The following is a 54,046-nucleotide window of genomic DNA, read 5'->3' on the forward strand; positions in this document are numbered from 1 at the left end:
GACATGGCAGTATCGCCTTCATCCATCGCCGAGGCTATTCGCTGGCGACGCGATTTTCATGCTTACCCTGAACTGGGCTACCAGGAACAGAAAACCTCCCGTCGCGTCGCCGAACTGCTGGCCTCCTTTGGCCTGCAGGTGCATACGGGGCTGGCGGGAACGGGGGTGGTGGCGACCCTGGAGAACGGTCCTGGCCCGGTAATCGGCCTGCGCGCCGATATGGACGCCCTGCCGATTACCGAACTCGGCGAGGTCAGCTACAAATCCCGCAATCCCGGCGTGATGCACGCCTGCGGCCACGACGGCCATACCGCGATGCTGCTGGCGGCGGCGGCGCATCTTGCGCGGACCCGCCGCTTTCGCGGCACGGTGCATTTTGTTTTTCAGCCGGCGGAAGAGAACCTCGGCGGCGCGCGCAAAATGGTCGAAGAGGGGCTGTTTACCCTGTTTCCAATGGACGCAATTTACGCGCTGCACAACTGGCCGGGGATCCCGCTGGGGCAGGTGGCGATCAACACCGGCGCGATGATGGCCTCCCTTGATGCCTTCGAAATCACCCTGACCGGTAAAAGCTGCCATGCGGCGATGCCGGAGAGCGGGGCCGACCCGATCGTCGCCGCCGCGCAGCTTATTATGGCGCTGCAGACGATTCCATCGCGGCGCCTGTCGCCGCAGGAGTCGGCGGTGGTCAGTATTACGCAGATTAGCGGCGGAGAGGCGATCAACGTCCTGCCGGACAAAGTGGTGCTGCGCGGCACCTTCCGCTGCCTGAGCAACCCTGTTCGCGAGCGGGTAAAAGGGCTGATTGAACGCTACGTGGCGACGCAGCCGCAGGTCTCTGACGTGCAGGGGGAGATTTTCTGGTATCCGGGCTACCCGGTCACCAGGAACCATCCGGCGCAGGCGCTGAGCGTCCGCGAGGCGGCGATTGCCGCGCTGGGCGAGTCGGCGGTGAACGCCGAGGTCAGCCCGTCAATGGCCTCAGAGGATTTTGCCTGCATGCTGGAAGCGTGCCCCGGCGCCTATTTCTGGATCGGTACCGATGGCGAAACGCCGTCCAAACCGCTGCATAATGCCGGCTATGATTTTAATGACGATCTGATTGAACCCGGGGTGCTGATGTGGACGGCGCTGGTGGAAAAACTGCTGCCGCTGGTCGGCGAAGCCTGACGCGTTGAGTGACAACGTCACGTCAGGGGAGGCGCGCCTCCCCTGACTCTTTTAGGCGTTAGCCGCGGCTTTAAGACGCGCTTTCATCTCGTTGTAGGCGCTGAGCGCAAACTGTTCCGCCCAGCGCTGATCGGCAATGGCCTCGACCTTCACCGCGCAGTACTTGGTTTCCGGCGTTTTCGAGATCGGATCGAGGTTATCCTGGGTTAGCTCATTGCAGGCCCCGACCCACCACTGGTAGGTCATATAGACGGCGCCGCTGTTGATGCGATCGCTGATATCGGCGCGGGTGATAACCTTTCCGCGCCGCGAGCTGACCCACACCAGCTGCCGGTCGGCAATCCCCATCTGCTGCGCATCGGCGCGGCTAATTTGCACCCGGCCCGGCTCGTCGGCCAGCGACTGCAGCGCCGCGCAGTTGCCGGTCATCGAGCGGCACGAATAGTGACCGACTTCGCGCACCGTGCACAGCACCAGCGGATAGTCGGCATCCGGCGTTTCGGCCGGGGCCCGCCACGGCGCGGCGAACAGCTGGCCCTTACCCGTTGGGGTATCAAACTGGTTATCCTTATAAAGCCACGGCGTGCCCGGATGATCCAGCGTCGGACAGGGCCACTGCACGTGGTTCATGTCGCCCATTTTTTCATAGGTTACGCCGTAGAACAGCGGGCATAGCTCGCGCATCTCGTCCCAGATTTGCTGGTTATCCGCGTAGTGCATCGGATAGCCCATTTCGCTGGCCAGCAGGCTGATAATCTCCCAGTCGCGCTTGACGTTTCCCGACGCCGGGATCGCCTTCTCAAAGCGCTGGAAGCCGCGATCGGCGCAGGTGAACACGCCGCCGTGTTCGCCCCAGGAGGTCGCCGGCAGCAGCACGTCGGCTATCTCGGCGGTTTTGGTCATAAAGATATCCTGCACCACCACGAAATCCAGCGCCTCGATCCCCTTGCGCACCAGCCCGAGGTCGGCCTCCGTCTGCAGCGGATCTTCCCCCATGATGTAGTAGGCCTTGATCTCCCCGGTCAGCGCCTTGTGGGGCACTTCGGTAATGCGGGTGCCGACCTTATCGTCCATCAGCGCCGGGTCGATGCCCCAGGCCTCGGCAAATTTAGCCCGCACCTGCGGGTCGGTGACCTCCTGATAGCCGGGGAAGAGGTTCGGCAGAACCCCCATATCGCAGGCGCCCTGGACGTTGTTTTGTCCGCGCACCGGGCCGACGCCGACGTGCTCGCGGCCAAGGTTGCCGGTGAGCAGCGCGAGGCTGGCCAGCCCTTTAACCACGTCCACCGCCTGGCCAAACTGGGTCACGCCCATTCCCCACATAATGGTGGCCGAAGGCGCGGCGGCAAACATTCGCATCGCCTGGCGTACCTCCTGCGCCGGCACCCCGGTCAGCGGTTCGACCGCCTCGGGTGAGTAGTCCCGCACCGCTTCCCGGTAGGCCTCAAGGCCTTCGGTAAAGCGATCGACGTAATCATGGTTGTAGAGGTCTTCCTCTAGCAGCACGTGCGCGAAGGCGTTGACCAGCGCCATATTGCTGCCGTTATTAAGCTGCAGGTGACGATCGGCAATGCGCGCGGTCTCAATGCGCCGCGGGTCGCAGACGATGATCTTCGCCCCGTTCTCGCGGGCTTTGATCACCCTGCGGGCCACGATCGGGTGGGAATCCGCGCAGTTGTAGCCGAAGACCAGCAGGCATTTCGAGTTTTCAATATCGCTTATCGAGTTGCTCATCGCGCCGTTGCCCAGCGCCTGCTGGAGACCGGCTACCGACGGCCCGTGACACACGCGGGCGCAGCAGTCGACGTTGTTGGTGTTGAGCACCGCCCGGGCAAACTTCTGCATCACATAGTTGGTTTCATTCCCCGTGCCGCGCGATGAGCCGGTGGTCATAATGGCGCGCGGGCCGTGCTGCTGTTTGATGGTCTGCAGCTTCTTCGCGGTATAGCGGATCGCTTCATCCCAGGTCACCGGGGTGAGCTGGCCGCCTTTTTGGTAGCGAATCATCGGCTGCTTCAGGCGCGGGGTGAGCAGCTGGGTATCGTTGAGGAAATCCCATCCGTAGTAGCCTTTGAGGCACAGCTGGCTTTGGTTGGTCACCCCATCGGCGGCTTCGGCGCGGATAATTTTATCGTTTTCGACAACCAGCTTAAGTTTGCAACCCGCCCCACAGTAAGGGCAAACGCTCGTGATTTTTTTCATCAGTAACAGACCTGTTAACAGTGAATGAAGATCGTCGGTCAGGCCGGGCCCGGCCTGCCATCGTCATTGAGTCCTTGCGTCACGATGTTGACGTCAGGTATGGCTGTTAAGCAGGAAGCGTGCCAAAAAAATAACACATTGATTTTTATTGGAAATTCAATTAGAGGATGCCGGCTCGTCGCGATGTCGTCACTAATGACGATGACGAGCGGCCGGTCCCGACGCCCCGGAGATGGCGGGCTCGCGCCGGCCGGCGGCGCGAAGGAAGGGGCGCAGGGCGGGGGATCAGGCCATTTTTTGCCGGAAGTGGGCGAGGGTTTGCTCGGCTAAACCGGCCTCCTGCGCCGCGCTGCAGATGGCCTGCCAGCTGCCCTCGTCAAGCGGAATACCCCGCGCCAGGCGCTCCTCGCGGTTGGCCTGCTCCCATTCGCCGGGCACCAGAATCGGAGCGTCCGCCTCGTGCGGGGACTGCTTACACCAGTCGATAAAGGCTTCGGTCTGGCTCTGCATCTGCGGAGCATCGAAGGTTTCCGGGTCCAGAATGATGGTGGTCATGCAGTTGAAAATGGCGTCGACGCAGGTTTGCAGGCTCTCCTGGTGGGTTGTCTGGCCGCCGGATACCGCGCCGCCGAGGATTTCGCACAGCGTCGCCAGGGCGTAGCCTTTATGCTGGGCAAAGGTCAGCAGCGCGCCCAGCGGCGAGGTCTGCATCACCGCCGGGTCGTTGGTCGGCTCGCCCTGGGCATCGATCAGCGAGCCGGCCGGCACCGCTTCCCCCTTGTGCCAGGCAACGCGGGTCTTGCCGAAAGCGATGGCGCTGGTGGCGTAGTCCAGCAGCAGCGGCGGCTGGCCCCTGCGCGGGAACACCACGCACAGCGGGTTGGTGCCGAAGCGGCTGTCCTTCCCGCGAAACGGCGCAACCATCGGGTCGCCGACGACGCTGACGAAGTGGATGGAGATCATGCCCGCCGCGGCGCACTGCTCGGCCCAGTAGCCGATGCGGCCGATATGGTGGGCGTTGCGCAGGGCGACGGCGGCCATGCCGTGCCGCTGTGCCTTTTCGATACCGATCTGCATCGCCTCGTGGGCGACCACCTGACCAAACCCGGCGTTGCCGTCGAGGGTCACTACCGCCCCGGCGTCCTTCATAATGCTGGCATGCCGGTTGAGCTGTAGATGCCCCGCGGCCTGGGAGCGCACGTAGCTCGGGATCATCCCGACGCCGTGGGAATCGTGGCCGGCGAGGTTGGCGGCAATCAGATGGTCGGCGACGAGGGTCGCTTCGCTGGCGGTGCTGCCGAGGTGGCTGAAAAGGGCGACGACAAACTGATGCAGATCCGTAGCCTGAAAGCGATGTCCGGTAGGCACTGAGTCTCTCCTGTGGTGGGCGGTTAGCGTAGTTATTTTGTGATGTTTGCCGATCCATGCTGCTCTCCATGCCGATGAAGATCAAGCGCTTGTGGAGAGTGCTGGCGTGAGTGGCAGAGAACAGAGTTGAGGCTGTCGGGACTGGTCGCCGGAGTGAGAATCATTATGATAAAAATCTTATTCTAAATGATATGGAGAAAACCATAATGAACATCAGCTCAATCATTTTAGCCCTCGTCGCCGTTGCCCTGCTGGGTATTTCCGTCTATAGCCTGCTTAGCTATATTAAAGAGCGCCGGGCAATGCGTTTTAAATCGTTTCGCCAGCGCTGAATCACAAAGCCCGCGTCTTATTAACCGGCTTTATGATAATTTTCGCGCCAGGTCTTCGGCGATGCGTGATATTTCTCGCGGAAGCTTTTGCTAAATAACGGATGGCTGATAAACCCGCAGAGCCACGAAATCTGCTCGACCCGCAGCTGAGGTGCGCTCTCCAGCAGCTCGCGCGCGGCCTCTAAACGCCGCTCTTTAAGCACCGTCATAACCGAGGTTCCCTGTTCGTTGAAGGCGCGATCGAGGCTGGATCGCGAGCAGTGGAGCGCTTTTGACAGCAGGTCAGGGGAGAGATCGTGCTGCTGATAGTGCAGGGCGATAAACGATTTCGCGCTATTCACCAGATGCCCCAGCTTGCCGGAAGAGATTAATCCCTGCTGTTTCGCGATATCGCTCAGGACCAGCAACGCCATATTATGCAGACCGTCGACAACGGTTGCCGTTTCCTTTAGCGACAGGCTCGCCGAATGGCTATCGAGCAGCATCATGTGCGATTTCAGAAACATCGCCAGATGATGATTCTCCAAAGACACTATCGGGCTATTGAGCCTGCCGTTAAAAACCTCTTTGATTTTCTCGCTGCGCGGAATGATATAGAGCTGCTTCACGTCGTCGCACTGATACTGATAATAGTCATTGCGCTGATGAACAATCAGCATTCCAGGATTGACCTGCGCGGAGACGGATTTCTTTCTGCCGTTAATAACCTGATGTCCCTGCACCAGCAGCGAAATATAGATCGACTGCTCCTCGACGCGATGCGGATCGAAGGTGGTCTGATTTTTCGAACCCATCGCACTACAATAGTCGCCGGAAATAGCGGATATAGTCTTATGCGTGGCAATAATCTCTGCCGGGCGGCGGTTGTTCGCTACTTCTATCCCATAGCAGCCGAGGTTTTGCGATATTTGCTGGTAACGCTCTTCCGGCGCGATATCCGCCGCGCTCAAAACGTGAGGAACGTACAGCGCAGTAGGTCTGGGCATGTTTTTCGCCTTTCTCAAGGTGCTGCTGGCAGGTGAATTTTTATCCTTCGATTATAAGATTAATCCTAAGAAAAACCAGCGCCCGGTGGTTTTTTTTACGCATTTTAACCGCCCGCGCGCACGGGCGTCCTGCCGGCCGAATGACGGACCTCCTTTTTTCACCAGAAAATAGTTTACCGGCGCGCTGAATATTATTTTGCTATTTATTAATGCATGCTTTTCGGTCATAAAAAATATATTTGTGCCGCCTGCCATAGATTAATTGCGCTGCGAGTAAACGCCTTGTTTGACCCGGAATGACCAGAAAACATCGGGCTGGACAGCGGGACGAAAATAATTGCAAGCTATATCGCAGGTAGTGGTCAATACACATCGGCTCACGGGGATAATAAGCTCATGGCGAAACGTAAAATTATTGTTTTATCTTTGATGTTTTTTTGTGTTTTATTTTTTGCCGCCGCCGGCGGTTATTTTTTACTGCAGAAAGACAACTTTGCCGAACCCGATGGCGATGAAACCGCCGCCGCCGTTCTCAAAGTGGCCGGGCTCGATGAGAGCGGCCAGCGCGATCCACAGGCGTTAAGGGCGCAGTTTCAGCGCCGGGTTAGCGTCCGTCAGCTTAATCTCGATAGCGGCGAGCTGCTGGCGGCGGGCAAGGGCCGCGCGGCGCAAAAACGCTGCGCCAGCCTGCCGGCGGCCGGCGATCCGGCGCAAATCAGGCAGCGCTGCGCCCTGGCTGATATCTACCTCGTTCACGATAGCAGCGGAACCATTCAACAAATTATTCTGCCGGTTTCCGGCAAGGGCGCGAAATCGATGATGTATGCGCTGGTGGCCATCGACACCGACGGCCGCACGGTGAAAGATCTCCTGTACTACCGGCAGAACGAGACGCCGCTGCTCGGCGCGAGGGTGGAAGACCCGCAGTGGCTGAGGCAGTGGGCGGGCAAAAAAGTACGCGACGATCGCGGCCAGCCGGCGCTGAAGGTGACGCAAAATAGCGATGGTCGGCACGACGATTACACGGTCGACGGCATCAGCGGGGCGACCTTAACCTCCAACGGCGTTGAGAAGAGTATTAATTACTGGATGGGGCCGCAGGGCTACGGCAGATTTCTCCAGCGTATTCAGCAGGATCCGGCGCAACTATCCGCCGATGCCGCGCGCGATTAGCCCTGCACTCTTTGCAATATCTGACACAAATTTTCACGGTTTGACATTTTAATGATCTGCGTCATGTACATCGACGGTAAAAATGCCAATGATAATTATTATCATTAAATTTGATGGAAGGCGCAATGATTGCCCCTCGTTCTCTCCTGCTGGCTCTGCTTCTTAGCCTCCTGTTTAGCGCCTCGGCGCTGGCGGAGGCCCACTATGCTCCCTACATCGCGGATATTGAGCAGCGGCTGGATAAAACGGCGCAGCTCTACCAGCAGCAGAAAAACGACGAGGCGCGTCGGGAGGTGCAGAGCGCCTACTTTGAAGTGTTTGAAAACCTCGAAGGGCCGATTCGCATTAATATTTCGGCGCGTAAAAGCTACGAGATGGAAAGCACCTTCGGCGAGATTCGGCGGATGATTGCCGAGGGCAAGCCGCTGGACGCGGTGCAGGCGCGCATCGACGGCCTGAAGCGGGCGCTGCGCGAAGTCGAGCCGGTGCTCGACGGCGGGCATCGGCTGGTGGCGGAGGAGCAGCATACCGCCTTATCGCGGGACGATATCGCGGCGCAGTGGCAGGAGAGCTTTCGCACCATCGACGACCGGCTGGCGCAGGCGGTGAGCGAGTATCAGGCCGGCCGCTACTCCCTCGCCAGCCAGCAGATCCAGCAGGCGCACTATCAGGGTTTCAAAAACTCGGAAATGGAAATCGCGGTGCGGCAGAATCGTTCGGCGAAGGACGCCGCGGCGATTAACCAGCAGTTTACCGCCCTGATCGCGCTGACGGCGCAGCCCGGACGGCTGAACGACGTCTCGTATCAGGTCACCGCGCTGCTGCAGGATCTGGAGGACCTTCTACCCGGCCTGCCGGGCACCCGCGACGACGGGCCGCAGGCTAACCCTGCGGCGGCGGAGGCCTCCGCGCCGAACGCCGACTGGGCCAGCGTGGCGGCAGGAATCAACCAAAGTATGGATGCCGCCCTGGCGCGCTATCAGCGCGGTGAAGCGGAGGGCGCCATTCAGGATATCCAGGATAGCTACTTCGACCGCTTCGAAGCCAGCGGCATGGAGAACAAAATCGGCTCCCGCGACGCGGCGTTCAAAACCACCCTTGAAGCCTACTTCACCCGCATGGTCAGCCTGATGAAGGCCGGCCAGCCTCAGGAGAAGCTGACGGAACAGGCCGCCGCCCTGGCGCAGGATCTGCAGAAAGCGGTCGCGTTGCTCGGGGAGGGGGAAGAGACCCACTGGAGCCTGCTGCTCTACAGCCTGATGATCATCGTGCGTGAAGGGCTGGAAGCCCTGCTGATCGTGGCGGCTATCGTCGCCTATCTGATTAAAAACGACCACCGCGACAAGCTGCCGCTGATTCGCCAGTCGGTGGTCGTGGCGCTCGTCGCCAGCGTGGTGACGGCGTTTATCTTCCAGCTGCTGTTTACCAACTCCGGCGCCAGCCGGGAGCTGCTGGAGGGGATTACCATGCTGATCGCGGTGGTGATGCTGTTCTTCATGAGCTACTGGCTGCTCTCCAAAGTTGAGGCCCGCCGCTGGAAAGCCTGGCTGGAGGGCAAACTCTCCCACTCGCTCTCGCGCGGCTCGCTGGTCGGGCTGTGGCTGACCAGCTTCCTCGCGGTCTATCGCGAAGGTGCGGAAACGGTGCTGTTTTACGCCGCGCTGCTCGGCGACGCTCAGGGCGTTAGCGGACACCTCGCCATCGGCGGCGGGTTTATCATCGGCTGCGCGGTGCTGCTGGTGGCCTGGCTGGTGATGCGCTACTCGGTGGTGCGGCTGCCGCTGAAACCCTTCTTCCTGTTCACCGGCGGCTTTATGTACCTGATGGCGTTCGTTTTTGCCGGCAAAGGGGTGCTGGAGCTGGTGGAGGGCAAGCTCTTCCAGCCGACGCTGGTTGGCGGCATGCCGGAAATCGGCTGGCTGGGGGTCTATCCCTACGTTGAAACCCTGATCCCGCAGGCGATATTGCTGATTGCGGCGCTGGCCGCGCTGTGGATCATGCGCCGCCGCGCTCCGGCGCCGGCGGAAGATATAAAAAATAACTTCTGACTTTTTTAATTTTAAGACGAGAGGATGTGCCAGATGAACTTTAAGCAGACCCTGATTATCAGCGCCACCGTTGCCAGCATCTTTGCCGCCCCGGCGGCGCTGGCCTTTAAGGAGTATCCGGCGGGCGAGCCGGTGACCATGAATGAGATGGAGATTGCGGCGGTTTATCTCCAGCCGATCGATATGGAGCCGCGCGGCATGGGGCTGCCGGCGGCGAAGTCGGATATTCATCTGGAAGCCGACATCCATGCGGTGGAAGGAGGCAAGAATGGCTTTGGCGCGGGCGAATGGATCCCCTATCTGACCATCGCCTATACCCTGGTCAACAGCGACACCGGCGAAAAGCAGGAGGGTACCTTTATGCCGATGGTGGCCAGCGACGGCCCGCACTACGGCGCCAATATCAAAATGATGGGCGTTGGCAACTATAAGGTGACCTACCACATCGACCCGCCGTCAAAAGCCGGGATGCACCGCCATACCGATAGCGAAACCGGCGTCGGCCGCTGGTGGAAGCCGTTTGACGTCAGCTACGAGTTTAAGTACGTCGGCCTGAACTAAGCCTGGCGTAGCCGATTTTTTGCGGCCACGGACGCCGCCGCTGTTACGCAGGACGACCCGCCGGCCATCCTGCGGTCTGTTATTTATCCGCCGTACCGAGTTGAAGTCATGAGCTATTTTTTTGTCTCGACGCTACAGGTCTTTTTCTGCATTGCGCTTCTGTCCGCCGTGCTCTGGGGACGCGGCGACGTTCCCGCGCTGCGCCCGCTCGCCTGGACGCTGCTTGCGGCGCTGGCCGTCGGCCTGCTGGCGGGATTCTACGTTCGCGGTAGCCAGTCGCTGCAGCTGATCCTCGTCGGCGCTGAAATTCTGCTTTCGCTGCTGTTTTTGCTCAGCTTCTGGTGGGCGTCGCAGCGGGTTCGCTACCTGTGGCAGGGGATCCTCGTTGCCGGCGCCGCCCGCCGCTGGGGGCTGGATCCGAACCTGAGCGGCCTGACCTCAACTCACGTCCTGAATACCGATCTGCTGCTGAACCTGACGGCGATCCTCCTCGCGCTGGCCACGCTCTGCCTCGCCGCCGCGCTCTGCGCGATGCTCCTGCGGCGGATGCGCTGGCTCTACTGGCCGCTGACCCTGCTGCTGATGGTGCTGCTGTGGCTGCCGCTGGGCGGAACCCTGCTGCTGCTGCTGATGAAGCTGCAGGTGGTACCGCTGCTGAAGCCGCTGCTGAGCTTTGTCGCCAAAGTAACCAACAATGCCGCGCTCTACAGCTGGGCCGCCGGCGCCATACTGCTGCTGATGAGCCTGCTCTGGCTTCCGACGCTGCGCGGCTACGCCCGGGCGGTTAAGGCCGCCGAACGGCCGATTGACCGCCGCCTGGCGCTGGCCAAACGCCGGGGCGCCGGCCGCCTGTGGCTCACCACCGTTGGCTGCGCGCTGGTGATTATCGGCGGCCAGCTGTGGTGGGAGCAGGTGGCCTCCCAGCCGCCGCGCCTATCCGAAGCGCAGCCGGTGACCCTCGCCGCCGACGGTCAGGTGCATATTCCGCTGGCGCAGGTGCGCGACGGCAAGCTGCATCGCTTCGTGTGGATAGCGGACGACGGTAAAGCGGTGCGCTTTTTTGTGATCAACCGCTATCCCGACAAGCTGCGCCTCGGCGTGGTGTTTGACGCCTGCCTGCTGTGCGGCGATCAGGGGTACGTGATGGAAGGTAACCAGGTGATTTGCGTCGCCTGCGGGGTGCACATTTTTATTCCGTCGATTGGCAAACCCGGCGGCTGTAATCCGGTGCCGATCGACGGCTGGCGCAACGATGAAACCGAGCTGACGATCCCCGGCAGCGCGCTGGCGACGGGAGTGAACTACTTCTCGACGGTGCTAACCATCAAGGTTACCGACCCGGTGGACGGCTCAAGCCTGACCAATACCGCGGCCGAATTTAAATACAGCTATGGCGGTAAGACCTGGTTCTTCGCCTCCGAAGCCAACTATGACCGTTTTCGCCAGGCGCCGGAGCAGTTCGTTGCCGACGCGGTGAAGGAGGAGTAGCGATGCTGTGGCGAATGATCTACCGCTCATGGGGGCGCAACCTGCGGCGCAAGGCGCTGGCGGTGCTGACCGTTTTTCTCGCCGCCAGCCTGATTTCGGCCCTGCTGGCGGTCTCTATCGACATCGGCGACAAGATGTCGCGCGAGCTGAAATCCTACGGCGCCAATATTCTGATTGAGCCGGCGGGGCAGGCCGCGCTGCCGGCGCTGTTCAGCGAGCAAAGCAACCCGCTGGCCAGCGATGACTTCCTCGATGAGTCCGAGCTGCCCAATATTAAAGATATCTTCTGGCGCAACAATATCGTCGGCTTCGCCCCGATGCTCGGCGGTGAGGCGCAGGTCAAGGGTCTGGATATCCGGATTCTGGGGACCTTCTTTAGCCAGCCGGTGGCGATCCCGGATGAAGAGGGCTACCAGACCGGGCAGCGTACGGTCAGCCCCTACTGGCAGGTTACCGGGGAGTGGCCGCAGGAGCCGCCGGGCCCGCTGGCGCAGACCCTGGTCGGCCACGCGCTGGCGCGCAGCACCGGCTGGAAGCCGGGCGACCGCCTGACGCTGCGGACCGCGGAGTGTGGGGAGGTGATCGTTTATGCATGGATGGATCGTCGCCGCGAAAACAGCGCGAAGCCTTACGGGACAAGGCTTGAGGCCGGACAAGCCGTATCTGCACGGCTGGTCGGAAAATGAGATTTTTTTATGATTTCTGCGATGAGTTTTGCACTATTCTTGATTGTTAGTGTTAGTTATTAATAGTGTTTTAATCGCTTTTAAATAACCCGCCCATACCAAACAACCTTTCCGACAACATCAAAATCACTGGGTATGTTATCCAGATCAATAACGAAGGGCTCAAACGCAGGGTTAGTGCTGCTTATGCGCAACTGAGAGCTAGGCAAGCGCTGTACCCTTTTCACCAGCAGCTGGCTATCCAGGCGGATAACATAAATGCCTTCTCTTGGGTCTCTATCATCATGGTTTACGAGGATGATATCTTTGTCGTTCAGGACTCCCATCATGGAATCACCGATTACGCTAATGACAGAAAGCTTACGTGGGTCTGCTTTCAGGTGGTTTATGACCCAATAGCGGCGAAAGCTGACTGTAAACATTGGACTTTCATCATCGTTCCACGCCCCATATCCAGCAGAGGCTGATACGTTATAGCGAGGAACAAAAACAAACTCTTCCAGATCAACATGATTCCCTTGCACATCAACGGCTGTAGAACCGCTTATTGGTGCAGGGAGCTGCAAGGCGTCGTTCCTTTCATCACCAGTAATCAACCATTCCACAGATACCTTTAAGCATTCAGAAAGCTTTAAGATATGTGTTGCGCTTGGCTCTCTATCCTCGTTTTCCCATGCTTGCAAGGTTGATAACGCCACACCGAGCTGTTCGGCCACAAGCTGCCTGGATAGTTTTAAACCCTCTCTCTGAGCTCTTATACGCTTACCGATTTCACTCTTCAGGTTGTTTTCAGGTTTATCCGTCATATCACGCAAATTCCTCTGGTTTGTTTTCGAGTGTTTCATGTTGTTTTCAAGTATCTGTTTTTAATGCATATAAGCTTTTATTTTGGCTTTAATGGTCACAGGCAAACCTGAAAACAGAAAATTTAGATTGTTTTCGGGTTGATATAACTCGATTTTGATCATATTGTACTTATGAGTTGAATCACGGAGATTAACCAATGAGTACATTAGAGAGCGCAAAAAAAAGCCAGAAAGAATCTGACTGGCACAGGGCCGATATCGTTGCAGCTCTTCACAAGCAAGGATGGTCGTTGCGTCGTCTGTCCCTGCATCATGGTTACAAAAGCGCTGGGGCTTTGAAGAACGCTCTAGATCGCCCATGGCCAAAAGGCCAAAAAATCATCGCTGATGCTATCGGGATCTCTCCCGATGAGATATGGCCCACTCGTTATCATAAAGCATTTTCAGGTGAATGGAATTAAGCATATGAACCAGATTAACCTGAAAACGCATTATACCGCTCAGGAATTAGCTGATTTGCGGCTTCCTGGATTACCTGAAACCAGACCTGGAATTGCTGCAAGGGCCAAAAGCCATGGTTGGGATTCAAGAGCAAGGGCTGGTCGTGGAGGTGGAAGCGAGTATTCGATTGACAGTTTACCTAACGAAGCCCAGCACGCTCTAAGGGAAAAAATATATCAATCGGTCTTAGCGACTAAAACGACGATGGTGGTCGATCGTTCAACTGATATTAAGAACCTAAAACCACGTAGGGAGCTTACCCTTATTCGTCAATGTCCTGCGTTGCTTGAGCGTGAAGTGAACTCACTGACAGTGAAACAAAAGCAGATCGCAGATGCACGAGCGGTGTTGGCCATGGAAGTCGCAAAGCTCCGGGATGCGGGCATGTCTCGTACTGCGGCTGTGAATTTTGTCTCAATGGGTTCCCGCAATGGGACGCTGCCCGAGCATCTGATGTACTCAGCTGAGCTGGCCAATGCCCGCAAAGGCAGCAGTCGTGCTGGCGTCGGTACCCGCAGCCTGCAGGAATGGGTCAGCGTTTTTGAGTCAACAAAACCAGGTATCGAGCGTATGGCCATGCTGGCTCCCGGTCATCTTAAAGCGAAAAAACCGGAGCAGATTAAGTGGTTGCCTGATTTTCTGGCTCACTGGCGTAACCGTAACGGTCCATGCCTCACCGAAGCATACCGCGATTTTAAAGCCGAGTGGACAGCACTCTATGCTGACCAGCCGGCAATGGTCGCCGCATGTCCCTCTTACGATGCCGTTCGTCGGGCGATGGAAAAACTCCCCCGTCGTGAAAAAGCACGCGGCCGTGTCAGTGGTTCTGCTGCGCTAGCTTATGAGTGCTTCCAGAAACGCGACTGGTCGCTAATGCCTGTGAATGGCTGCTGGATAGCGGATGGTAAGTCTTTGGAAATGAAGGTCGCACACCCCGATCATGGTCGCCCGTTCACACCCGAGCTGACCCTGATTATTGATGGCCGGACACGCTTTGTCGTTGGCTGGAGCCTGGCATTATCTGAAAGTGTTATTGCTGTGGCCGATGCCTACCGGTATGCCATGCGACACTTCGGTAAGCCGCTGTTTGTGTACTCCGATAACGGTGGCGGTGAAACCAACAAAACGCTTGATGCTGACGTGACTGGTATTTTCAGCCGCCTGGGTATTGAGCACCCGACCAGTATTCCCGGTCGCCCTCAGTCTCGCGGGATCATTGAGCGTCTGAACAAGGGGATACCGCGCCGGGTGGCAATGCAGTTTGACACCTTCAGCGGCGACAGCGCCGACCGTGAGCACGCCCGCATTACAGCTCGTGCTATTCAGTCGGCCGTCAAGGCCCAGGAGAACGGCCGCGAACTGACACCAGTACAGCGTACGGCTTTGGGGAAACTCCCATCGTGGCAGCAGCTGCTTGACGCTATCGCTGAGGAGGTGGACGTCTACAACAATACCCACGAACACAGCGAACTGCCCAGGCGAAACGGTAAGCATCTGACGCCAGCAGCTTACCGCCGGGCCGTCCTTGAGCTCGAGGGTGACGAAACAGAGTATCTGACCGACGTCGAACTGCGAGAAGCATTCATGCCCGAAATGGTGCGTACTGCGCAGCGTGGCTGGCTTCGTCTGTTCAATAACGATTATTTCTCTGAAGAGTTGATCCAGGTAGACAGCGAAGATGTGCGCGTGGCCTTCGATATCCACGACCCGCAGTCCGTCATCGTGCGCCGGATGGACGGTTCTTATGTCTGTACCGCTATCTGGAACGGCAATAAACGCGCGGCGATACCGGTCAGCGCGATGGATGTAGCCGTTGAGAAACGTCGTCAGCGCCGTATGAAACGCGTCGAAGATAAAGTCCAGGAGATCGAAGCTGAGGGCCGCTCAGTTCTTCCGGGGCAGCGATTCGATGACCTGGGTAGTTTTATCCCTGCGGAATATACCGTTGAGAAAGAAGAAGAGCCTTATTTCTTCCTTGAGACTGACCGCGATGAATATCTGAAAAAAATCGGTAATACCCGGTAAGGAGAGAATATGACCATACATGTAGAACTGAATGACCTGATGGCCCGTAAAGGCTACAGCCAGACGCAGGTAGCCCGTGCCATTGGTAAAAGTGCAGCCGTAATTAACCAATACCTGCAGGGCAAATATACCGGTGATGTTCCCGCTATTGATGAGTTGGCTCGTAGCTTTATTAACAGGGAAGTGGAAAAAGAGAAATCGCAACGTATTACTGCCAGCTTTATTCCGACCATCACTTCCCGTAAAGGAATGGAGGTCATCCGCCTGGCTCATCTTGATGGCGATCTCAACGTTATCTTCGGCGCTGCAGGTCTGGGTAAAACCATGATTCTGCGTGAGTACGCCGCGCAGCACCGTGATGCGTTGCTCATTGAGGCTGACCCGGGGTATACCGCCCGTGTCGTGCTGGAGGAACTCTGTGGCCTGCTGGGGCTCAGCAAGCGTGGCAACATGCACGAACTCAGTGAAGCCTGTATTGCTGCGCTACGCGAGTCTGGTCGAATTCTGATGGTGGATGAAGCGGAAAATCTGCCATACCGGGCGCTTGAGACCCTGCGACGTATCCATGATAAGTCTGGTATTGGCCTTGTTCTCGCAGGAATGCACCGCCTGATTATTAACCTGAAGGGTAAGCGCGGTGAGTACCAGCAGTTATATAGCCGTGTTGGCCTGGCTTTCTGCATCGGTGATTCATTGCCGCAGGGTGATATTAGCGATATTGCAATCAGCATGCTGCCTGATGCCAGTAAGGCCGATGTGAATGATGCCCTGTTTAAAGCCAGCAACGGAAATGCCCGTCGTTTGTTCAAGTTAGTTCGCGGCGTCAGCCGCCACAGTGAGATCAGTGGTAATGCTGTCAGCGCTGGCGCGGTACGTAAGTTTGCTGAAATGCTGATTAATTAGGGGGAACTATGAAAATTGGACATCAACGTTTTATTTCGATGGCTAAATTAAGCGGTGCAAAGATTTTGACTTTCTCTTGCCCTGCTTGCCTTGAAGACATTGAAACTCCGGCTCCTCCAGATGGTGAGGTATGGGGCTCATTTGCAACCTGCCCGCATTGTTCTGCTCTTTTCTTCAAGGTTACAACAAATGTCGTAGTTAATACCTTTTTATCTGAGGGCATGGGATATGGCCAAGATTGAAATATCTGTAACCCCTAAGGGAAAAGGCATTGATGTTCAGTGCCGCATGATTAAAGACGCTAACGACTCAGAACTGGTAAATAAAGCCGCGCGTACTATTCAGGCTTCTATGGGAGGTTTTATTCATTCCATTCTGACCAAAATGTTTGGGAGAGCTAAAGATTTATCGTCTGTTCCCGTGAAAGGCAATGATTCATTTCATTAACCATTATCAGGAGTCGCTATGTGCCGTTTACCGATTAACGATCCAAAAATGATGGCCCCGATTAACCGCCTGATGCGTGGTGGCCTGCAGGTGCTGGACATTAACACCCGATTCCGCCGTCCCATCGTTGAAGTAGACCGCCCGTTTGAGGCATGGCGCGGTAAGGGAGTCGAAATAACTGAGCGTAAGGACGGAAAAAGTGCTCAGGTCAAAATGCTTATCTGGCGCGGGATGCATGTTATCTGGAGGTAGTATGGCTGAAATTGTTTTTACGGTTAAAGAAGTCAAAGGAGAAGTTCATTTATCCGCAATAATATCGGCAGAAAAAACGGACTCCCGTTTAGTTAAAGATACGTCAAATATTATTGCACCGTTAATGCTGGCCTGTGCCAGTGCTGAAATCGCAAAGTTTTTTCAACATTTAAATGAGGCAAGCCATGAATAATCAGCAAAAGCAATTCACTGTGAAAACCGCTCCTGAAGGGTACTGGATTGATGCAAAAGATGCATTCATTCCGGTAAAACTCCTGAAGCCTATCGACCTGGCCAGGGATACGCTGGTCGGCGAGATCGTTACTAAAGCGATTGAGCTGAATAAGCTGATGAAGAAATTTAAAGAAAGTTCGTTTGGCGATATCGGGGCGTTCGTCGATCTTTCCGCTAACGAATATGGCGTTAAGCTGGGCGGTAAAAAAGGTAACGTCACACTCTACAGCTTTGATGGTCGTTATCTTATTCAACGTGCCATGGCTGACCGCATCGCTTTTGATGAGCGTCTGCAGGCTGCTAAAGAACTCATTGATCAGTGCCTTGCTGACTGGACGGAGGGCGCACGGCCTGAGCTGCAAATCCTCATCAATCGCGCATTCTCCACGGATAAATCAGGCGCGGTGTCCACTGGCGCTGTTCTTGCTCTCCGTCGATATGAGATTGATGATCAGCGCTGGCACAGAGCGATGGAAGCCATCGGAGAATCCTTACAGGTTATCGCTACAAGCTCTTATATTCGTATTTACGAACGTATTGGCGACACTGACCAATATATGCCCATTGCTCTGAATATGGCGACGGTGTGATATGAAAGCGAAAGAGTTCAACCGGAAATATAAATCAGGTACTGCCTTCTGGCATCAACGCCCTGAAGAAACAGACCGTCGGGCCGTAAGAACGGTTGCAGCGGCTATAGATTTGGAATCCGCGACGGTCGTAGAAATTAACGTAGAGCCCTGGCTTGCAAACGTGAGCTCTCTTACGCGTCAGGACTAATTAAACCTTAAATACTTTTTAAATGGCGTAATGCGTCAGGGGCACGCTTACGCCTGAATATGGGGTTTCAATAATGAGAATATCAGCTGAAAGATTCATTAACCGCCTGATGATATCCACGCATCTACGGGCGATAACCTGGCTGTTTTGCGTTTTCTTTTGCATTGCCATATGGGGCGTATGTATTCACTACAGCCTGAAAATGATTGAACTGTTATTAACCTTATTTAAGGAGGCTTAAATGGGCTTTTATAAAACATCCACAAAAACGGCGCTTGACGCATGGGACAATGAAATTAACCAACGTATTGCGCTGAAAGAAAAAGCGGACTCATTCGCTAAAAAATTTGGCGGTAAGCCAGTATTTTCTGGTAGCGCTACGGATTATCACTTCCACGGTCTGTCATTCGATGCTGCGCCACTTGTTGGACATAGCAGTCTTTGGACGCTTTCCCGCTCGCAGAATGGTTATACGCGTGAACCCCGAGGCAAGACCCGCATTCCCCGCGAGCGCCGCGAGGAGCATCAGCAACTGCTGGACGCGTGGGATGACGGTCGCCCCACGGAAAGAATCTCAAGGGAGCCTTACTGGAAAGCGCTGGGCCTTGAATGGGGAATGTTGATCCTGTGTGGTATTACCCATTTCCGGGGCGGGGATGAGATTTATTTCAAAACCGAAGCCACGCCATCCCCGGATTCCGGTGCAATCGAAATTGTTGAATCGGAATTTAAAGCTGCTGAAAAAACATTGGGCTCATAACAGGGGGCGATTATGGCTGGATATCTCTGTGTCTCAGGGTGCGAAGTTCAGGATATGGGCAGCAAGCGTATTTATCACCTTAACGATAACTCCGTTGTCATTGAGCATCCCGATTACCCTGGCAAGACCCGATTTCAGTTTTATACCCATAGCGGTCAGTCAATCCGTAAACCGGCTGATAAAACCGCAATGAAACAGGCAGTAGAACGTCATAAAAAACGCTGGAGATTAGCATGAATACCGAAAACCGCTTTATTACCACCTGGTCAGGTCAGCACTTTTATTTTTGTAATTCAGGCGTTGACGTTATTTATATTGATGATATCGCCCAGGCGCTTTCTAACCTGTGTCGATTTACCGGCCATCTGGATGAGTTCTATAGCGTCGCTCAGCATTCCGTGCTGGCCAGCTATCTTGTGCCGTCTGAGTTTGCACTTGAAGCGCTGCTGCACGACGCCAGTGAGGCTTACTGCAATGATATTGCCGCACCACTGAAAGCGCTGCTTCCGGATTATCGCGGTATTGAAAAATGGGTTGAGGGCCTAATCAGCCAGAAATTTGGCCTTCCTGAAACCATGAGTCCTGTAGTCAAACAAGCTGACCTCATCATGCTGGCCACAGAACGCCGTGACCTGTTTATTGACGACGATACCGAGTGGGCCATTCTCAGGGGCATTCAGCCTACGGATGAATTTGCCATCAGCCCGCTTAATCCGCGTCAGGCAAGAAAGTTATTTATAGAGCGTTGGCTCGAACTCAAACCAGGACATTAAGAAAAGATTTTGCATAACTGGTCTATTAATCATTCGAAATAATGAGGTGATTATCATGTGGGATTGGAACAGTAATGGCCCCAAAAAATGGCACCCCGGTCTGAATGGGAATAAATGGAGTGATTGGGAGATAGGCTACCTAATCAAATGTGGTAACAATCTGTCTTTAAATGAATTATCTGTAGCCCTGAAGCGTAGTCGCCACTCAGTTGCAAAGAAACGTCACAGTCTGGGGTTGGAGAAACTGAAAGGTTATAAGACTTGGGGGGAAGACGAAATAAATTTCCTCAAACGTAATGCCGGAAAAATGGCACCTGCAGATATAGCGAGAACATTAGGTCGTAGTCCGCAATCTGTAAAAGGTAAGGCCACATGCATGAAGCTATCCCTTTTACGTATTGGAGAAAATAATCCCGCTGCCATTTACAGCGATGAGGATGTATTGCTTTGTCGTGAGCTCCATACTGCTGGAATGGGTTTAAAACTTATTGCTGAAAAAATGGAAATGTCACCTGGTGCAGTTAAGTGGGTTATTCATGGTCACCGCATGACGCAGCAGGACCGGTTTATGTTCGAGTTTGACAGAATGGATTGCAGATGATGAACAGAAAACTCATGAGTGAGGCATCCCGGTTTCAGTCATCGTCTGAACGCGCATCATTCTGGAAATGGATTATCGGCACATTAAGTGCCGCTCTAATTCTTTCCGTTATTTTTAATTTATTCTGATGGAGTCAATATGATTACCAACAATTTTACCATCACTAGAAAACGTCTTGAGGCAATTGCGTACGGCTCCGTTCGCCAGAGTCAGGAGGAAGGCATTGAACTTGCCCGAATGGCCCTGACTACTATCGACAGCGAAATGCCGGTGCAAGATTATTTTTCATTGCTGATATCTGCTGCAAGAGTTAGGGCTGATAAGGCGATGCGCAAGTATCCGCAGCCGAATTACGTACTAAACAAGGTGGCAGAAGAGCACGGCGAGGTGATAAAGGCCGTAATCCACTACACAGAAGGGCGCGAAGAGTGGTCGAACGTTGAATCAGAAATCATTGACAACCTGGCTATGCTGCTGCGTCTGGTCATAGAGGGAGATCAGGTTATAGGGTTTACTCCTCCTGACGCACGCTATAACGGGATCTCCGGTGCTGACAATGATATGGCGCATCAAAACCGAGTTATCAGCATCAGACACAAGAATTATTCCCGTCTTGATGATTTTGAAACATCAGCTCGTTCATGGCTTGATGCTGCTCCACAGCCTGCCGACCACCAGACCAGTACGTTAGTGATGTGGGTCAAGCGTCTTTCCCTGTCACTTCGCTCTGTAAACCCTGATAACAAATTACCTAAAGCGGCGATGAGTTATCTGCAAAATAACGGCCTTATCAGCATCGCTGATTGCCTTCGGGGGAACAATGAAGAGCCTCCTGCGTAATATGACCGCCAGCAATTTTAACCGGCGTTATCCAGTGGGCTCCCGGTTCCGGTATTACATCGTTCCCGGGATGCCTGAAGTGGAAGAAGTTGTCACCATCTCGGAAGCCTGGCATGTACGTAACGGCCGGCTGGTCGTCCGGGTTGAAGGGAAAATCGGGGGCGTGTCGGTCAACAAACTCGAACCCATTCAGTGAGTCATTCTTGCAGGCACTTTGCGGAGTGCCTGCCGTAATGGCAACCAACAGGAGGCAATATGTCCACTCCAGCAAAACGCGGCCTTATCGGGGCCATCAAAGCCGGTCAGGCTCATCTGGGCTGGGATGACGCGACGTATCGCGCCGTTCTGGCCCGCCTGTGCAACGGCAAAACCTCATCCACAAAATGCTCCCTCGACGAGCTGCAGGCCGTGCGTGAATACATGCACGATCAGGGTTTCCCGCGCCAGTCTGCGCGTCACGGAAAGCGGCCAAGTGTCGCCCGTCCACGTAAAACCACGCTCAGCAAAATTGAAGCTTTGCTTGCAGATGCAAAACGGCCGTGGAATTATGCCGAGAAAATGTGCGATCATATGTTCCAGGTAAAGCGCGTGGAATGGTTAACCAGCGAACAGTTAACCAAACTGATGCAGGCGCTGGTCATTGACGCAAAGCGGCGTAAAAAGCGGGAGACAACCGATGAATCTGCAACAGGTAACAGAGCTACTGCCTCCGGTAGTCATTCAGATAGCTGACCTCATCGGCTTCCCGGCCACCGAGCGGCTGCTGTCTGCGTTCGGTGGCACTACCTTCCCGATCGGAAAAGGTCTGCGTGCCCTCGGCGCTCAACGCGCCGCTCTCCTTCGCGATACCATCGGTGACAACAACGCCCAGATATTGTTTAAACATTTCGGAGGATTCCCGCTTTATCTGCCCCGTTGCGAGCTGGCATTGCGCGAGTTGCGTAACCTGCAGTTCCTGGCAGACTTCGACGAGGCCAGCCGGAAAGGTGTTTCTTCGTTAATGGCCATGACATTACTGTGTCCGAAATACGGATTTGGCGATCGCACCGGCTGGCGTCTACTGGCGCAGCGGAAAAATTCAACTGAATACAATCAAGACTCGTTGTTTTAAAGAGGATTTATGAGATATATAGCTTTACTTCTTCTGGTTACGAGCTCTTGTTCAGTTGCAAAAATGGTGTCCAATGCGAAGGCAGTTGAAACGTATCAAATGCAGTTAGAACAAACTAAAAAAATGCTGAATGAGGTTCAGCAAACGCTTATAGCGTCCGATGCAATAATCACGATGTACAAAAATCTCGGGTACACAACACCAGAGGTTAGAGCGATGAGCCGACATTTGATAATCCTTGGAGAGGATATCCAGCATTTGTATGGTGATATCTCACTTAAGCCAACCCCATTTTATGCATGTACTTCTGTACCGTCAGCTGCCTATAATTTCTGGTCGCAGAGACTAAACAGTGTTTCTAAAGACGATCCTGAAGCTCTTAAGGTTGCTGCAAATCACTACATCAAGCAGGCGAATGATTGTGTGTATGCAATAAATAATCCTCCGCCAAAAGAGATTGAAGAAAGTGAACAGCTTCAAATCATTGACGTTACGCCATAACCCACTGACACCCGTCAATCTGATTTCCTGATCTCCCTCCCGCGATACTGACACCACCTTTTCTCCCTGTGGTGTCAGTTCATGAATCTCAACGACTTCCAGCGTGCCGCCGGCATTACTCAACAGCGAGCGCAGCAATGGCTTGATCCGCTGAATGCGGCCATGGCCGAATTCTTTATCAATACCCCATTGCGGCAGGCTGGCTTTATCGCGCAGCTCGGGCATGAGAGTCTTCGGTTTACCCGGGTCGTCGAAAGCCTGTACTACCGCGATGCTGCGCGTCTGGCGATGATTTTTCGCTCCGACTTCGATCTCAATAAAAATCGTAAGATTGAGCCGTCAGAACTGGCACTGGCCCAGCAGTTCGTCGGCAGGCCAGAAGCGACCGCCAATTTTGTGTATGCCAACCAGGGCGGCAACGGCTCCGAATCCACCGGCGACGGCTGGCGCTATCGCGGCCGTGGGCTGATTCAGGTCACCCTCAAAAACAACTATCGGGCCTGTGGGCAGGCGCTGGGGCTTGACCTGCTGAACAATCCCGACCTGCTACTTGACCCGGTTAACGCCGCTCGTTCTGCCGCCTGGTACTGGTATCAGCATGGCTGTAATGCGCCGGCGGATGCGGCCAACGTGGTCGAAGTCACCCGCAAAATTAATCCCGCGCTGGTTGGTCTCGATGACCGAGCTGTGCTCTTCGAGAAAGCCCGGAGGGCGTTATGTCCCTCAAAGAACTGATTTCTAACCCATCGGGTCGGCTCAGCACCTCCGACACCATTACTTTTTTTACCTTTCTGGTCACGTCCGCGATCGTCATCTGGTACGGCTACAGCCTGCAGCTGCAGGAGTGGATGTTTACCGCCTACATCGTCGCGTGGGCAGGCCATAACATCGGGTCAAAACTGGTGGCCATGAAGCGCGATCAGCCTGCCGCCCCGACTAACGGAGGAACCCCCGATGGTCAGTAAGTTCTGGACGCTGATAAAACCGCTGATCCCCTGGCTGGTTGCTGTCGCGCTGATTCTGTTTGCGGGGATCTGGATTGGTATTCAGTTATGCGCCAGCCAGATGCGCGGTGACGTTCAGACGGCGAACAACGCGACGGCCACTGTCCAGAGGGCGTTCGACGCTTACAAGGTGGACCGTGAAAAAACGGATGCTGATAAGGCCAGGCAAAATCAGTCGCAGCTACAGGCTCAGGTAAATCTGGCCGAACACTACCGCCAGCAGGCGGACAAGCTTTCTGGTGAGCTCCTGGCCAAAGGCAAAGAACTGACGCTCGCACAGCAAAAACTGAAGGAAAAAATCAATGAACTCACGCGTAACGATGGCGATAGCTGGACTGGTATCGGCCCTCGCGCTCTCTGCCTGTACCAACAAAACCTCGGCTATTCCGCCGGACCCGGTTGCAGTGAATATCTGTCAGCAGCCAACAGCGGAAATGCTGGATATTCCGCCGATGCCGGCAGCGCCGGTGGCGGACTCTCCCCCGGGGGCATCCTCGACAACAGCAACGGCTACGGCGAATGGTGTCAGAAGCTCCGGCTCAAACTGAACTCCCTCCGTCAGCTCTACGGAAAGGAGCCGCAATGACCCCGGACCAGATTTACCAGATATTGCTCGGCGGTCTGGGTCTCTTCGGTGGCATCTGGATACGCCGGCTGCAGTCAGATATTCGCGATCTCGAAAAGGCCGTAGAGCGTATCAAGGATGAATATCAGCGCCGGGAAGATTCCCGCCGCGACCATGACCAGCTGATTGACCGCATCCGCGATATCAAGGAATCGGTCGATCGTGTACTCGAAAAACTGGACAAGAAGGCAGACAGGACATGAAGGCCAGACAAAAACGGCGCCAGCGTCGTATCACTACAGCAAACGTTGCGCCGTCGGTCAGGCTGGCCAGCGATGACCCGTTAATGCTCCTGCAGCAGTTGCTGACGGAACAGCGCCGGCCGTTCTCTCCCGACATCATGCCGGAACTGGAGAAGATTTCCGGGGCTGTAATGCGTATCGATCGGCGTATTGATGCCATGGAAAGCCGGGTTATCCGTCAGGGCGCTATCTCTGGCGGGCTGACCGGGGCACTGTCTGGCGGGCTGGTCGTGACGACCATTTCACTGATCAAGGCCAAGATGGGGTTCTGATATGGCGCATCCGCCCGAGACCAGGGAAAAAGTACGGCGGCTTTATATTCAGAGCCAGCTGTCACTGCAGATCGTTTCCTCGCAATGCGGGGTCAGTTTTGCGACGGCCGCACGCTGGAAGAAGGAAGCGCAGGACAACGGCGACGACTGGGACAAGCTCCGCGCGGCGAACGTGCTGGCGGGGAACGGCATGGAGGACGTCGGCCGGGCCATTCTGATGGGGTTACTGGTCCAGTATCAGACCACCATCGAACAGCTCAATGTTGATTCTCAGTTGCCGCCACAGGCCCGCGTCGAGCTGCTGGCCAGCCTCAGTGATGCTTTCAACAAGGCGACCGTGGCAAGCAAGCGCGTTCTGCCGGAGACCTCGCAGCTGGCCACGGCAATGGAGGTGTTGACGATGCTATCTACCTTCATCAGTGAACACTATCCGAAGCACATGGAAGCGTTCGTCCAGGTGCTGGAACCCTTTGGTAATGAGGTGCAAAAACATTATGGCTAATCAGGATTTCAGAGCGCTGCTGAGCAGCGCTCATCAGCGGGGTTTCAGTGCAATCCGCCAGACAGACCGGCAAACGCTGAATCAATGTCGAGAGCTGATTCGTCAGTCACTTCATACGGGAGCTTCATTAAGTACAACCAAAAAGCAACTGCAAATTTTGTTTTCGCATGGGGGGAAAGGTTAGCCGGGATATGCATGAGGGGGCGGCTTTTATCAAGCGTATTTGCGACACAAAGAACGATGGACTGTTGATAACGCTCAAGCAGAACGCGCAGAACCACCAGTGGTATGTCGTCCCAGCTTGCATCGTTCAACACGTAATCGCGAATGGCTTTATCAGCCTCGCGCTCGTATTGACGACGATAGCGGACGGTTTTGAGTTGATGGAGTCGTTTTCTGAAACGGTCCTGTAAGGGCCAGATGTATTCAAGAACAGTATCAGCATCAATGCTTTCGGGTTGGCAACTTAGGAATGGTTTTTGAAGTTCGTGACGGCACAAAGCGTCCAGAAGTGCGAAATGCTTTTCCTGCATAGCGATCTCTCCTGCGGAGAAATTAAAGAGGATTTTTATTATGGCTGACAAATTAATCAGGGTGAATAGCCGCATCAGCGTGATGGCCAGCCAGGTGGCCTATGTCATCGCACCAGAGTTTCAAGAGCGTATCGAGGTTCACCTGCTCGATGGTCGCGTCGAAGAGCTGGAATACTCTATGCGTAACGAACGCTGGAGCGCGAAAGACCGCTTTGAAACCGCTGTTAATGACGCGTTAAAGGGGGAATAAATCGTGTTTATTTCCGCCGTTGTGAAAAATGTGTCTCACGATCGCCTGTCATTCATCTGCCCGGGCTGCGGTTTTCCCCATCAGGTGACCATTGGCCAGGGGGGTGGCCCGCGCTGGGACTGGAACCATGATTATGTTCGCCCGACCTTTAATCCCAGCATCCTGGTGACCTGGGAAGAACCGAGCGATAACCCGGCGCATTTTGATGACCGGACTAAGGACCAGCACCGTGTCTGCCACAGCTTTGTGCGCGATGGTCTTATCCAGTATCTGGCGGACTGCACGCATGAACTGGCCGGGCAGACCCTGCCTTTACCCCGCATTGAGGACTGACAGATGAAATTTTTACTGAGCCTGCTTATCGATGCGATCGTCGCCGTTACGTTAGCACTGGGTGTTATGTGGACCGATGAACGGCTGCTGAATATCGGTTATTTTGCCGGCTGGTTCGTCGGGGTGATCAACCTTGTGGGTCTGATGAGTGCCAGTGGTCAGACTGTCTTTGAGCGCGAATATGAACACCGCTCATTGCCCCGTCGTTGTTATGACGTCCTGACGGATGTGGCATTCATTGTGTTCGCGGTCTGGTCAGGATGGTACGTGATGAGTGCTGTTTACGCCCTGCAGGCTGCAGGTAAAGCGGAGCTGATCGCTAAGCTGGAGCGCAAGTTAGCAGCACCGGCAGTTTCGGAGCAAACCCGTGACGCGTAAAAAGAACGTCAGTCTCAACAAAAAGGAGTTTGAGGCCCAACTCAATGAGCTGGCCGCGTCGCTGCGTCGCTCTATCGAGGCGGAACAGGTCGGCTTCGACCCGTCGCAGGAGGCAGTGAACCTGCGTCGGGAGGCGGTCCGGGATCCGGTCAGCGGTTTTCGTTACTTCGTGCAGAACTATTTCCCGCACTATATCCGCCACAAAGACGAGTCTGAGCTGCACAAGTTCCTGTTTCAGCGTCTGCCTGAAATCGTTAACGCGACCGTCAGTCAGCAGGATGCTATCGCGGCTCCCCGTGGTGAGGCCAAATCGACCATCGTCAGCCAGCTCTGCACGCTGTGGTGCATTATCCTGGAGCTAAAAAAATATCCGGTCATCATCATGGACAGTATCGATCAGGCGTATCCGATGCTGGAGGCCATCAAGGCAGAACTCTGCTGGAACCCGCGTCTGAAGATGGATTTTCCTGAAGCCTGTGGCGCAGGACGTGTCTGGCAGATGGGTACCATCCTGACCGCCACCGATATCAAGGTTCAGGTGGCCGGTAGTGGTAAAAAACTGCGCGGCCTGAGACATGGTCCGTATCGCCCTGACCTGGCCATACTGGATGATATTGAGAACGATGAGCTGGTCCGCAACCCTGACCAGCGCGACAAGCTGGATAACTGGCTGAAAAAAACCGTCCTGCCGCTGGGTGGCGCGGGGGCCAAGTTTGATGTGATCTACATCGGGACCATTCTGCATTACGACTCGGTGCTGTCACGCACCCTGAAAAATCCCCTGTGGAAACGCAAACGTTTTAAAGCCCTTATTACCTGGCCGTCAGACATGACGCTCTGGGATAAGTGGGAAGAAGTCCTGCGTAACAACGACGAGGACGGTGAGCTGCTGGCCCGGGCGTTTTACGATGAGCACAGGGACGAGATGGAAGCCGGCGCGGTGGTCTCCTGGTCCGCACGGCCGCTCTATACCCTGATGTTAATCCGCGCCCGTGACGGTCATAGCACCTTCGACAGTGAGTATCAAAATGACCCGGTCAGCGGCGATGATGCCCCGTTCGCCACCTGCATCAACTTCTGGGTTAACCGCCTGAAGGAGTGGTCCTTCTTCGGTAGTATCGACCCCAGCCTGGGTAAGAACGGCAAATCCCGTGACCCGTCAGCGATTCTGGTCGGAGGTTTTAACCGGATCACCGGCATTCTTGACGTCGTCGAAGCCCGCATTAAAAAGCGCCTGCCGAGCGTCATCATCAGTGACACCATCGAGATGCAACGCCAGTACGCGTGCCTGTGCTGGTCGGTTGAAGCCGTCCAGTTTCAGGAGTTCCTGCGCACCGAGCTGGTCCGCCAGTCCGCTGAGCTGGGAGTGCCGGTTCCGGCGATGCCGGTGATACCGCATACCGACAAAATCCTGCGTATTGAGTCCCTGCAGCCATGGATGTTTAACGGGCTTATTCGCCTGCATCCGAGCCAGGTTACCCTGATTGAACAGCTCCGACACTTCCCCAAAGCCGACCACGATGATGGCCCCGATGCGCTGCATATGCTCTGGGCGCTGTGTAATTCCTTCGGGTCACGCGATGGATTCCGGCAGGTACCGCGCCGGCAGGACGATGACCGGGACGAAGATAACCGACAGACAAACATGAAGCGCCCGCGCAGCCGCTCGCGCTTCGGTAACGGAGCATGGTAATGGGAAAAATCGTTGACCAGTTCGGTCGCCCGTTTGACAAAGCGGTGACCAAAGAACCGCAGACCGCAAGGATGATACAGTTAAACAGGACGTATCCTGCTCACCCTTCCCGGGGGCTGACCATTCGCCGTCTGCCCCGGATACTGCAGGAAGCCGAGCAGGGATATCTTTCTGCACAGGCCGACCTCTTTGACGACATGATCGAAAGAGACGGTCACATCTTTTCGGAGATGGCCAAGCGTAAGAATGCGCTGCTGGGGCTGGACTGGAGTATTGAGCCGCGCCGCAATGCGACGGCTGAAGAGAAGAACATCGCGGCGATGGTTCAGGAATGGTTCGATACCCTGGACAATCTGGAAGATATCATCCTGCAGGCGGCTGACGCCATCGGACATGGCTTCAGCTGTCAGGAGCTGACGTGGGACATGGAAGAGAACGTCTGGTTGCCTTCTTCCGCAGAACTGCGGCCGAACCGCTGGTTCCAGGCGCGACCCGACAGGGGCGATGAAATCCGGCTCAATAATGGCAGCATCGATGGTGAAGAGCTGATGCCGTTCGGTTGGATGGTGCATAAGCATAACGCCAAAACCGGGTTTACCGGCCAGTCCGGGCTGTATCGCGTGCTGGTATGGCCATATCTGTTCAAAAACTTCTCTGTTCGCGATCTGGCGGAGTTCCTGGAGATTTACGGTCTGCCTTTGCGTGTCGGTAAATATATGTCCGGCGCGACAGATGATGACAAAGATGCGCTGTATGAAGCACTGGTCAACCTCGGTCATAATGCAGCCGGTATTGTCCCGCAGGGTACTGAAATTACCTTCCAGTCAGCAGCCTCAGGCCAGGCTGATCCCTTCGTCGCGATGATGGACTGGTGTGAGCGTACCCAGTCAAAAGTGATCCTCGGCGCAACGCTCACCAGCCAGGCCGATGGCAAGACTTCAACCAATGCGCTGGGGAACGTCCATAACGACGTCCGTCACGACATTCTTGTTGCCGATGCCCGCCAGCTGGAGGGCTTCTTCCGCAACATGATTGATATGTTGCTGCGTATCAACGGGTACGAGGTCTCCCGTCGTAAGCTGCCTAAGCTGGTATTTGATACCCGTGATATCGAAGAGATCGAAACCTTCTCTACCGGCGTGAAAAACCTGGTGGAATCCGGCGTCAAAAGTATCCCTGCATCCTGGGTGCATAAAAAACTGGGTATCCCGGTTCCCCAGAAAGATGAGGCGGTGCTGGCGGCTCCCTCACCAGCCAGCGGATCAGCACCGGTTGCCCTGAGTCAGCGATTTCGGCGTATTGCCGCCCTGACCACCGCAGCAGAGCTGTCAGACCCTGCACAGGAGGCGCTGGATAACGGCCGACCGGTACCGGAGAAGATCGCCGCCGCCATGCAGAATCTGATTGCGCCGCTGGTTGCGGCCCTGCAGGACGGCAAACTGCCGGATGAGGCGATGGATATCATTGCCGGCAGTTATCCTGACCTGGATGACAGCGAGCTGGTGACCCTGCTGGAGCAGGCACTTTTTGTCGCGGACGTATGGGGGCGGCTGAATTCCGATGCCTGACAGCGTTGACCTGAGCTATGCGATCGGCCTGAAGCCGGCGCAGGCCATCGAGTATTTCCAGTCCAAGGGTTACGCGGTCGGCTTTAACTGGCATGAGGTGGAAGCCCGGGCGCACGCGTCCGCATTCACCGTCGCCGGCATTCTGCGTCAGGACATTCTGCTGGATGTTCGCAGCGGCCTGCAGGACGCCCTGGACAACGGGCTGACGCTGGAGCAGTTCCGCCGGCAGATGGCGCAGAAGCTGACGCAGAAAGGCTGGCTGACGGATAAGGCGAAGCTGGTCGCCGATGAGGATGGCGTACTGGAGGGCAAGCAACTGACCCCGCGCCGGCTACGGACCATCTTTGAAACCAATATGCAGTCTGCCTACGGTGCCGGCCGCTACGCTCAGCAGATGGAGAATGCCGCTGACCGCCCGTACTGGACGCGTGTGGCGGTGATGGACCTGCGCACCCGGCCCGTACATGCGGCGCTGAACGGGCTGACGGCCCGCTATGACGATCCTATCTGGCAATTTTCCTACCCGCCTGATGGCCACGGATGCCGCTGCCGTGTCCGAGCCCGTTCGCAGAGCGATATCGACAGTAAGAGCATCACCGTCTGGTCGAGCGAGGGACATCTGGAAACCGTGCAGCAGGCGTGGGGGCCGCAGGATACCCGCGAGGTGCAGGCGTTCCGCTATAACGGCCAGCTCTATACCCCGGATGCCGGCTTCGGCCACAATCCGGGTCAGGGCTGGCTGGCCGGTCTCGGTCAGCGCCTGATGGACCGCTCAACCACAGCACCACCGAAGATGGCCGCGCTGGCCGTGCAGCACACCCTTGCCGAACCGCAGCTGCTTGACGCGATCACGTCCGATATGCGCCGGTTCGTCAACCATTCGCTGCTACGGGAGCCTGCCGGGTCGTTCCGTCACGCCGGCGCACTCAGCACCCGCACGCTCGATGCACTGGCCAGTCGTGGCCGCATGCCTGACTCGGCGGTGATGACCGTCACCGACAGCGCGGTGGTGCAGTCTCCCGGTCCGCTCTGGGAACTGTTGCCGGCACAGCTGCGTCAGCCCGCCGCTGTGGTGGCTGACGGTGACGACCTGCTTTATCTCATCCGCAACGGCGACGCACTCCACCAGGTCAGGGCCGTTCCCGGGGAGAATGCGACCGGCTACGCACTGCAGTTACCGGACGGTGGCGCAGCCCTGACGCCGACCTCCCTGCAGTCGCTGGCGGAATTACCGTTACTGGAGGGGTCGTTTAATGGCTTATAACATCGTTTTTGACGTCACCGACTTTGAGCGCTCGTTGGGTGAGCTGATCAACAAATTCGAGAAACGCGCCCCGCTGATGAAGATGCTGGCCGGGATGATGGAGGATTCAGTTCAGGAGAACTTTGAGCAGCAGGGTCGGCCAAAGTGGCAGCACTGGAAAAGCAACGCCTACTGGGCACAGCGTCGGGGCGGTAAAATACTCCAGCGTTCCGGTCGGCTGGCGTCGAGCATCACGGCTTACAGCGACAATGAGATGGCGACAGTCGGGACCAATGTTATCTACGGCGGCATTCACCAGTCAGGCGGGAAGATTAACATCCCCGCCCGCAGCCAGCAGGCGTACTATCACCAGAACAAGGATGGCACGCTGAATAATAAGTTCGCCCGCAAGAGCAAGGCTAATTACAGCGAGTGGCATACTATCCCCGCGTACGAGATCAACATGCCTGCGCGTCCGTTCCTGCGTCTCACCGAATCTGACATCAGCGAGATGGAAGAAAAGTCGGTGGATTATTTCAGTCAGATCTACCGGTAACCCGTTAAAACCGAAAACGCGCTGTAACGCATCACAGGGCGTTGCTTTGCGTTAAACGGAACGGAACTACCTTCAAAGGGTGTTCAGACGTTTTTAAAAGCAGTTTAAAAGCGTTTAGCGCTATTGCCCTGCACCCTGACAGAGTGACATGATGTTTCCGCGTTCTCTTCCTTTATATACCCACTGACACCCGTCAATCTGTTGCGCCGAAAATATCCCTGTAATGTCGGCGTCATGAAAACTCGTATCGCGTCACTCTCACAGGTTATCAACGCCGCCACTCGCGGCGTGATCCAGCTGTTACCGGCCGGCACCTTCCGTGCCGGCGACGGTCGCCCGGCTGAATGCCCTGACGGCTGGTTTATTGACGGCACTATCGCGGCCGCGCTCATTGCTGCGGCTGACGCCCGCCAGACGCCCTATGTCATCGACTACGAACACCAGACTCTGCGATCAGCGAAGAACGGCCAGCCGGCTCCGGCTTCCGGCTGGTTCAAAAAGCTGGAATGGCGTGAAGGGGTTGGCCTGTTTGCGGTGGATGTTGAATGGACTGAAGCTGCCGCCGCCGCTATCGACGCGGGCGAGTACAAGTTTATTTCCCCCGTATTTCTTTACGACGCGACTGGTCTGGTCACCACGTTAATCAACGCGGCCCTGACCAACACGCCCGCCCTGGACGGTATGGACGAGGCAATGCTTGCCGCTGCTTCACTCCTGGCCGCCACTTCAACTGAGGACACAACGATGGATGAATTGCTGGAACAGCTTCGCTGGTTCCTGGGTTTGCCGCTTTCGTCAACCGAAGCCGACATTCTCAACGAACTGCAGAAGCTCATTAACAAAATTAAGGCTTCGGACAGTCAGGCGGCCGCCGGTCTTGCCTGGATTAACGGGCTGGAAGCCAGCGTCGCCGCGCTGACGTCTCAGGTTGAAACCCCGGACCCGGCACTCTGGGTCTCCGTTGACATCATGAATCAGGCCATCGAGCAGGCCCGTGCCTCCGGCGATGAGCAAATTGCGCAGTTGACCCTGCAGCAGTCCTCTGAGCTGATTCAGGCCGCATTGTCTGATGGCCGTTTGCTGCCGGCGCAGAAAGGCTGGGCGGAGGCGCTGGCAAAATCCAGCCCCGACAAACTCCGCGATCACCTGGCGAAACAGACCCGCATCGCCGCGCTCACCACCACCCAGACTGGTGGCCGTCCGCCAGCTGGCCTGCAGTCCCGCGCGGTCGATGAGCCTGAAGATGAGCTGAACCCGGCTGTACTGAGCCTGATGGGGCTTGATCCTAACGATTTTAAAGAGGGAAACAGCAATGTCTGATCGTAACACTCCCTGGCGTAATGGCGAGCTGGTCGCCGCGCCGGTGGCTGCGGCCACGATGATTTATGGCGGCCATATGGTCGGCCTGAATGCCAGTGGTCTGGCGGTTCCTGCCGCCGCCACCGCGACCCTGACCATCTTTGGTGTCTCCGATGAGTACGCGGATAACACCGCCGGCGCAGCCGGGGCCACGTCAGTGATGGTGCGTCGCGGGAAAGCCTGGAAGCTGGCCAACCTGTCCGGGGATGCCGTGACCCAGGCAGAGGTCGGTAAATCCTGCTATGTCGCCGACAGCATTACCGTGGCAAAAACCAGCAATACCAATGCGCGACCGGTGGCTGGTACCGTTATTGCCGTCGAATCTGACGGCGTCTGGGTTGAAATTTAAGGAGAACTGCCGTGTTAGTGAACAAGCAAAACCTGAAAACCATTTTTATCGGTCTTAAGACGACTTTTCAGAATGCGTTTGCTCAGACCCCCAACGACTGGCAGCAGATTGCGATGGTCGTTCCGTCCACCACTAAAGAAGAGAACTACGCCTGGCTGTCACGCTTCCCGAAAATGCGTGAATGGGTAGGTGAAAAAGTGGTGAAAGCCCTGGAGGCGTTTAACTACACCATCCGTAACAAAGACTGGGAAGCGACCATTGAGGTCGACCGTAACGATATCGATGACGACACCATGCTGGGTTATGCGCAGCAGGCAGAAAGCGCAGGCCAGTCAGCGGCAGAGCTGCCGGCGGATATCATCGGCCGACTGTTAAGCGGCGGGTTCACCAATTTCTGTTATGACGGCCAGTATTTCTTCGATACGGATCATCCAGTCGGTAAAGGCGTGGCGTCGAACAAAGGGACCAAAGCGCTGTCGGCGGCTTCGTTTGCTGCTGCTCAGGCATCCTTCGGGGCCGCCCGTGCGGCGATGCGTAACTTCAAGGACGACGAAGGTGAAAGCCTGCGTATTCAGCCAGGTCTGCTGGTTGTCCCGCCGGCGCTGGAAGATATCGCCAATTATCTGATGACGGCCGATCGCTTCCCGGACAACACGCCGAACATCTACAAGGGGACGGCAAAAGTGCTCGTCTGGCCGGGGCTGGCGACGGATACCGAGTGGTACCTGTTTGACGTCACCAAAACGGTCAAGCCGCTGGTGTATCAGGAGCGTAAGAAGCCGGTGTTCGTCGAGCAGACCAACATGGACAGCGACGACGTCTTCCTGATTAAGAAGTACAAATTTGGTGCCGAAGCCCGTTCCAACGGCGGTTATGGTTTCTGGCAGATGGCTTTTGGTTCAACCGGGGTGGATGCATAAATGCCTGAAATTACGATTACCTCCAAGCGCGACGGGTTCCGTCGCTGTGGTGTGGCACACCGTGACGTGCCGGTGACCTGGCCGGATGGCCATTTTACGGACGAAGAGATCGCCATCCTGCGTGCCGAGCCGGCACTGGTTGTCCATATCGGCGCACTCAGCGGCGATGACGACAAGCTGAAGGCCGCGCAGGGACGCATTCAGGAGCTGGAAACCGTCGTCCTGCAGCTCAAAGAGGACTCGGTTGGCCTGATGCAGCAACTGGTTGAAATGACCGCTGACCGAGACCGCCTGCAGGCTGAGCTGACGGTATCAGGCAGCGTGCCTGTACCGGAGGTCAAGGATAACGCCGCTGACGGTACGGCAGGCAGTGCGTCAGCTCCGGAGGCGAAGGATAGCGCCGCTGTAGATGATGCAGCCGCTGCGGATACCTCAGCGAAATCGAAAAAGTAAACGGAGTCAGCTATGTACGCCACCCGGGAAGATATGGTCAGGCAGTTTGGTGAAACGGAATGTATCGCGCTTTCCGATCGTGACTTTACCGGTGAGATTGACGACGACGTGCTGAACGGTGGCCTTGAGCGGGCCACCGCCACTATCGACAGCTATCTCGCCGGCCGTTATCCGGTGCCATGGACCGATACCCCGGGGATCCTGACGGGTAAATGCTGCGACATCGCCCGGTACGAACTGACCGGCGCGCAGACGCAGAACACGGAGGAGATACGTCAACGTTATGAAGACGCAATCAGGTATCTGGAGCGTGTTGCTGATGGCCGCATCACGCTGGGCCGTCTGCCAGATGGTTCAGTCGCTCAGGGCGGTCGTCAGTCCCGCTTTTCCTCGGCTGGCCGGGAGTTCGGGCGCGATAAAACGGGCGGAGGTGCATTTTGATTATCACGCAAATCGAATCCGCCATTATCGACAGGCTCACCCGGGGGCTCGGCAAACTAGTCCAGGGGGTGCATTCCTACAGTGGCGAACTCGATGGCGAACCTGCTGAGGTCATTCGCCGGTTGCCCGGTGTCTGGGTCACCTTTGGCGGTATTCAGGGCTCAGAGCTGCTGAGTACCGCCCGTAATAAGTGGCGGGATACCGGGCGGTTCGTGGTCATCGCCGGTGCGCGAAGCGTGCGCAGTGATGAGGCTACCCGCCACGGCGGACCGTCATTCAATGAGGTCGGCTCTTACCAGCTGGTTTACGCCATCCGCCGGCTGCTGGCACGGCAGGATTTGGGGCTCAAGATTGACCACCTGATGCCGGGCAAGGTTCGTACCCTGTTTAACACGCAGGTTCAGAAGGCCGCCATGTCGGTGTTTGCCTGTGAGTTTGACACCCGCTTTGATTCGGAGTCACTGGAGAACGGCCGCTTCCCGCTGGCACCGGCGGACCTGCCGTCCGGTCATCCTGACCAGATTTTTGGCGAGTATGGCGGAGCGCATAGCCCGGATGACCCGGCCTGGCTGACCACTGACCTGCAGTATTTTCTGAACGGTGACGAGCCGTTCGCAGCTGAGGACATTATTCATCATGAAAGTTAAAGCCCGTGAAGGGATCCGAGTACCGCGCGAGGATAATGCCCGCCGCTACATCGAACAGGAGCCTGCAGAGGTTCCCGAAAGCAACTACTACCAGCGCCGCCTGAATGATGGCGACCTGGTGAAAGTGACGGATGCGACTGTTGATGAGGCAGCCGCTGCGGCAACGACCGGCAAAGGAACAAAATAATGTCCAGCCCGAATATCTCTTTCGACAATATCGCGTCGAGCATCCGCAAGCCGGGTCAGTATTTCGAGTTCAACACAAAACTCGCGGTGCGCACGTTGCCGGCGAACGCGCAGAAGGTGCTGATTGTGGCTCCGCTGCTCGCCGGCGGCAGTCTTGCCGCACTGACGGCCACGTCCGTTTTCAGTGCCGATGAAGCGGCGGTGTACTTCGGTTACGGCTCCGTTGCACACCTGATGGTAGTGGCGGCTATCAATACCTATGCCTATCTCGATCTGACCGTAATCGGCGTCAGCGATGCGGTGGCAGGTACTGCCGCTGCTGGCACACTAACCATTACCGGGCCGGCCAGCTCGCAGGGCGTGGTCAGCCTGTGGGTAGGGAACACTCGTGTGGATGTGGCCGTCAGCGCGGCCGATACGGAAACGGTCATCGCTGCCGCCATGAAAACGGCTATCGACAATCAGCCTGAACTGCCCGTCACCGCCGCTGTCGCTGCCGGCGTTCTGACGCTGACGGCGAAGAACAAAGGCGCTGCCGGCAACGGGATCCGCCTGCGGGCACAGACCACCGCCACGGGGACCACCACGGTAGTGACGGCGATGGCTGGCGGAGACATTGACCCGGATATTGCGCCGGCGCTGGCGAACGTTGTGGCCGCTGGCCATAACATCATCATCAGCCCGTTTGCTACCCAGGCCACCCTGACCGCGCTGCGCACCCACCTGGACTTTGTTTCCGGTCCGATGGAACAACGCGGTGCGATCGGCGTCGCGGGCTGGCCGGGCACGCTGGCCGCCGGTACCACCCTGGCGTCACAGCTCAATGGTGCCCGCATCACGCTGGGCTGGCATAACGGTTCCGTCATGCTGCCGGCAGAGATTGCGGCGGCTTACGGCGCACGTATTGCCAGCGAAGAAGATCCGGCCCGACCGCTGAATACCCTCACGATGGCGCTCGATGTGACCGACCTCGCCAGCCGCCCGGGGCGTACCGAGCAGGAAAGCGCCCTGCATAACGGCCTGGTGCCGTTCGAAGTGGGAGCCGGTGAGACGGTCCAGATCGTCCGGGCCATCACGACCTATACCCGTAACGCCAGCGGCGTCGATGATGTGTCCCTGCTGGACCTTACCACCATCCGCACCCTGGACTATGTGCGCAAAGCCTGCCGGGAGCGTATTGCACTGCGGTTCCCGCGCAGCAAGCTCTCCACCCGCACTCCTCCACTGGTGAAAAGCGAGCTCTATGACGTGCTGCTGAAGCTGGAAGAGCTGGAGATTATTGAAAACGTTGAGGCGAATAAGGACAAACTGATTGTCGAGCGCGACAGCCAGGACAACAACCGCCTTAACGCCCGTATCCCGGCGGACGTGGTAAACGGCCTGCATGTGTTTGCCGGTGTCATCGACCTGTATTTATAAGGAGTATTTAAATGGCACTTGAAGAATACGTCGGCGCGATCGTCCTGTATGTGGATGGTCTGGAAATTGAGGTGACCGACATCCGGCCTCAGACGAACACCGGCCGCAAGCTGGTCAAAACCATGAACCGCACCGGCCGCGCCAAAGGTTACGCGAAAGGCATCGCCGAGCATTCATTGCAGATCACTGTCGTGATGCCGAAAAACGTTGCTCAGCCGGACTGGGATGAAATGGTCGGGGCCAAACTGACCACCATGGATATGGACGGCAACCCGCTTTACTCCTACCTGGACTGCTTCACCACCCAGACCGGGGAACAGTACAGCGTGGACACGGAAGCCCGTCGCGACCTCACCATCCAGTCACTGCGTAAGGTACAAGGCTAATGAAAGCATCAGGACAACTGCTGTATGGCGTCCCTCATGGTGACGTCATTCTTTACGACTACACCGTGACCCTGCCGGTCATGAGGCATACCGTCAAGGCACTGGCTTCAACTATGGAGGCTCTGGGGGAAACCGATACGCCAGCGGCATATGTTCACTACCGCGTAGCATTGCTGGCAGAAGTTATTGAGTCTCTTGGCACCTTAAGCAAGGACGACATTACTGTGGATTTCCTTTTGGACAACCTCACAGAAGAGGACCTGGATATCCTTGATGCAGAGCTGGCCGGGCTTAAAAAAAAGCGGATGCTTGCTCAGAAAAGCTTACCGGCCTCCGGCGAGCAACCCTCATCCTCGGACGATTCGGCATCAGCGCCGACCGCATCGAAGGCATGACCGTCAGCGAGCTGACTCGCTGGCTGGATGACCTCGACGGGCTGCATGGCAGGAAGCCAACAGCCCGTGCACCTCATGTACGTTCCCGCAGGAAAAAGAAGGGGAAAAGGTAAATGCGTTCACTACAGCTTGCCATGACCCTGCTGGCCAGAGATCAGGGCTCTAAGGTACTGCGCCAGGCGTTATCTGATATTTTCAAACAGATTAACACCAACAAAAAGGCCGATGAAGATGCCGCCCGCACCCGTGAGCAGTCAACACAGAGCGGTATCCGGGCCTCCCGTACACTGCAGCAGGAATATCAGCGAGCCGCAAGTGCCCGTTCGACATTAGGTATCCGCTCGGAGCGTGACATTCAGCGCGAGATTGCGCAGACGCAGGCTGCTTATAACCGTCTGTTACGGACCGGCACACTCACTGCTAATGAACAAACTCGTGCATTCCGGGCGATGACAAATCAGGTATCACAGCTGCGTACCGAGCTCAACGGTGCTGGCCAGTCGATGTCCCGCATGGAACGCGCCCGAATGTGGGGTGGAAACGTTACGGCGATTGCCGGGGGCGTTACCGCTGCGGCCATGATTATTAAAGACCCGGTTCAGCGGCAAATGGCTTATGAAGATAAAAATGCTGACATCGCCAACACCGGCTACAACCAATTACCTCCCGAAGATCGTCTAAAAAAAATCCCGGTATTGAACTCGGCCATCCGAACAGCCGTAAGGTACGGTGGCGGTTTACCTGAGCAGGCTCAGGGTACCTTGCAATCATTGTTTGCCGGTGGTCAGGTAAGTAATGAAGTTGCTATGGGGATTTTGCCGGATGTTATGCGGTATTCGACCGCATCAGGTGCTAATCCCGAAGATCTGGCTAAGATTGCTTCCGCTGCTATCGCTAACTTTGGTATCAAGCCTGAAGAAGTCCCGACACTTTTCGATAAGCTTGTTCGTTCTGGGGAGAATGGTAGTTATGAGCTGGCCGATATGGCTCGCTCTATGCCAACCACGATGACCAAAGCTAAGTCAATTGGTATGTCTGGCCTTGCGGACGTCGATAAACTTGCGGCCTGGTATCAGGCGAACTCGCTTACTGCGGGTGACAACAGTCAGGCCGCAACAAACATCAATAACCTCCTGGACAAAATCACCAGTGCAGACACTCAGAACGCATTGAAAAACTATAAATTCCGGGTGAACGGCAAAGTGATGAACTACACCGATTATCTGGCCCAGCAACGGATGAACGGAGTTAGTACCCCCGATGCTTTTATGGGCGCAGTTTCAGGCATTGTGTCGCAGGATAAACGGGTACAGTCTCTCAGGGCAGATGCGAAGAAATATAAGGGCACAGACCGGGAAAAGGATATTAACGCAGCGCTGGATGTTGTGGTCGCCTCAATTGTTTCGAAAATTGTTGCGGATCAGCAAGCTCAGATGGCACTCAAAACCAGCATCCTGTACAAGGACTATATTAAAGAACAGCAGGCGGGAACCAGGGATGCCGAAGGTTCAGGTGCAGCCTCATTTAAAGTGAAGTCGTCCACGAATGCTTTCAAATCGCAGCAGCTTGAATCTGAAAAGGTCTTTGCCGAACAGGATGCCATGAAGCCTCTGGCTGACCTATACGGGGACTTATCAACAAAACTTGTTGATTACGCGAAGCAATATCCTGAACTGACCACAGCCCTCTCCGGTGCCACTACGGGTATTAAAGCGATGACGGCTGCTGCCGTCGCCTTTGCCACGCTCAACTTTCTTACTGGCGGTAAAATCAGACCATCATCTTCTCCTTTACCTCCAGGAACTTTACCACCAGGCAAGCCAGGCGCGTGGGGATGGGGAACCCGACTGCTGGGTGCGGGAATGTCGGCAACAGCAATCGCGACTTTCACCACACGTGACGAAGACGAAGAAATCACTAATGGTCCGGCCAGGTGGTCTGCCTTACGATCCCGTTACAGTCAGGAGCGTATTGATAAAGCGAGAAAGCTTTATCAGCCCTGGTACCAGATTGGCAAAGGCTATGCCAGTGAAAATGAAGAGTGGCTATCCCGTCTGGATAAAGATGAAGCCAGCGGAACGGTACCCTCATGGTGGACGCCACCAACAGATATTCGCGTTCCTGAGTCAGCGAACGGCTACCCGGTGCCTCCGTTCGCCCAGACGCCGGCACAGCAGCCGCCCATCAATATTACGACCAAGGTTGAACTGGATGGACGGGTTATTGCTGAGGCCGTGAATGAAGTTAACAATCAGTCAGCCACCCGTGGCCCACAGGGAGGACCGCACTGATGGCATGGGAAACGGATCTGCAGGACGCCAGCTTCCGGGGCGTTGCCTTCGATATCATCAACACCCGTGACAGCGTGCAGCGCGATATCGCCCAGCACGAGTACCCGTACCGCAACGGAGCCAATATTGATGATCTCGGCGCGAAACCTCGCAGCCTGCAGTGTCAGGCGGTTTTCTTCGGTGACGACTACGAGAGCCGGCTGCAGGCGTTTATCGCGGCCCTCGATAAACGCGGGCCGGGTGAGCTGATTCACCCGGTGTTCGGTTCCATGCCGGACATGCAGTGCTACGTTTACCAGGTGAATCACGAGGCCGAGAGCCCCGACTACTGCACCGTTGATCTGCAGTTCCTGCAGTCAGGTCTGGATGTCGAGTTCTTTGTGCGCGAGTGGCCGCTCAGCCAGGCCGACGCCATATTCAATCAGGCTCAGGGCACCCTCGATAATGCAGCCACGCTGCTGGATAACGCCATGAAGCCGCTGCGAACAGCGCGGCAGTATATGGCCCGGGCTAAGGCACTCGGCGTCACCGCGCTGAATATGGTTGCCGTTCTGCGCGGCGACATCACCGGCTTTATCAGCAGCACCACGGACTTTGTTAACTTCCCGTCCGCTTTCATGACCGACATTCAGTCGGCCCTCAGCCTGCAGAGTTCAGCGGCGATGAGTTCCATCAGCTCAGATTCTGCCGTGTATGCCTCCGCGCCGGCCGTGGTTCTTGCTGACTGGTCAGCGGTAAAAACCCAGGCTGACAGCGTAGCTGCGTTGCCGGCGAGCCTGGTCACCGGCGATGCCACTGCCTCCGTCGAGATGCCGGCGAACGTTACCACTACCGATATCCGGGAACTGATTGCCATGACCCTGCTGGCTGTGGCCATTGAGCTGGCCCAGCAGGCGGCTGACCTCCTGAGTGATGAGACCGTCACCGCTGCGCTGAGTCCTGACGATATCAGTCTGATCGCCGGTGATGCCCGTCAGGCGGTGCAGAACGCCATCGACAGCGTGCGCAGTACCTGGGCGGCAGAGATGGCGACCGTCAGCAGCTCGGCGACGTCGATCGCCCTGGAATATCAGCCGGTGATTGATGGCCTGCGCGATACCGCGCTGTCGCTGCAGGTGATGGCGCTGGCACTGATTCAGGCCAGACCACCGCTGATTAAGCGCACGGTGGCCGGCGCCACGAACCTGCACCTGCTGGCGCATCTCTGGTATGGCGACTACAGCCGCGCCGGCGAGCTGAAGCTGCTCAATCCGTCCCTCCGGGACCCGAATAACATCATCCCGGGAGACGTGCTGAATGGCTATGCAGAATAAGCAGGCCGCGCAGGATGCTGACCTGGACAAAGTCTCTGTCATCGTCGGCGGTAAAGTGCATTCCGACTGGTCCGGCTACGGTATCGACAGCGATTTTCTGATCCCCGCCGATGCCTGGTCGATGCGTCTCGGCCTGCCTGCCGGCATCTTCCCTGAAGGCGTAGCCCGGGGCGTTCCAGTTCAGGTGCGTGTCGGGCCGGATGTGGTGATGACCGGGCGTATCGACCGCGTGTCGCGTACCGTCAGCCGCGATCAGGTCTCGCTGTCCGTCAATGGCCGTGACGGCGCGGCCATCCTGGTGGACTGTGCATCACCTTTACTGACCAGTCGCCAGGCCAGCCTGGAAGAGGTTATCGCCCAGGTCGTGCGGCCACTGGGTATCAAAAACATCGAGTTGCACGCCGAGAGCTCCATCCGTAATGACAAAATCACCACCGAACCGGGAGAGCGGGCATGGGATATCCTGCTGCGGGCCTGTGCCGGTCGTGGGCTATGGCCATGGTTCCGCCCGGACGGCACGCTGGTAATCGGTGGCCCGGATTACACGGCCGCGCCGGTGGCCACGCTGGTGATGCGCCGTTCCGGCAAGGGTAATAACCTGCTCAGCCTCACCGATGAAAGCAGTATGGAGCGCAGCTTTTCCCGTCTGACGGTGCTGGCGCAGGGGCATGCACACTCGACCAATAAAAAGAAATCGCTGGTTATCGACGTCAGTAGCACAGATTCAATGACGGTGACTGAGGGTGTGGACACCACCGACACCGAACTCGAGACGGGTCTCCCTGAGACCGGCCAGCATGGCCTGACGTTTACCGTAGAGGATCCGACGGTCGCCTATTACCGGCCGCAGGTTGTAGTCATGCATGATGCCGATGACCTTGAACAGGTCCGCTACCGCGCCCGTAAGATGATGGCCGATGCGCGTCTGGAGGGTTACAGCCTGATTGCCCGCGTTCAGGGGCACCGCACCAGTGACGGTGTGTTATGGGAGCCCGGGCAGCGCATCCATGTGATCAGCGAGCCGCACGGCATCGATGCCGTCTATTTTCTGATGGGCAGGGAGTTCACTGGCGGTCGTCCGGGCGGTGCGGTGACCACGCTCAGGCTGAAAGAGGATGGTGTGTGGATACCAGACGCTTTCCCGAAGAAGAAAAAGGGCCGCAAGAAACGCAAGAAAAAGGAGACGATAATCGATGTGGAGCCAGGTTGATTTACGTATTCGTGCTGCACTGCGCGGTATTCGCCTTGCTTTCAGGGGGCGTTTAACCCGTGTTAAAAGCGATTTAAGTATTCAGCAGGTGCAGCTTAAAGGGCTCGCTGGCGAGCAGCTGCAGGACGCCGAACTGTTCCAGCACTTCGGGTTTACCAGTTGCCCGCCTGCCGGCACTCAGTGTATCGTGCTCCCCATCGGTGGCCAGACGTCGCACGCCATCATCATTGCTACCGAGAACGGCGCATACCGCCTGCAGGTGGCCAGCGGTGAGATGGCCATCTACTCCGAGGAAGGCGCTTATGTGCATATCAAAAAAGGCCGCATCGTCGAGACAGAGTGCGACGAGTACCTCGTGAAAGCCAAAAAATATACCGTGCAGGCTGAGGACTACGACGTCACCGCCACCGTCGGCGCGAATTTTGAGACCCCGCTACTCAAAACCAGCAACCAGCTGGCCGACGGTAAATCGACGCTGGATGCGATACGCGAGACCTACGACGACCATGACCACGATCATGGCGGCGATGCCGGCACGACGAGCAAACCGAACCAGCCTATGTAACCTCCGCCAAACCCACTGACACCTGTCTGTCTGTTCGTATCTGTACGCGCTGTCATCATGGCAGCGTGGACAGACTATTAGACCCGACAACCGGCGACTACGCCGGCACGAGCACCAGCACCCTGGCTAACGCAGTGTATCTGCGTCTGACCATCCCGCTCGGCTCGTGGTGGGCGCAGCCTGATGTCGGTTCAAAGCTTTATCTGCTGAGGAGAGAGAAAGATGTAACCCGCGTACATAAGCTTGCCCGCCAGTATGCCGAAGAGGCGCTGGCACCCTTGACGTCAGATACTGACGGTCGGGCAAAAAGCATCACAGTTGAAACCTTTCAGGGGGAGCCGGGCTGGCTCCTTTTATTGATCACCGTTATTCAGGCCGATGGTATTACCGTCACCGTTAAGCATTTTGTGAGGGTTATTTAATGCCGTTTATCACGCCGACGTTTGACGATATCCGCAGTGATATTCTGCGCGATATTAAAAACCTGAATACTGACGCAGATATCGGTGAAGACAGCGACCTGTATATCCGCGCCAGCGCCGTAGCCAGTGTGGCAACCGGTATTTATCAGTATCAGGGCTGGATAGTTCGCCAGATATTTCCTGACACGGCCGATACCGAATTTCTCGAATGGCACGCCCGCACGCGCGGGTTATATCGAAAGTCGGCCACCACGGCCAGCGGCTTTATGTCCGTCACCGGTGAACCTGGCGCATCAGCGGCAGCAGGTTATACCGTGACGCGCGGTGCGCTGACCTGGACTACCACAGCCGAAGCGACGCTGGACAGTGACGGTAACGGCACGGTGGCAGCCAGCTATTCCACTTCCGGCGCGGCCGGTAATACCACTGCCGCCACATCAGGCACATTTACCAGCACGCCCACGGGGTTCGACAGCACCGTAATTATCGGTGTGATGGCGGGAGGAACGGATGCAGAGTCTGATGGCGAGTTGCTGGCCCGCTTGCTCGATATTATTCGCCGGCCGCCAGCAGGCGGAAATAAATACGATTACCGCCGCTGGGCGATGGCCGTCGACGGGGTTACAGCGGCCTATGTTTATCCCCTGCGGCGCGGGCTGGGTACGGTAGATGTGGTCATCACCTCGGCTGGTGGTGCGCCCTCTGCCGAAATCATTGCGGCCGTTCAGGCGTATATCGACGACCAGCGCCCCGTAACGGCAAAGGATTTTCTGGTATTGGCTCCGACCTTTAAAACGGTTGATATTGATGTGCGTATTTCGGTATCGGGTGTCACGTTTGCGGAGGTCGTTGCAAATATTATCGCGGCGCTGACGGATTATATTTCCCGTCTGGCTCCCGGAGAGGCATTTATTAAATCTCATGCTGAGATGATTGTCTCTCAGGTGACCGGCGTCGTTGACCGTAATATGGTCGCGCCTGTAGGTAACGTCCTGCCGACTGTTGACGAGTCAGTGGTCGAATGGATCCGCCCTGGCACCATTGAGGTGGTTGACCTATGAATTCTCGTCATCTGCTGGCTAATCTCCTTCCACCGGTCGCGTACAGTCCGGCACAGCCGCGTATTAATGCGGAACTGACAGCAGAAGGCAAGGTCTTTGACTCCACTTACCAGTATGCGGGACTGGCTCTTAACGGGATCACCCCGCTTTTTTCAGCGGACCTGCTGACGGACTGGGAACGGGTGCTGGCCATCACGCCGTCGGATGATGATTCCTGGCAGCAGCGTCTTGAAATGGTGCTGATCAAACTGGCGGAGGTGGGCGGTCTGAGCCGCGCCTATTTTATCCGCCTGGCAAAATCAGCCGGCTATACCATCACCATTGAAGAGCTGGATATGTTCCGCGCCGGTGAAAGTGCGGCGGGTGAATATATCAATGAAGACGGTTTTATGTGGGTATGGCAGGTCAATATTATGGGGCGCTATACCCCATCTTATTATTTTCGTGCAGGTGAGTCCTGCGCCGGAGATTCATTACAGAACTTTGGCGACCCGGTGATTGAGTCCTGGTTTAATGAACTGAAACCTGCGCATACCTTTTGTATTTTTACATACCGGCCTATTCCTCAGGGACGAACCTTTGATGGTTCGTGGCAGTTTGACGGAATAGGCAATTACACCATCTGGTATTTGTGAGGAAATATGCAACCACTCATTCCGACAATTGGTACTGATGACGGTGAGTTCCATTCCGGTAACGTGCTGACCGGAACGCGTGGAACCATTGTCACACCTGAATGGCTGAATAATTATCAGGATGCCACACGAAGCATGCAGAATGAAATTATTTCAATTCTGACGGCAGCGGATATCGCGCCAGATGCCGCACAGGTGAATCAGTTACTGACTGCCATTCGTTTGGTATTCCGGTCAGAATTTATTTTTACTCCCACTGCATCCGGCTGGGTTTATAAAATGCCGCAGGGATTTTGTCTGCAATTTGGCGTAGTTTCATTGACAACGAAAAGCACGGGTGCTGACGGGATATATGAAAATACCGTTGCCGTAACCTTCCCTGTTGCATTCACATCAATACATGCCGTTATCCCAGTCGCGCAAGATATTTCTGGTGATGGGCAGCTGGAAATCGCGTGGACGAATATCGGGGCTGAGTCGGGGCTTAATGGTTTTACTTTATTTGGTTCATGTAAAACCGCCTCACAGGTCATGAAATGTCACTGGCTCGCCGTAGGTAAAATATCATGAGTATTTATGTTTCAGCTACCACTCCTGGTTTTTTTACTGATGCAAACATACCTGCTGATGCTAAAACCATTACCATTGAACAATGGAACTCGCTTCTGGCTGACAATGCCGCCGGGAAAAACATCGATTTTTCCGTTTATCCGCCAGTGGCAATTGACCCACCACCAGTCACGTACACCACCGAACAATTAATTTCCCTGGCAACGGAAAAGCGCTCTGCTCTTCGCTCGGATGCGGACTCGCAGATTGCCTGGCTGCAAGATGCGGTTGATCTCAATACGGCAACTGACGATGAAATAGCACGTCTTACTGAATGGAAATTATACCGTATCGCAATCAGCAGAATTGATTTATCTCAGCCGGAAAATATTACATGGCCCACAGTGCCGACAGGTGGTGCATGATGGCGTTATTAGATGAGAAATCTGTATTTGATGACGTTTTTCGTCTGGAAAATGATACACCCGCCGAAGCTATCTCACCTGAAGGCGACATTTCATTTGCGAATATTCAGGCTCAGGCATTAGCAAACAGAACCCGGTTTTTAAAAGGAAAAACTGAAGCGCATGCAGCAGCGCTGGCAAGCACCGTAAACCAGTCCATCACCTTTACCGCTGGCGGTACTTTAAACTCAGCTCTTGACCGTATCAGCGACGGAACTTATCTGTATTACTGGACTGGCACTTACCCAAAAACTGTCTCTGCTGGGTCAACAGTCGATACGGATGGCGGAATTGGTATCGGGTTGTGGGGCTGCGATACTGATTTGCCTTTTCGCCAAAACCTGCGTTCAGGCGAAGAGGGTTTTGGGGATGCCATAGTGCAGCATAACCAAAACTTTTCTGTTCGAGATGTACTCAAACGCATCAGGACTTTAGCGGACAATAATGCTCCTCTCCCGTATTTGGGTTATGACCCGACAAACGATGCTGAACTATACGATGAGATGGGCTTAGCGGCAGATCGGAAATTACTTCTTCATGGGAGCCTTCATATTGCCGGGCGCTGTGGCAATGGCATTCGCCGAAACGCCGGGCTGTTCTCTGTCCGTGCAGGGCAGCCCGTTCCAGGTCAGGGCTTTAATGTCCCGTTAATGGGGGTTGCGACAGCGCAGGAACTGAGGGCTTACGATATTTATGAGTCGGTGCCGTTTTATCTGGATAACACCAGTCCGGAACGGCAGAGCTACCACAATGTAGCCAGTGCGAACTACACCGCGACAACGGCGCAGATTGACCCCGTTATCTATGCCACGACTCTCGCGAAATTAGAGGTTGGTTACTACATCAGAACGATGCATGCGCCGTATTGTATCGGTCTGGTTCAGGCTGTTGATGCGGTCAGCGGGATTATCACGGTCGACATGTGGGCTGACTCTAAAACATCAACAACCACACCAGCAAGCGGAGTGGGTCTTTATACGGAATACATCACCAAAATATACGTAGCGAATCTCAACCTTTTTATTACTGAAAACTCTGATATCACGAATGCCACCGGTATCGAGATGGGGATGTCTTCGAAAAAGGCCGTAACGGGAAGTATCGTTGGTTACGATACCGTGACTCTGCCGAATTCCACTCAGAACATCACCGCGGCATATTTCGCAAGAAGCTCTAACCTGAACGGCTTCGGATTTACCTATGGTTTTCGCGCTCAGGATTCGCAGATTAACTTTCACTCTGCCAGCACAGAGCTATACGGGCGAACACCTCGTATCGGCTTCAGCGAAAACTCTGATGCAATCGTTGGTTCTCGTTTTGGTACAAAAAACATCTATTCCATGCTCTGGAGCTCCAGTGACGATTTAACTGATGTCTCTCTGGCTAACTCCACAATGGCTATTGGGCCGAACGGTCAGAATTATCGAAAATTCAATCGCACTTTAATCATCTCTGCTGATGTCACCCTTGGCGGATGGCATCCGCATATCTGGGCAACCGCGACGGGCATCAGTTTTACCATGCCTCCAGCAGGCTCACATCTTGTCGGGCATGAGTTCAGCCTGTTTATCCTGAGCCCTGGAGAATATTGGATTAAAGGTAATAACGGTGACGCCCTCGTTAACGGTCAGTCTTCTTATAAGGTGACAACGACCGTTGCAAGAAAAATGATTTCTGTAGAATTTGATGGTTCTCAGTGGCAGGTCTGGGGGCAATTTTAATTATCGGGAGGAAGCATGCCTTCATTCGAATATAAAATAGCAGGTGATTTACTAACTGGATTTTACACAAATGACCACGGGCTGCCATTCCAGTCACAAGTGACGCTGTCAGATTACGATTCGGAGTTAATGGCGGCGGCAGCAGCGCAGGCATTGGGCGAGCAATACAGCGAACAATATGAGGATACGATGAATGACAAACAAGACTGAACAACAGCCGGCAGAACAAAAATCGCCTGACCGCAACCTACAGCTTGAGCTCTGTGTTGCCAGAATGGAAGCCTGCGTCGTGCGTAATGAGCTTTTTGAAGCAACATCTCAGCTCCTGAAATACCAGATGCAGGACAACAAGCAGCTTTATGAAAATCTCCGCAAGATTCACGCGGAGCTGGCCCCTCAGGCAGGAGCCGCACCGGGGGCGGAGGTTCCGCAGGGTGAACCAGGGCAGCCTGACCCGCTGCGCAAATTCACCCGCGAGCAGGCTGTAATCATTGCGGGCTACACTGGTGCTGCGGTCTGTAAGCCCCATGAGCTGAGGAATGATGTGGGCGCACGCAAAGGAGTAAAAATCACCAATGCAGCCATGAAAAAGCTGACTCGCTCACATCTGGAAGACATGTACAAAGCTGACTTCCTGATGTTGTGTCCGGTGAGATTTCCCCGGTCAGAAACCAGGCTTACCCCAGAGCAGGCCATCATCGTTGCCGGCTATACGGGAAAAATGCTGGGGGATATGAATACATTTCTGGCTGACCTTGGGAAGCGGATGGGTCGCAAAGTCACTGCTTCTGAAATGTCAGAAATCGGGCAGGAGAAAATCTGCGAGTTTTACCGCAAAGACTTTTTGGCTATGTCTTCCTAAGGGGGGGGGGATTAATAGTTCAGGCCGTTCGGGTTCACTTACTACACTTTCTGAGTGCAGTGCTCCTTGGCTTCTCCGGTTCGCTTTATGCCTCGCAAACCAGTTGGGTGTTTTTTCATAGCTTGCTATTGTAGTAACTAGATTCGCTTGCATCTGGTGTGCAGGCGTAATCGTAATAGAGCAAGCATAGTTGATTAACTTTCGCGAGGATTAAAATGAAATTTTATGACGTAAATCTCAATCTTCAATCGAATGCACAGAATTTAGACGAAGTAAACAAAGAGATAACTCAGCTTAAGTACATCATTGGCTTTCTTCTAATGAAGCAACCAACTGAATTCAGAGAGGCCATTCATGAAGAACTTAAGGCCGCGGGACTTTTAGAAACTGCTGAAGAGTTTAAAATATTTACCTTCCCTCCAGAAAAATAAAACATTGTTTTACATGAATTAATATTTCTATATATCATTAAGATAATATATACCACGACTTACCTTCCCTCCCTTCATAAGGGAGGGGTTTCAGAGAGTGCTCCTCAGCTTCTGAGTAAGCACCCGTACCATGTTTCGCTGGTATGGCGCTGGGGAACGCAGCCGCTGATAGCGCTGCAACCTGGCTTCAGGCGTGACTGGTGCAGGAATAAACTCAAGTAGTATTTAACCCCACACATTCGATTTGTTAGCCCCCTCATCCTAAGCGATATATTTTGCATTATGCGAATACTTTGTTTTTACCAGTGCGTAAAAACATGCGTTTCCGTGCAAAACAAATCGCCGCGCTACAGGAGCGCGTCCTGACCGTCGAGGTGAGCGGCATTTTATCCAGCGGCGGCGATGAAGATAATCAGCTGGTGATGCCGCTGGGCGTCGTTCAGCAGCTGCTGGGCCTGCCGGGGAAAGTGCAGGCGATCCGCGTCTCGGCGCTGACGGTGCCGGAGAACGAGCTCTCGCGCCGGGCGCGCGAGGATCTGGAGGCGCTAAACGCCGAAGAGTACGACCTGTGGTACTGCACGGCCTACGTCTCCTCCATTGCCCACCAGCTGGAGGAGGCGATCTCCGGCGCCCAGGTGCGGCCGGTGTGGCAGGTTGCCGCCTCGGAAGGGGTGGTTATCGATAAAATTCAGCTGCTGATGGCGGTGGTGACCCTGGCGGCGCTGGCCGCCGCCGCGATGGGGATCGCCTCGCTGATGACCAGCAGCATCATGGAGCGGGCGAAGGAGATCGGCCTGATGAAAGCGCTCGGCGCGCGGCAGTGGCAAATCCTGCTGCTGTTCTATCTCGAGGCGGCGCTCGGCGGCCTCGCGGGCGGGGCGCTTGGCTGCGTGGCGGGATGGGGGTTGGCGAAGGTGATTGGCCTGATGCTGTTCGCCACGCCGCTTAATTTTGCCTGGGTGGTGGTTCCCTGCGTGCTGGTGATTGCGGTGCTGATTGCGTTAATCGGCACCTGGTTCCCGGCGCGGCGCATCGCCCGTCTTTATCCCGTGGAGGTGCTGTATGGCCGCTAAGCGCGACATGCTGTGGCTGCTGGTGCGACGGGCGCTGCGCCTGCGCCTGCAGCGGGTGAGCGTGGTGTTTGCCGCGCTGGCGGTGGGGGCGACCATCGTCACGGCGCTCTCCGCCGTGTGGTTCGACATTAACAGTAAAATGAGCGAAGAGCTGCGCACCTTCGGCGCCAACTTCTATATTGGTCCCGGGCACGGCACCAGCATGCCGCAGCCCGAGCTGCAGGCGATCCTCGACGGCGCGCCGCCGGGGCTGATCCACGGCGCCAGCCCGTGGCTGTACGGCACCGCGCGCACCGAGCTGGAAAAGGTAGTGATGGTCGGCGTGTGGTTCGAATCGCTGCAAAAGCTGGTGCCCTACTGGCAGGTGAGCGGCAGCTGGATCGGCGTCAGCTTTGACGATCGCAACGCGATGATCGGCGTCAAGCTGGCGCAGCGCCTGGATCTGCGCCTCGGCGATAGCCTGACGCTGGTGGCGGGGAGTCAGCGCAAAAAGCTGCTGGTTAAAGGCATCGTGGAGGCCGGAGACGCCACCGATAATATGCTGATCGTCAGCCTCGACGTCGCCCAGGCCTGGCTGCATAAGCCCGGCGTTATCAGCCACGGCCTGCTGAGCGTCAGCAACGACCTCGGCCAGGTAGATCGCTACGCCGGCCAGCTGCAGCAGCAGTATCCCGACCTCGAGATCCGCCCGGTGCGCAAGGTCTCGGCCTCCGAAGGCCAGGTGCTGGACAAAATCAAGGGGCTGATGGGGCTGGTCTCGCTGGTTATCCTCGCGCTGTCGTCGCTGTGCGTTAACACCACGCTGATGGCGATCGTGGGCGAACGCGCCCGCGAGTTTGCCCTGCAAAAGGCGCTGGGCGCCAGCAACGGCGATATCATCCGCCAGATGCTGCTGGAAACCAGCATTATCACCCTGGCAGCGGTAGTCTGCGGCTGGGTGCTCGGCTATCTGCTGGCGCAGCTGCTGGGCATGACCGTATTTAATGCCAGCATCTCGCTGCGCCTGCCGGTGCTGCCGATTACCCTGGCGCTGTCTTTACTGGTCGCCCTGCTGGCGGCCATTGTTCCGGTACGACGCGCGGTAAGCGTCGAGCCGGCGAAAGTGCTGAAAGGAGAGTAACGCCATGACCGTCACGCCCCTGCGTCAGATGGCAATTGAGACCCGTCATTTATATAAGCGATTTGGCGAGGTCACCGCGCTGGAAGATATTAATCTGTGCATCGCCCGCGGTGAGTTCGTCGCCATTATGGGCGCTTCCGGTTCCGGGAAAACCACCCTGATGAACATTCTCACCTGTCTGGATACCGCCAGCGAAGGCCAGGTTATCCTCGACGGTACCGACGCGGCGGCGCTGGACGAAGAGGGGCGCCGCGCCTTTCGCGCGCAGAAAATTGGCCTCGTTTTCCAGCAGTTTCACCTGATCCCGTTTCTGACGGCGTTGGAAAATATCATGCTGGCGCAGCACTACCACAGCGTGGTTGATGAAGCCGCCGCCCGGGCGGTACTGGCCCAGGTCGGCCTTGAACACCGCATGACCCACCTGCCGAGCCAGCTGTCGGGCGGCGAGCAGCAGCGCGTGTGCATCGCCCGGGCGCTGGTCAACGAGCCGCCGGTCATTTTTGCCGATGAGCCGACCGGCAACCTCGATGAGGAAAACGAGCAGCGGGTGCTGGATCTGCTGACCGATCTCCACCGCCAGGGGCGCACCGTGGTGATGGTGACCCACAACCCGGCGCTGGGGCAGTTTGCCGACCGCATCGTGCGGCTGCAGCACGGCAGGTATTTGGGCGAAGAGGTGAACCATCATGCGCATGCCTAAGGTGATTATCATGCTGCTGCTGACGCTGCTGGTCGGCTGCAAAGAGGAGAAGCTGGCGCGCGGCGAGCCGGCCCCCGCGCTGGCGGCCTTCGATCTCCAGGACAATGCGGCCAGCCTTGAGCGCTGGCGCGGCAAGGCCATCTATCTTAATTTCTGGTCCGCCGGCTGCGGCGGCTGCCTGGCGGAGATGGATACCCTGCAGGCGCTCAGCCAGCGCTGGCCGGATAAAGTGGTGGTCGTGGCGGTCAATACCGATCCCGACAGCGTAGAGATCGCGCCGCTGCTGGCAAAGCACGGGATCAGCTATCCGGTGCTGCGCGATCGGCTGAAAATAACCCAGGAGCGCTATCAGGTGATCGGCACCCCGACGTCGGTGCTGATTGATAGCCGCGGGCGGGTGGTGGATCTGCATCAGGGCTGGCGTAAGCCGGAGGCGCTGCAGGCGGTATTCAGCCAGCTGGCGCAGCGCTAAGCGGCTTCCCCGGGACTTGCCCGGGGGAAGCCTTGTGCGCTTTAGTCAAGCAGGGAAGGATCGGCGTCGATCATCAGCTGTTTCATCTCCTCAAAATGCTGACGGGAAAAGTCGGTAATTTTTTCCCAGTCGGCGGCGGTTTTCTCCGCCACCTCGTCGGACAGCACCTTCAGCGGCCGGCCGGTTGACCAGGCGGTGACCAGAATCTGGCAGGCTCGCTCGAGGGTCCAGATATCGTCAAACGCCTCGCCGATGGAGCCGGCGGTCACCAGCACCCCGTGATTGCCCATCAGCAGACGGCGTTTATCCGCCAGCAGCCCCGCCAGCCGCGCCCCCTCGGCGACGGTATCCGCCATCCCGCCGTACAGGGTATCGACCGCCACGCGCTGAAAGTAGCGCGCGGTGTTTTGATCGATCGGCAGGATCTGCGGCTGCTCGAGGCAGGCGACGCTGGTGGCGTAAACCGGATGCAGATGCAGCACCGCCCGGGCCTGCGGCAGCCGCTGGTGAATCTGCCCGTGGATAGCCCATGCCGTCGCGTCAACGTCCGCGCGGTGGGCGTTATCTTCATCATCGGCGTTCAGCAGCAGCAGATCGCTGGCGCGAATGCGTGAGAAGTGCCGCCACTTCGGGTTGAGCAGGAACGTTTTGCCATCCGCCGACAGGGCGGCGCTAAAGTGGTTGGCGACCGCCTCGTGCATGCCGAGGTGGGCAACAATGCGCAGCGTCGCCGCCAGATCGATGCGCGTTTGTTCTTCAAAAGAGTAGGCCACGGCGTTATTCCACTTTCGGCATCAGGTCGTTGAGGTCTGCCGCCGTCGGCGGCTGGAAGTTATACTTTTTCAGCAGGGCGGC

At 56.1% G+C, this 54,046-nt stretch carries 69 protein-coding genes and 2 pseudogenes (1 of these 71 running past the window's edge); 64 read left to right on the plus strand and 7 right to left on the minus strand.

Annotated elements, in window-relative coordinates; translation table 11 throughout:
- Positions 1 to 3 precede the first annotated feature (3 nt).
- Positions 4 to 1,170, plus strand: coding sequence for a M20 aminoacylase family protein (locus MMW58_RS12430; protein WP_241723484.1), 1,167 nt, complete (start codon positions 4 to 6; stop codon positions 1,168 to 1,170).
- A 51-nt stretch (positions 1,171 to 1,221) separates the two neighbouring features.
- On the opposite strand, the gene fdhF is transcribed toward MMW58_RS12430, so the two are convergent.
- Positions 1,222 to 3,372: a formate dehydrogenase subunit alpha gene (gene fdhF, locus MMW58_RS12435; protein ID WP_241723485.1), complete on the minus strand. Its 2,151-nt coding sequence runs from the start codon at positions 3,370 to 3,372 to the stop codon at positions 1,222 to 1,224.
- A gap of 285 nt (positions 3,373 to 3,657) precedes the next feature.
- The gene (locus tag MMW58_RS12440) at positions 3,658 to 4,740 is read right to left on the minus strand and encodes a malate/lactate/ureidoglycolate dehydrogenase (RefSeq protein ID WP_241723486.1); all 1,083 of its coding nucleotides are present in this window, start codon (positions 4,738 to 4,740) and stop codon (positions 3,658 to 3,660) included.
- Between the two features lie 212 nt (positions 4,741 to 4,952).
- Between MMW58_RS12440 and MMW58_RS12445 the strand changes: the two genes are divergently transcribed.
- Positions 4,953 to 5,072, plus strand: coding sequence for a small membrane protein (locus MMW58_RS12445; RefSeq protein WP_139339464.1), 120 nt, complete (start codon positions 4,953 to 4,955; stop codon positions 5,070 to 5,072).
- Positions 5,073 to 5,092: 20 nt separating this feature from the next.
- Here the strand turns inward: MMW58_RS12445 and MMW58_RS12450 are convergent, their stop codons facing one another.
- Entirely contained in the window at positions 5,093 to 6,058 is a 966-nt protein-coding gene (locus tag MMW58_RS12450) for a helix-turn-helix domain-containing protein (RefSeq protein ID WP_241723487.1), read from the minus strand.
- Between the two features lie 396 nt (positions 6,059 to 6,454).
- Between MMW58_RS12450 and nqrC the strand changes: the two genes are divergently transcribed.
- The 5 genes and pseudogenes from nqrC to MMW58_RS12475 form a co-directional block, all read left to right on the plus strand.
- On the plus strand, positions 6,455 to 7,231 hold the full coding sequence (gene nqrC / locus MMW58_RS12455; RefSeq protein ID WP_241723488.1) for an NADH:ubiquinone reductase (Na(+)-transporting) subunit C: 777 nt from the start codon (positions 6,455 to 6,457) through the stop codon (positions 7,229 to 7,231).
- A gap of 125 nt (positions 7,232 to 7,356) precedes the next feature.
- A complete protein-coding gene (locus MMW58_RS12460) occupies positions 7,357 to 9,279 on the plus strand; it encodes an FTR1 family iron permease (protein WP_241723489.1) in 1,923 nt (640 codons plus the stop codon).
- 33 nt (positions 9,280 to 9,312) lie between these two features.
- Positions 9,313 to 9,840 (plus strand): iron transporter, encoded by a 528-nt coding sequence (locus tag MMW58_RS12465; RefSeq protein ID WP_123708245.1) that lies wholly within the window; start codon positions 9,313 to 9,315, stop codon positions 9,838 to 9,840.
- A gap of 108 nt (positions 9,841 to 9,948) precedes the next feature.
- Positions 9,949 to 11,328 carry a Fe-S-containing protein gene (locus tag MMW58_RS12470; RefSeq protein ID WP_241723490.1) on the plus strand — a complete coding sequence of 460 codons (1,380 nt, stop codon included), beginning with the start codon at positions 9,949 to 9,951 and terminating at the stop codon, positions 11,326 to 11,328.
- 2 nt (positions 11,329 to 11,330) lie between these two features.
- Positions 11,331 to 11,894 (plus strand): annotated as a pseudogene (locus tag MMW58_RS12475) (ABC transporter permease); the annotation flags it as partial.
- 200 nt (positions 11,895 to 12,094) lie between these two features.
- Here the strand turns inward: MMW58_RS12475 and MMW58_RS12480 are convergent.
- Positions 12,095 to 12,820: an XRE family transcriptional regulator gene (locus MMW58_RS12480; RefSeq protein WP_241723491.1), complete on the minus strand. Its 726-nt coding sequence runs from the start codon at positions 12,818 to 12,820 to the stop codon at positions 12,095 to 12,097.
- A gap of 197 nt (positions 12,821 to 13,017) precedes the next feature.
- Here MMW58_RS12480 and MMW58_RS12485 point away from each other — a divergent pair, with 197 nt between their 5' ends.
- From MMW58_RS12485 to MMW58_RS12595, 23 genes are all read left to right on the plus strand, one after another.
- Positions 13,018 to 13,281: a helix-turn-helix domain-containing protein gene (locus MMW58_RS12485; protein WP_023158148.1), complete on the plus strand. Its 264-nt coding sequence runs from the start codon at positions 13,018 to 13,020 to the stop codon at positions 13,279 to 13,281.
- Between the two features lie 4 nt (positions 13,282 to 13,285).
- Positions 13,286 to 15,346 carry a Mu transposase C-terminal domain-containing protein gene (locus tag MMW58_RS12490; protein ID WP_241723492.1) on the plus strand — a complete coding sequence of 687 codons (2,061 nt, stop codon included), beginning with the start codon at positions 13,286 to 13,288 and terminating at the stop codon, positions 15,344 to 15,346.
- Between the two features lie 9 nt (positions 15,347 to 15,355).
- On the plus strand, positions 15,356 to 16,249 hold the full coding sequence (locus MMW58_RS12495; protein WP_237816797.1) for an AAA family ATPase: 894 nt from the start codon (positions 15,356 to 15,358) through the stop codon (positions 16,247 to 16,249).
- Positions 16,250 to 16,257: 8 nt separating this feature from the next.
- The gene (locus tag MMW58_RS12500) at positions 16,258 to 16,491 is read left to right on the plus strand and encodes a hypothetical protein (protein ID WP_241723493.1); all 234 of its coding nucleotides are present in this window, start codon (positions 16,258 to 16,260) and stop codon (positions 16,489 to 16,491) included.
- Positions 16,478 to 16,696 carry a hypothetical protein gene (locus MMW58_RS12505; RefSeq protein WP_237816795.1) on the plus strand — a complete coding sequence of 73 codons (219 nt, stop codon included), beginning with the start codon at positions 16,478 to 16,480 and terminating at the stop codon, positions 16,694 to 16,696. The genes MMW58_RS12500 and MMW58_RS12505 overlap by 14 nt, the downstream gene beginning before the upstream one ends.
- 18 nt (positions 16,697 to 16,714) lie before the next feature.
- Positions 16,715 to 16,948 (plus strand): hypothetical protein, encoded by a 234-nt coding sequence (locus MMW58_RS12510; protein WP_241723494.1) that lies wholly within the window; start codon positions 16,715 to 16,717, stop codon positions 16,946 to 16,948.
- Between the two features lies 1 nt (position 16,949).
- A complete protein-coding gene (locus MMW58_RS12515) occupies positions 16,950 to 17,141 on the plus strand; it encodes a hypothetical protein (RefSeq protein ID WP_232713598.1) in 192 nt (63 codons plus the stop codon).
- Positions 17,134 to 17,772 (plus strand): DUF3164 family protein, encoded by a 639-nt coding sequence (locus MMW58_RS12520; protein ID WP_232713599.1) that lies wholly within the window; start codon positions 17,134 to 17,136, stop codon positions 17,770 to 17,772. Before MMW58_RS12515 ends, MMW58_RS12520 begins: the two co-directional genes overlap by 8 nt.
- A 431-nt stretch (positions 17,773 to 18,203) precedes the next feature.
- Positions 18,204 to 18,722 (plus strand): hypothetical protein, encoded by a 519-nt coding sequence (locus tag MMW58_RS12525; RefSeq protein ID WP_241723495.1) that lies wholly within the window; start codon positions 18,204 to 18,206, stop codon positions 18,720 to 18,722.
- Between the two features lie 12 nt (positions 18,723 to 18,734).
- Positions 18,735 to 18,959, plus strand: a complete 225-nt coding sequence (locus MMW58_RS12530; RefSeq protein ID WP_221019128.1) for a hypothetical protein — start codon at positions 18,735 to 18,737, stop codon at positions 18,957 to 18,959.
- The gene (locus tag MMW58_RS12535; RefSeq protein ID WP_241723496.1) at positions 18,956 to 19,495 is read left to right on the plus strand and encodes an HD family hydrolase; all 540 of its coding nucleotides are present in this window, start codon (positions 18,956 to 18,958) and stop codon (positions 19,493 to 19,495) included. Before MMW58_RS12530 ends, MMW58_RS12535 begins: the two co-directional genes overlap by 4 nt.
- A 55-nt stretch (positions 19,496 to 19,550) precedes the next feature.
- Entirely contained in the window at positions 19,551 to 20,096 is a 546-nt protein-coding gene (locus MMW58_RS12540) for a hypothetical protein (protein ID WP_182204891.1), read from the plus strand.
- 138 nt (positions 20,097 to 20,234) lie between these two features.
- The gene (locus tag MMW58_RS12545) at positions 20,235 to 20,936 is read left to right on the plus strand and encodes a nucleoside triphosphate pyrophosphohydrolase family protein (protein ID WP_241723497.1); all 702 of its coding nucleotides are present in this window, start codon (positions 20,235 to 20,237) and stop codon (positions 20,934 to 20,936) included.
- Positions 20,917 to 21,132, plus strand: coding sequence for a hypothetical protein (locus tag MMW58_RS12550; protein WP_241723498.1), 216 nt, complete (start codon positions 20,917 to 20,919; stop codon positions 21,130 to 21,132). The genes MMW58_RS12545 and MMW58_RS12550 overlap by 20 nt, the downstream gene beginning before the upstream one ends.
- A 59-nt stretch (positions 21,133 to 21,191) precedes the next feature.
- Complete coding sequence (locus MMW58_RS12555; RefSeq protein ID WP_241723499.1) at positions 21,192 to 21,668, plus strand: gp16 family protein; 477 nt, start codon at positions 21,192 to 21,194, stop codon at positions 21,666 to 21,668.
- Positions 21,613 to 22,047: a Mor transcription activator family protein gene (locus MMW58_RS12560; protein ID WP_241723500.1), complete on the plus strand. Its 435-nt coding sequence runs from the start codon at positions 21,613 to 21,615 to the stop codon at positions 22,045 to 22,047. Before MMW58_RS12555 ends, MMW58_RS12560 begins: the two co-directional genes overlap by 56 nt.
- Before the next feature lie 9 nt (positions 22,048 to 22,056).
- On the plus strand, positions 22,057 to 22,548 hold the full coding sequence (locus MMW58_RS12565) for a hypothetical protein (RefSeq protein WP_241723501.1): 492 nt from the start codon (positions 22,057 to 22,059) through the stop codon (positions 22,546 to 22,548).
- An 81-nt stretch (positions 22,549 to 22,629) separates the two neighbouring features.
- Positions 22,630 to 23,283 carry a glycoside hydrolase family 19 protein gene (locus MMW58_RS12570; protein ID WP_237816789.1) on the plus strand — a complete coding sequence of 218 codons (654 nt, stop codon included), beginning with the start codon at positions 22,630 to 22,632 and terminating at the stop codon, positions 23,281 to 23,283.
- Positions 23,265 to 23,513 (plus strand): DUF2644 domain-containing protein, encoded by a 249-nt coding sequence (locus MMW58_RS12575; protein WP_047935294.1) that lies wholly within the window; start codon positions 23,265 to 23,267, stop codon positions 23,511 to 23,513. Before MMW58_RS12570 ends, MMW58_RS12575 begins: the two co-directional genes overlap by 19 nt.
- A complete protein-coding gene (locus MMW58_RS12580; protein ID WP_241723502.1) occupies positions 23,503 to 24,138 on the plus strand; it encodes a hypothetical protein in 636 nt (211 codons plus the stop codon). The genes MMW58_RS12575 and MMW58_RS12580 overlap by 11 nt, the downstream gene beginning before the upstream one ends.
- Positions 24,135 to 24,380, plus strand: a complete 246-nt coding sequence (locus tag MMW58_RS12585; protein ID WP_020804737.1) for a hypothetical protein — start codon at positions 24,135 to 24,137, stop codon at positions 24,378 to 24,380. Before MMW58_RS12580 ends, MMW58_RS12585 begins: the two co-directional genes overlap by 4 nt.
- A complete protein-coding gene (locus MMW58_RS12590; RefSeq protein WP_154968090.1) occupies positions 24,377 to 24,691 on the plus strand; it encodes a hypothetical protein in 315 nt (104 codons plus the stop codon). Before MMW58_RS12585 ends, MMW58_RS12590 begins: the two co-directional genes overlap by 4 nt.
- Position 24,692: 1 nt before the next feature.
- The gene (locus MMW58_RS12595) at positions 24,693 to 25,193 is read left to right on the plus strand and encodes a DUF1804 family protein (protein ID WP_237816787.1); all 501 of its coding nucleotides are present in this window, start codon (positions 24,693 to 24,695) and stop codon (positions 25,191 to 25,193) included.
- Positions 25,194 to 25,237: 44 nt separating this feature from the next.
- Here MMW58_RS12595 and MMW58_RS12600 read toward each other — a convergent pair whose 3' ends face one another.
- Positions 25,238 to 25,726: a hypothetical protein gene (locus tag MMW58_RS12600; RefSeq protein WP_241723503.1), complete on the minus strand. Its 489-nt coding sequence runs from the start codon at positions 25,724 to 25,726 to the stop codon at positions 25,238 to 25,240.
- Positions 25,727 to 25,766: 40 nt separating this feature from the next.
- Here MMW58_RS12600 and MMW58_RS12605 point away from each other — a divergent pair, with 40 nt between their 5' ends.
- The 34 genes and pseudogenes from MMW58_RS12605 (at position 25,767) to MMW58_RS12770 (ending at position 53,191) form a co-directional block, all read left to right on the plus strand.
- Positions 25,767 to 25,976 carry a hypothetical protein gene (locus MMW58_RS12605; RefSeq protein WP_146411148.1) on the plus strand — a complete coding sequence of 70 codons (210 nt, stop codon included), beginning with the start codon at positions 25,767 to 25,769 and terminating at the stop codon, positions 25,974 to 25,976.
- A gap of 3 nt (positions 25,977 to 25,979) precedes the next feature.
- Positions 25,980 to 26,309 carry a ubiquitination-like system serine protease family protein gene (locus tag MMW58_RS12610; protein ID WP_241723504.1) on the plus strand — a complete coding sequence of 110 codons (330 nt, stop codon included), beginning with the start codon at positions 25,980 to 25,982 and terminating at the stop codon, positions 26,307 to 26,309.
- A 3-nt stretch (positions 26,310 to 26,312) separates the two neighbouring features.
- A complete protein-coding gene (locus MMW58_RS12615; protein WP_241723505.1) occupies positions 26,313 to 26,687 on the plus strand; it encodes a hypothetical protein in 375 nt (124 codons plus the stop codon).
- Positions 26,677 to 28,380: a phage terminase large subunit gene (gene terL, locus MMW58_RS12620; RefSeq protein ID WP_241723506.1), complete on the plus strand. Its 1,704-nt coding sequence runs from the start codon at positions 26,677 to 26,679 to the stop codon at positions 28,378 to 28,380. Before MMW58_RS12615 ends, terL begins: the two co-directional genes overlap by 11 nt.
- Entirely contained in the window at positions 28,380 to 29,948 is a 1,569-nt protein-coding gene (locus tag MMW58_RS12625; protein WP_241723507.1) for a DUF935 domain-containing protein, read from the plus strand. Before terL ends, MMW58_RS12625 begins: the two co-directional genes overlap by 1 nt.
- Positions 29,941 to 31,212 (plus strand): phage head morphogenesis protein, encoded by a 1,272-nt coding sequence (locus MMW58_RS12630; protein ID WP_241723508.1) that lies wholly within the window; start codon positions 29,941 to 29,943, stop codon positions 31,210 to 31,212. The genes MMW58_RS12625 and MMW58_RS12630 overlap by 8 nt, the downstream gene beginning before the upstream one ends.
- A complete protein-coding gene (locus tag MMW58_RS12635) occupies positions 31,202 to 31,747 on the plus strand; it encodes a phage virion morphogenesis protein (protein ID WP_237816779.1) in 546 nt (181 codons plus the stop codon). The genes MMW58_RS12630 and MMW58_RS12635 overlap by 11 nt, the downstream gene beginning before the upstream one ends.
- A gap of 234 nt (positions 31,748 to 31,981) precedes the next feature.
- A complete protein-coding gene (locus tag MMW58_RS12640) occupies positions 31,982 to 33,067 on the plus strand; it encodes a phage protease (protein ID WP_241723509.1) in 1,086 nt (361 codons plus the stop codon).
- Positions 33,060 to 33,455: a hypothetical protein gene (locus MMW58_RS12645; protein ID WP_154968072.1), complete on the plus strand. Its 396-nt coding sequence runs from the start codon at positions 33,060 to 33,062 to the stop codon at positions 33,453 to 33,455. The genes MMW58_RS12640 and MMW58_RS12645 overlap by 8 nt, the downstream gene beginning before the upstream one ends.
- A gap of 11 nt (positions 33,456 to 33,466) precedes the next feature.
- Positions 33,467 to 34,375 (plus strand): Mu-like prophage major head subunit gpT family protein, encoded by a 909-nt coding sequence (locus MMW58_RS12650; protein ID WP_237816777.1) that lies wholly within the window; start codon positions 33,467 to 33,469, stop codon positions 34,373 to 34,375.
- The gene (locus tag MMW58_RS12655) at positions 34,376 to 34,828 is read left to right on the plus strand and encodes an HI1506-related protein (protein ID WP_237816776.1); all 453 of its coding nucleotides are present in this window, start codon (positions 34,376 to 34,378) and stop codon (positions 34,826 to 34,828) included.
- Between the two features lie 12 nt (positions 34,829 to 34,840).
- Positions 34,841 to 35,269 (plus strand): gp436 family protein, encoded by a 429-nt coding sequence (locus MMW58_RS12660; RefSeq protein WP_047935319.1) that lies wholly within the window; start codon positions 34,841 to 34,843, stop codon positions 35,267 to 35,269.
- Positions 35,266 to 35,916, plus strand: a complete 651-nt coding sequence (locus MMW58_RS12665; protein ID WP_241723510.1) for a DUF1834 family protein — start codon at positions 35,266 to 35,268, stop codon at positions 35,914 to 35,916. The genes MMW58_RS12660 and MMW58_RS12665 overlap by 4 nt, the downstream gene beginning before the upstream one ends.
- A complete protein-coding gene (locus MMW58_RS12670; protein ID WP_241723511.1) occupies positions 35,906 to 36,103 on the plus strand; it encodes a DUF2635 domain-containing protein in 198 nt (65 codons plus the stop codon). Before MMW58_RS12665 ends, MMW58_RS12670 begins: the two co-directional genes overlap by 11 nt.
- Positions 36,103 to 37,521 (plus strand): phage tail sheath C-terminal domain-containing protein, encoded by a 1,419-nt coding sequence (locus MMW58_RS12675; protein WP_241723512.1) that lies wholly within the window; start codon positions 36,103 to 36,105, stop codon positions 37,519 to 37,521. The genes MMW58_RS12670 and MMW58_RS12675 overlap by 1 nt, the downstream gene beginning before the upstream one ends.
- Before the next feature lie 11 nt (positions 37,522 to 37,532).
- Positions 37,533 to 37,907, plus strand: coding sequence for a phage tail protein (locus tag MMW58_RS12680; RefSeq protein WP_154922210.1), 375 nt, complete (start codon positions 37,533 to 37,535; stop codon positions 37,905 to 37,907).
- Positions 37,907 to 38,302 (plus strand): hypothetical protein, encoded by a 396-nt coding sequence (locus tag MMW58_RS12685; protein ID WP_227638410.1) that lies wholly within the window; start codon positions 37,907 to 37,909, stop codon positions 38,300 to 38,302. Before MMW58_RS12680 ends, MMW58_RS12685 begins: the two co-directional genes overlap by 1 nt.
- 113 nt (positions 38,303 to 38,415) lie before the next feature.
- Positions 38,416 to 40,593: a phage tail tape measure protein gene (locus MMW58_RS12690; RefSeq protein WP_241723513.1), complete on the plus strand. Its 2,178-nt coding sequence runs from the start codon at positions 38,416 to 38,418 to the stop codon at positions 40,591 to 40,593.
- Complete coding sequence (locus MMW58_RS12695) at positions 40,593 to 41,906, plus strand: DNA circularization protein (RefSeq protein ID WP_241723514.1); 1,314 nt, start codon at positions 40,593 to 40,595, stop codon at positions 41,904 to 41,906. Before MMW58_RS12690 ends, MMW58_RS12695 begins: the two co-directional genes overlap by 1 nt.
- Complete coding sequence (locus MMW58_RS12700; protein ID WP_241723515.1) at positions 41,890 to 43,116, plus strand: phage baseplate assembly protein; 1,227 nt, start codon at positions 41,890 to 41,892, stop codon at positions 43,114 to 43,116. The genes MMW58_RS12695 and MMW58_RS12700 overlap by 17 nt, the downstream gene beginning before the upstream one ends.
- Entirely contained in the window at positions 43,100 to 43,681 is a 582-nt protein-coding gene (locus MMW58_RS12705) for a phage baseplate assembly protein V (RefSeq protein WP_241723516.1), read from the plus strand. The genes MMW58_RS12700 and MMW58_RS12705 overlap by 17 nt, the downstream gene beginning before the upstream one ends.
- A gap of 65 nt (positions 43,682 to 43,746) precedes the next feature.
- Positions 43,747 to 44,103: a phage GP46 family protein gene (locus MMW58_RS12710; protein WP_241723517.1), complete on the plus strand. Its 357-nt coding sequence runs from the start codon at positions 43,747 to 43,749 to the stop codon at positions 44,101 to 44,103.
- The gene (locus MMW58_RS12715; RefSeq protein ID WP_241723518.1) at positions 44,103 to 45,164 is read left to right on the plus strand and encodes a baseplate J/gp47 family protein; all 1,062 of its coding nucleotides are present in this window, start codon (positions 44,103 to 44,105) and stop codon (positions 45,162 to 45,164) included. Before MMW58_RS12710 ends, MMW58_RS12715 begins: the two co-directional genes overlap by 1 nt.
- Positions 45,161 to 45,799, plus strand: coding sequence for a YmfQ family protein (locus tag MMW58_RS12720; protein ID WP_241723519.1), 639 nt, complete (start codon positions 45,161 to 45,163; stop codon positions 45,797 to 45,799). Before MMW58_RS12715 ends, MMW58_RS12720 begins: the two co-directional genes overlap by 4 nt.
- A gap of 6 nt (positions 45,800 to 45,805) precedes the next feature.
- Positions 45,806 to 46,369 (plus strand): gp53-like domain-containing protein, encoded by a 564-nt coding sequence (locus tag MMW58_RS12725; RefSeq protein ID WP_241723520.1) that lies wholly within the window; start codon positions 45,806 to 45,808, stop codon positions 46,367 to 46,369.
- Positions 46,366 to 46,773 (plus strand): tail fiber assembly protein, encoded by a 408-nt coding sequence (locus tag MMW58_RS12730; RefSeq protein WP_241723521.1) that lies wholly within the window; start codon positions 46,366 to 46,368, stop codon positions 46,771 to 46,773. Before MMW58_RS12725 ends, MMW58_RS12730 begins: the two co-directional genes overlap by 4 nt.
- Positions 46,770 to 48,533, plus strand: a complete 1,764-nt coding sequence (locus tag MMW58_RS12735) for a tail fiber/spike domain-containing protein (RefSeq protein WP_241723522.1) — start codon at positions 46,770 to 46,772, stop codon at positions 48,531 to 48,533. Before MMW58_RS12730 ends, MMW58_RS12735 begins: the two co-directional genes overlap by 4 nt.
- A 15-nt stretch (positions 48,534 to 48,548) precedes the next feature.
- Positions 48,549 to 48,743, plus strand: coding sequence for a hypothetical protein (locus MMW58_RS12740; protein WP_241723523.1), 195 nt, complete (start codon positions 48,549 to 48,551; stop codon positions 48,741 to 48,743).
- The gene (locus tag MMW58_RS12745; protein WP_241723524.1) at positions 48,727 to 49,395 is read left to right on the plus strand and encodes a DUF7736 domain-containing protein; all 669 of its coding nucleotides are present in this window, start codon (positions 48,727 to 48,729) and stop codon (positions 49,393 to 49,395) included. Before MMW58_RS12740 ends, MMW58_RS12745 begins: the two co-directional genes overlap by 17 nt.
- Before the next feature lie 215 nt (positions 49,396 to 49,610).
- Positions 49,611 to 49,826 carry a hypothetical protein gene (locus tag MMW58_RS12750; protein WP_241723525.1) on the plus strand — a complete coding sequence of 72 codons (216 nt, stop codon included), beginning with the start codon at positions 49,611 to 49,613 and terminating at the stop codon, positions 49,824 to 49,826.
- A gap of 362 nt (positions 49,827 to 50,188) precedes the next feature.
- A pseudogene (locus MMW58_RS12755) lies at positions 50,189 to 50,899 on the plus strand (ABC transporter permease); the annotation flags it as partial.
- Positions 50,889 to 52,019 (plus strand): ABC transporter permease, encoded by a 1,131-nt coding sequence (locus MMW58_RS12760; RefSeq protein WP_159235812.1) that lies wholly within the window; start codon positions 50,889 to 50,891, stop codon positions 52,017 to 52,019. The pseudogene MMW58_RS12755 and the gene MMW58_RS12760, both read left to right, overlap by 11 nt.
- A 4-nt stretch (positions 52,020 to 52,023) precedes the next feature.
- Positions 52,024 to 52,719 (plus strand): ABC transporter ATP-binding protein, encoded by a 696-nt coding sequence (locus tag MMW58_RS12765; protein ID WP_076947590.1) that lies wholly within the window; start codon positions 52,024 to 52,026, stop codon positions 52,717 to 52,719.
- Entirely contained in the window at positions 52,706 to 53,191 is a 486-nt protein-coding gene (locus tag MMW58_RS12770) for a TlpA family protein disulfide reductase (protein WP_159235813.1), read from the plus strand. Before MMW58_RS12765 ends, MMW58_RS12770 begins: the two co-directional genes overlap by 14 nt.
- 41 nt (positions 53,192 to 53,232) lie before the next feature.
- Here the strand turns inward: MMW58_RS12770 and MMW58_RS12775 are convergent, their stop codons facing one another.
- Positions 53,233 to 53,964, minus strand: coding sequence for a class II aldolase and adducin N-terminal domain-containing protein (locus MMW58_RS12775; protein WP_241723526.1), 732 nt, complete (start codon positions 53,962 to 53,964; stop codon positions 53,233 to 53,235).
- Between the two features lie 4 nt (positions 53,965 to 53,968).
- Positions 53,969 to 54,046, minus strand: the 3' end of a protein-coding gene (locus tag MMW58_RS12780; protein ID WP_241723527.1) for an ABC transporter substrate-binding protein. 741 nt of this gene lie beyond the right edge of the window; only the last 78 of its 819 coding nucleotides appear in the window; its start codon lies beyond the right edge, outside the window; its stop codon occupies positions 53,969 to 53,971.

It is taken from the genome of Klebsiella sp. HC6 (genome assembly GCF_022605325.1).
Lineage (GTDB): Bacteria > Pseudomonadota > Gammaproteobacteria > Enterobacterales > Enterobacteriaceae > Klebsiella > Klebsiella terrigena.

Bases quoted from the DNA above. Each gene is read 5' to 3' on its own strand.
- MMW58_RS12430 (WP_241723484.1), top strand. From the start codon at position 4: ATGGCAGTATCGCCTTCATCCATCGCCGAGGCTATTCGCTGGCGACGC.
- fdhF (WP_241723485.1), bottom strand. From the start codon at position 3,372: ATGAAAAAAATCACGAGCGTTTGCCCTTACTGTGGGGCGGGTTGCAAA.
- MMW58_RS12450 (WP_241723487.1), bottom strand. From the start codon at position 6,058: ATGCCCAGACCTACTGCGCTGTACGTTCCTCACGTTTTGAGCGCGGCG.
- nqrC (WP_241723488.1), top strand. From the start codon at position 6,455: ATGGCGAAACGTAAAATTATTGTTTTATCTTTGATGTTTTTTTGTGTT.
- MMW58_RS12460 (WP_241723489.1), top strand. From the start codon at position 7,357: ATGATTGCCCCTCGTTCTCTCCTGCTGGCTCTGCTTCTTAGCCTCCTG.
- MMW58_RS12465 (WP_123708245.1), top strand. From the start codon at position 9,313: ATGAACTTTAAGCAGACCCTGATTATCAGCGCCACCGTTGCCAGCATC.
- MMW58_RS12470 (WP_241723490.1), top strand. From the start codon at position 9,949: ATGAGCTATTTTTTTGTCTCGACGCTACAGGTCTTTTTCTGCATTGCG.
- MMW58_RS12480 (WP_241723491.1), bottom strand. From the start codon at position 12,820: ATGACGGATAAACCTGAAAACAACCTGAAGAGTGAAATCGGTAAGCGT.
- MMW58_RS12485 (WP_023158148.1), top strand. From the start codon at position 13,018: ATGAGTACATTAGAGAGCGCAAAAAAAAGCCAGAAAGAATCTGACTGG.
- MMW58_RS12490 (WP_241723492.1), top strand. From the start codon at position 13,286: ATGAACCAGATTAACCTGAAAACGCATTATACCGCTCAGGAATTAGCT.
- MMW58_RS12495 (WP_237816797.1), top strand. From the start codon at position 15,356: ATGACCATACATGTAGAACTGAATGACCTGATGGCCCGTAAAGGCTAC.
- MMW58_RS12500 (WP_241723493.1), top strand. From the start codon at position 16,258: ATGAAAATTGGACATCAACGTTTTATTTCGATGGCTAAATTAAGCGGT.
- MMW58_RS12505 (WP_237816795.1), top strand. From the start codon at position 16,478: ATGGCCAAGATTGAAATATCTGTAACCCCTAAGGGAAAAGGCATTGAT.
- MMW58_RS12510 (WP_241723494.1), top strand. From the start codon at position 16,715: ATGTGCCGTTTACCGATTAACGATCCAAAAATGATGGCCCCGATTAAC.
- MMW58_RS12515 (WP_232713598.1), top strand. From the start codon at position 16,950: ATGGCTGAAATTGTTTTTACGGTTAAAGAAGTCAAAGGAGAAGTTCAT.
- MMW58_RS12520 (WP_232713599.1), top strand. From the start codon at position 17,134: ATGAATAATCAGCAAAAGCAATTCACTGTGAAAACCGCTCCTGAAGGG.
- MMW58_RS12525 (WP_241723495.1), top strand. From the start codon at position 18,204: ATGGGCTTTTATAAAACATCCACAAAAACGGCGCTTGACGCATGGGAC.
- MMW58_RS12530 (WP_221019128.1), top strand. From the start codon at position 18,735: ATGGCTGGATATCTCTGTGTCTCAGGGTGCGAAGTTCAGGATATGGGC.
- MMW58_RS12535 (WP_241723496.1), top strand. From the start codon at position 18,956: ATGAATACCGAAAACCGCTTTATTACCACCTGGTCAGGTCAGCACTTT.
- MMW58_RS12540 (WP_182204891.1), top strand. From the start codon at position 19,551: ATGTGGGATTGGAACAGTAATGGCCCCAAAAAATGGCACCCCGGTCTG.
- MMW58_RS12545 (WP_241723497.1), top strand. From the start codon at position 20,235: ATGATTACCAACAATTTTACCATCACTAGAAAACGTCTTGAGGCAATT.
- MMW58_RS12550 (WP_241723498.1), top strand. From the start codon at position 20,917: ATGAAGAGCCTCCTGCGTAATATGACCGCCAGCAATTTTAACCGGCGT.
- MMW58_RS12555 (WP_241723499.1), top strand. From the start codon at position 21,192: ATGTCCACTCCAGCAAAACGCGGCCTTATCGGGGCCATCAAAGCCGGT.
- MMW58_RS12560 (WP_241723500.1), top strand. From the start codon at position 21,613: ATGAATCTGCAACAGGTAACAGAGCTACTGCCTCCGGTAGTCATTCAG.
- MMW58_RS12565 (WP_241723501.1), top strand. From the start codon at position 22,057: ATGAGATATATAGCTTTACTTCTTCTGGTTACGAGCTCTTGTTCAGTT.
- MMW58_RS12570 (WP_237816789.1), top strand. From the start codon at position 22,630: ATGAATCTCAACGACTTCCAGCGTGCCGCCGGCATTACTCAACAGCGA.
- MMW58_RS12575 (WP_047935294.1), top strand. From the start codon at position 23,265: ATGTCCCTCAAAGAACTGATTTCTAACCCATCGGGTCGGCTCAGCACC.
- MMW58_RS12580 (WP_241723502.1), top strand. From the start codon at position 23,503: ATGGTCAGTAAGTTCTGGACGCTGATAAAACCGCTGATCCCCTGGCTG.
- MMW58_RS12585 (WP_020804737.1), top strand. From the start codon at position 24,135: ATGACCCCGGACCAGATTTACCAGATATTGCTCGGCGGTCTGGGTCTC.
- MMW58_RS12590 (WP_154968090.1), top strand. From the start codon at position 24,377: ATGAAGGCCAGACAAAAACGGCGCCAGCGTCGTATCACTACAGCAAAC.
- MMW58_RS12595 (WP_237816787.1), top strand. From the start codon at position 24,693: ATGGCGCATCCGCCCGAGACCAGGGAAAAAGTACGGCGGCTTTATATT.
- MMW58_RS12600 (WP_241723503.1), bottom strand. From the start codon at position 25,726: ATGCAGGAAAAGCATTTCGCACTTCTGGACGCTTTGTGCCGTCACGAA.
- MMW58_RS12605 (WP_146411148.1), top strand. From the start codon at position 25,767: ATGGCTGACAAATTAATCAGGGTGAATAGCCGCATCAGCGTGATGGCC.
- MMW58_RS12615 (WP_241723505.1), top strand. From the start codon at position 26,313: ATGAAATTTTTACTGAGCCTGCTTATCGATGCGATCGTCGCCGTTACG.
- MMW58_RS12625 (WP_241723507.1), top strand. From the start codon at position 28,380: ATGGGAAAAATCGTTGACCAGTTCGGTCGCCCGTTTGACAAAGCGGTG.
- MMW58_RS12630 (WP_241723508.1), top strand. From the start codon at position 29,941: ATGCCTGACAGCGTTGACCTGAGCTATGCGATCGGCCTGAAGCCGGCG.
- MMW58_RS12635 (WP_237816779.1), top strand. From the start codon at position 31,202: ATGGCTTATAACATCGTTTTTGACGTCACCGACTTTGAGCGCTCGTTG.
- MMW58_RS12640 (WP_241723509.1), top strand. From the start codon at position 31,982: ATGAAAACTCGTATCGCGTCACTCTCACAGGTTATCAACGCCGCCACT.
- MMW58_RS12645 (WP_154968072.1), top strand. From the start codon at position 33,060: ATGTCTGATCGTAACACTCCCTGGCGTAATGGCGAGCTGGTCGCCGCG.
- MMW58_RS12655 (WP_237816776.1), top strand. From the start codon at position 34,376: ATGCCTGAAATTACGATTACCTCCAAGCGCGACGGGTTCCGTCGCTGT.
- MMW58_RS12660 (WP_047935319.1), top strand. From the start codon at position 34,841: ATGTACGCCACCCGGGAAGATATGGTCAGGCAGTTTGGTGAAACGGAA.
- MMW58_RS12670 (WP_241723511.1), top strand. From the start codon at position 35,906: ATGAAAGTTAAAGCCCGTGAAGGGATCCGAGTACCGCGCGAGGATAAT.
- MMW58_RS12675 (WP_241723512.1), top strand. From the start codon at position 36,103: ATGTCCAGCCCGAATATCTCTTTCGACAATATCGCGTCGAGCATCCGC.
- MMW58_RS12680 (WP_154922210.1), top strand. From the start codon at position 37,533: ATGGCACTTGAAGAATACGTCGGCGCGATCGTCCTGTATGTGGATGGT.
- MMW58_RS12685 (WP_227638410.1), top strand. From the start codon at position 37,907: ATGAAAGCATCAGGACAACTGCTGTATGGCGTCCCTCATGGTGACGTC.
- MMW58_RS12690 (WP_241723513.1), top strand. From the start codon at position 38,416: ATGCGTTCACTACAGCTTGCCATGACCCTGCTGGCCAGAGATCAGGGC.
- MMW58_RS12695 (WP_241723514.1), top strand. From the start codon at position 40,593: ATGGCATGGGAAACGGATCTGCAGGACGCCAGCTTCCGGGGCGTTGCC.
- MMW58_RS12700 (WP_241723515.1), top strand. From the start codon at position 41,890: ATGGCTATGCAGAATAAGCAGGCCGCGCAGGATGCTGACCTGGACAAA.
- MMW58_RS12705 (WP_241723516.1), top strand. From the start codon at position 43,100: ATGTGGAGCCAGGTTGATTTACGTATTCGTGCTGCACTGCGCGGTATT.
- MMW58_RS12715 (WP_241723518.1), top strand. From the start codon at position 44,103: ATGCCGTTTATCACGCCGACGTTTGACGATATCCGCAGTGATATTCTG.
- MMW58_RS12720 (WP_241723519.1), top strand. From the start codon at position 45,161: ATGAATTCTCGTCATCTGCTGGCTAATCTCCTTCCACCGGTCGCGTAC.
- MMW58_RS12725 (WP_241723520.1), top strand. From the start codon at position 45,806: ATGCAACCACTCATTCCGACAATTGGTACTGATGACGGTGAGTTCCAT.
- MMW58_RS12730 (WP_241723521.1), top strand. From the start codon at position 46,366: ATGAGTATTTATGTTTCAGCTACCACTCCTGGTTTTTTTACTGATGCA.
- MMW58_RS12735 (WP_241723522.1), top strand. From the start codon at position 46,770: ATGATGGCGTTATTAGATGAGAAATCTGTATTTGATGACGTTTTTCGT.
- MMW58_RS12740 (WP_241723523.1), top strand. From the start codon at position 48,549: ATGCCTTCATTCGAATATAAAATAGCAGGTGATTTACTAACTGGATTT.
- MMW58_RS12745 (WP_241723524.1), top strand. From the start codon at position 48,727: ATGACAAACAAGACTGAACAACAGCCGGCAGAACAAAAATCGCCTGAC.
- MMW58_RS12750 (WP_241723525.1), top strand. From the start codon at position 49,611: ATGAAATTTTATGACGTAAATCTCAATCTTCAATCGAATGCACAGAAT.
- MMW58_RS12760 (WP_159235812.1), top strand. From the start codon at position 50,889: ATGGCCGCTAAGCGCGACATGCTGTGGCTGCTGGTGCGACGGGCGCTG.
- MMW58_RS12765 (WP_076947590.1), top strand. From the start codon at position 52,024: ATGACCGTCACGCCCCTGCGTCAGATGGCAATTGAGACCCGTCATTTA.
- MMW58_RS12770 (WP_159235813.1), top strand. From the start codon at position 52,706: ATGCGCATGCCTAAGGTGATTATCATGCTGCTGCTGACGCTGCTGGTC.